Genomic DNA, 57,671 nt, shown 5'->3' with positions numbered 1-57,671 from the left:
TTATGGAATACATTTTTAAATCTTGATGTTTTCCTTTGACGTACAGCCCTTTTCTAATGACTCCTTCAAAGGACATCTTTGCCTTTTCCATTACGCGTGCCGAACCGATATTTTCTAAGTAGCATTTTGCTTGAATACGAACCAAGTTCATATTGTTAAAGCCGAACTTTATTACTTCACTTGCGGCTTCTGTGGCGATTCCCTTTCCCCAATAATCCTGAGATAGAGCATATCCGATTTCAGCAACTTTATGTTGTGTATCCCACGTGACAAATTCAATCGTACCAATTAATTTTCTGTTTTCTTTATATTCTATTCCCCAATGAACAAGTTCCTTATTTTCCCATTGATTTATTACCCGTTCAATAGTCTCTTGTGTTTCCGCTAAAGAACTGTGAGCGTTCCAAGAAGCGTACTTTGGCACTTCCTCATTGGAACAGTATGAATACATATCTTCTACGTCATTTAAAGTTATCTTTCTAAGTTTTAGCCTTGCGGTTTCTAAGTTCGGAAAATCGCTAAATATTTTATCAATCATCAAAAACCATCCTCCGATTTGTACAGTATTTCTCTTCAAAAGGTACTAATTACTTCTTTCACTAAACTGCCCCTCGTACAATAAGATAAAAGAGTGGCCTAACCAGCCCATGTTCATTAACTAAAGTATCTTTAGTTTAAGTAAACATTTAAAAAAAATAAATTAGTTGTGTGGAGAAAGATAAAAAGTATTTATGATTAATCATCTTAATTGTTTTCAAATCAAAGTGATTTCAGTAATTTCCTTTATTGTGTAGTTTCAGGACTTTTATATAATTCCAAAGTTTTAATCTTTATTTTAAAACTTCTTAAATACTAATACAGAGTTATGACCTCCAAAACCAAAACCATTTGAAAGGGCATATTTTATCTGACAATCCACTGAGTGGTTTGGTACATAATCTAAATCACATTCTTCATCGAAATGTTCATAATTAATTGTAGGAGGTGCAATATTTTCCAAGATACTTTTTATAGTAATGATTGCTTCCACCCCACCAGCAGCACCAAATAGATGACCTGTCATTGATTTTGTCGAACTAACCTTTAGAGTATATGCATGGTCACCGAATACACTTTTTATTGCTTTCGTTTCCGATTTATCACCTTCTGGAGTGCTGGTTCCATGAGCATTTATATAATCAACATCATCAGGATAAATTTCAGCCATTTCTATTGCGAGATTCATTGCTCTAAATGCACCCTGAAAATCTGGTGAAGTAATATGATAAGCATCAGTTGTGGACCCATATCCGATAATTTCTCCAAGAATAGTTGCCCCTCTATTTTTTGCATGCTCATATTCTTCAAGCAGTAAAATTCCAGCTCCTTCAGACATTACGAAACCATCACGATTTTTGTCAAAAGGTCTACTAGCCGCTGTTGGAAAATCATTATTTGTTGACATCGCTTGCATTCTAGAAAAACCTGAATAGGCTAATGGATTAATTGGTGCTTCTGCCCCACCTGCTAAAATGGCATCTGAATAACCGTGACGTATGTTTAAAAACGCCTCTCCAATTGCATGATTTCCAGTTGCACATGCAGAAACAGGAGCAAAACTAGTTCCTTTGAATCCTGTTTTTATTGAAATGATTCCAACCGCCATATTACTAATCATCATAGGTACCATAAAAGGAGAAACTTTTCTTGGTCCTTTTTCTAGAAGTGTTTTATGATTCTCTAGTACTGTGTCTATACCACCAATTCCCGAACCAATGAAAACTCCACATCGATTCGCATCGAAATCTCCAATTGTTAATTTTGATTGATCCAATGCTTGTTTTGATGCGGCATATGCATATTGAACAAATTTGTCATACTTTCCTAACTCTTTTTTATCAAAATAATTATCAGGAAAAAATCCTTCGACATAACCACCTATTTTAGTACTTATACCTTCATAACTCTCAAATTCAACCTTTTTAATTCCTGATTTCGAAGCCTTTATATTATTCCATAAAGTTTCTACATCACTACCTAAACATGAAACGGCACCATACCCAGTTATCACAACTCTACGAGTCATTGAAATCCTCCTAAAATAAAGCTAAAGATTATCTGTTCTTTGCATTTCTCTCTTTTAAAGTCATACAAGTAGAACTTGCTTTAGAAACCAATGACATATCTTCATCATAAATTGAACATTCAATTAGACCGATGGTATTTCCTTTTTTCACTACAACAGCATGGGCTTTTATGGTTGTCTTCCATATAGGTTTTAAGTAGTTGATTTTCAATTCGACTGTTGTGAAAGTTTCATGTTCATTCAACAATGTAGCATATGCAACTCCCATTGCTGCATCTGCCAAATCACATAGAATACCTCCATGTACAGTTCCCATCGGATTGAAATGAGCTTCCTCTGTTGTTAATTTAAATACGGCCTCTCCATTCTTAACTTCTACTGGTTCAAATCCAATTAACTTTGCCACAGGAGGGACTGAAATTTCCATATTGGCATTTAGTTTAATCTTGTTCTCCATCATCCATCTCCCTTTACTAAACTGTGCATTCTATGTTTCAAGTACAACCTTAAACACCCACTACTGGAGAAATGCCAGAAACCCAAGCGGCAACGTTATTACAAATAGTCCTGCTTTTTTTAATCCAATATAAATCGGTTTGCATAAAAGGCGTTAATACACCATTAGCCATTTGCTAAGCCAGTATTCGATAAAACATTAGAATCCCACTATTAGCTGAGCCTACATATCTCTTCTTTCGAAATTCTGCATAAGAAACCAATCGGTCTCTTATTTTTAAAAAAATATAAACAAAAGAATTGGAAAAGATTGCTTTTATCTGAATGATTACCATGTCTAAAAATCGCTTATCCTTATAGAATCTGCTGAGAGACAATGTTCCTTCCATGGAAGTAAGAATAAACACTGCCATCTGTTCAGTTTCAACATGTTTGTCATTTTCATTTTGACTCATTCCAAACTCGCAATCCATTGTAAAATGTTACACTTCAACTAACAATGCAGGTTAGTTGAAGTGTGTTGTTTAAAATGTATTCTACAATCGGGAAAGATTGTATTTAAATGATATAGGCTAGATTAGGGGAATTTTTTAGATTCGACTATGCAAGCACTTATATTATCGTTATCAATAACTCCGTACACGATTCTGTAAAGATCCTTCACAACAAAATAAAAAGTCTATCTATAAAATTGCCAAACAATCAACAGGAAGATGAGAATAAGGAACATGACCATTGATAATTTATAATAGAATTTTTGGGATTTTGTTAACTCTGTTTTTCGTCCTTTTACCAGCATAAAGACTATCGATACGACACCTAAAGCAGTTAATCCATAATTTATGATAATATGTCCTACAATTTCCGAATAACCCCGTAAACTAACCATAAGCATTCTAGCTACCAAAACGAAATTGTTTATGACAATTGCTGTCCCTGTTAAAATTAATATGCTGTTCCACCTTTGCAGAGGTGAAGCAGGATGTTTCTTTCTTCTTCTCCGGATTCCCTGGAAAAGCAAAACAAAAGGCGAAATGATAAAATACACAACACAAAGGATCGCTAAAATTAAATGAATGATCAGAAATGGCGTGGATTTCCCTGTAGATACCGGCAAATAATCTGAAGTGGAGGCAGAAATTTGCGTTACTTTCCCATTTTTCACATGAAAGTATATCGGCCCAATAGTAGAAAACAACGTATCACCTTTTAATTTTTTAAACACATAAGGACTTGTTTGAATATAATTAGCACTTGAACCCAACACATCCATTTGGATTTCCCGATCATTAACAGCGGTAATTTTTAATGAAAGCAATTCATAATAGAAGTTTAGAAAACCATTATACGTTCTTTGTGCAGGCGTATACGTTCCCTCAAGTTCTGAAGCATCTGGCATGTTTTCATTTGAAGCCGCAACAGTGACTGGCTCCTCCCCGACCAATTCCTTCGTTAATCCGTAGCGAATATCCACTTCTCCTGTTTGATTTGTCAGTATAATGACAGCAAAGTTTTCTTCCGGAACAATATGGAAGTTACTGGAGAAAGCCTCTGTATTTCCTCTGTGTGTAAGACCCCTCTTTTGACCCTCATATTCCCAAAATCCATGGGCATTGCCGGGGATGTTATCATTAGCAGTGTAGCTTCTTGTTAAAAATTCATCCAATGTTTCCTTTTTTTGAAAAAGCGGCGATGACTCATCTTCTTTCGGCATTAACGCCGATGCAAATTTAGCTAAATCTTCCGCAGTACCATTTATTGCTCCACTCGGATACATTGATATATATAACGCATTGGATTCAGTAAATTGTGATTTCCCTGTCGGTTTATACCCTGTAGCCTTGTTCTCTAAGAGCTTCTTATTGTCACTAAGCTTTGGATGTATCGAGGCATTTTGGCTACCTATTTTTGAAAAAATATGTTCCGAAGCATATTGATAAAACTCCTGTCCGGTAACACGCTCAACTATATACGCTGCAAGAGAGGCACTGAAGTTAGAATACGCTACTACCTCACCAGGTTTATACACCTGTACCGGTTCGGCCAGCTTTAATCCTTCTTCTAAGGACTTTACCTTATCCGGTGATGAATAGCCTACCTCAAAGATATAATCCTCGAATCCAGCAGTATGATGCATTAAGTCTAACATGGTGATAGGAGAATCATATTTCAATTTTGTCAAAAATCCCTCTGGCAAATAGTTGCGAATATCTTCATTTAAGTCGATTTTTCCTTGCTCCACCAGTTGCATGACAGTTGTCCAGACAAACAGTTTACTGATTGAACCCCATTCAAACACAGTTTTCTGGGGATCAACAGGGATATTTTTTACAATATCAGCATCTCCATAACCCTTAGACAAAACAATTTGATTATCTTTCAAAATGACAATTGCGGCCCCTACTGTTGTTTTTCCAATATAGTCTTTCATATAATTGTCCACAAAACCTTCCAGGTCAGATATCGGAATTCCTGAAGGGGTCTTTTTTTCCGGTGCCTCCGCAGCCACTGAAGTTACGGACCATGATAAAAAAATAGGAACCAATACTATCATACTGAAAACAATAGAAACAATCTTTTTTCTCACAAGTCTACGCAAGCTAATAATCCCCCTAAATGTCTTTTGTCGACAATCTGAAACAGGTAAGAATGTCTTGTCTTACGAAAATTGTATACTTGTTGCACGGATAGCAGCGACATAGCCTCCTGGACCTGCACCAATAACCAATGTATCTACTTTGTTCCACTTTCATGAACTAATCCCGTATCTTGGTGTTAAATGATTAAAAATGATTTATAAAAATCATAGGCTTTTTTTCAATCCTGTTGAACCATTAAATTCTTCTTAAAGAAAGGTAATACATGCTTCCAATATTGTGGATCTGTTTCTGTGCTTCGATGACCTTGACTTTCAACATAAATATGTGGAACATCTACACGTCTCAAAATATAATCTAATTCAGATGAAGGAACAAAGTCATCCTTAATCGAGTGAATCAAAAGAACAGCTGATTTTGTATTTTTGAGAGCTTGAGGTACATCAAACTCCTTTACCTCCTTTCTTGTTATTCCCGCTCTTATTAACATCATTTTAAAAATCATTGGTCCTAATGGATAATAGGGTAGCTTATAGAACTTTAATGCTGCCTTTATAACCGTACTGAACTGGACAGGAATAGAATCAGCCACCACTGCTTTTATTCCAATGTCCTCTTTTATTGCTATTACACTACCAAAACCACCAAACGAATGAGCTAATATGCCAATCCGATGCGGATCAATTTCATTTCTTGATTTAGCATAATGGATCGCAGCTATGACGTCATCCCGAAAAATTTTTACTGTAGGAGCCTTAACACTATCGCTTTCTCCATGACTTCTTACATCAAATAGTAATAAGGCGTATCCCGCTTCGTAAAGAGGCTTTACATATCGCTTCATTTTTGCCCGGTTAGACCCCCAACCATGAACCAAAATAATTAGAGGACTTTTTTGTTCACTCGATTTTGCTGGGATAAACCATCCGTTTACTTGATCCTTTCCACTTTTAAAACTTACATTCTCATAAGGGAAATCTGGTGCATTATCTACTGGATATTTTCTGGGAGTTTGGCTTTTTATAGTGAGTTTCCAAACAATTGAAACAAACGATACTAAGAATATGAAACAGGCCGAAAATAAAATAAGCACGTAATTCACTCCTTTATAAATTCAGCATCTTAAAACAAGAAACTAAACGGTCTCTTTTTAACCGAAAAAAATTTATGAATAACTCATTTGATTATACTTTTATCATTGTAAATAACTTGCCCAACATATAGGTCCCTTGAATAGTGGATTTAACATGGCACAATTAAAATTATCCTAATTTTGAAAAGAAACTTTCCGGTATGTTCAATATGTGGATTAAGTTAATCTTTCTATAATAGTCGCGTTAGCCATTCCATTTGCTTCACACATAGTTTGTAAACCGTAGCGTCCTCCGGTTCTTTCCAACTCATTCATCATCGTAATCATTAATCTTGTGCCACTTTCTCCAAGCGGATGGCCTAATGAAATTGCACCGCCGTTTGGATTCAGTTTATCAGTGTCGACACTGAATTCTTTAAGCCATGCAAGCGGAACAGAAGCAAATGCTTCGCTAACCTCAAAGATATCTATATCTTGAATGGAGAGACCTGCTTTTTTCAATACTTTCTTTGTTGCCGGAATTACTCCAGTAAGCATTAAAGTAGGATCAGCTCCAATAACTGAACGGCCAATTATGCGAAACCTTGGTTTTAATCCAAGTTCCACTGCTTTTTCTCTTGACATTAACAATACAGCAGCTGCACCATCAGATATTTGGCTGGAACTTCCAGCTGTAATTTTTCCATCCTCTTTAAATGACGGTTTTAATAAACTAAGTTTTTTAAGGCTTGTTTTTTCTCTTGGGCCTTCATCTTGTGTCACCACCGTCTTTGTTCCATCTGGCAAATATACTTCTACAGGCATGATTTCTTTATCAAATCGTCCCTCATTTCTGGCATTAATAGCTTTTTGATGGCTTTTCAGTGAATATTCATCCATTTCCTGTCGGCTGATTTCCCATTTTTCCGCAATTCTTTCAGCTGATAATCCTTGACTGATGATTTCATATTTAGAAGTAAGTACTTCATTTGGTGTAACACCAATTCGATTTGACCACATTGGTACGCGCGACATACTTTCAACTCCTGCGGCAACGACAATATCCATGTCACCACTGATGATTGCCTGAGCAGCAAAATGAATAGCCTGTTGACTCGATCCGCACTGACGGTCTATCGTTGTTCCAGGGACTTCAATTGGGTAGTCTGCAATTAATAATGCCATTCTTGCAATGTTAGAAGCTTGCTCTCCAACCTGGTCAACACATCCCATTATGACGTCCTCAACCAGTTCAGGTGAAATTCCTGCCCTTCTTACCACTTCCCTTAAAGGTTTTGCAGCTAATTCCTCTGCTCGGATTCCACTTAACAAACCATTGTTTTTGCCTATTGGAGTTCTAACACCTTCTACAATAACCGCTTCACGCATAAACAACTTCCTTTCTACCTAATAAATTTTCATACAATTTAATAATGGTAAAAATTCGATAATCTCAAAAAGAAACCAAACGGTCTCTTTTTAAGTAAAAAAATTCCAAGCAACAATAATTGTTGCTTGTTCATAATCCTTAAATAGAAAAGGAACGGATATAATTTTGCAAATGATCTAAGGCATTATCCAAGTAAATGGAATCATGATACAGCCGACTTAAGGCCAAGCTTCCTTCCAAAGTAGAAATTATAATAATTGAGGCTTGTTTGGCATTAACATCCACGCTAAATTCATTAGTTTCTTGCCCCTTAACAATTAACCCTTCCACGAACTTTAATAAATCTATCATTGAAGAGCGGACGAGGGAAGCTAATTCAGAAGAAGTATCGTCAAATTCAATTGCACCGTTCATTAGCGGGCAGCCCCCAGGTAATGGAAAGCCTTTTTCTAAATCCTGAAAAACACTTAGTACAGCAAACAAACGATTTTGCATGCTTTTTTTATCTTTAATTGCTTGCCTATAATGCTCAGTCATAATTTGAACAGAATACTCAAATGCTTCAATAGTTAGTTCTTTTTTGCTTTCAAAGTGCCGGTATATCCCCCCTTTTTTCAATCCAGTCTCTTCCATAATGTCACTAATTGAAGAAGATGCATAACCTTTTTTGTTAAAATGAGTTGAAGATTTAGAGATGATCATTTGCCGAGTCTCTTGACCTTTTCGCAATTTCCCATCCACTCCTTTTGCAAAATGAGATATTTGAAATTACATAAGATCTACCACGAGATAGAGATTTTCACAACTAAAAGAGACCGAACGGTTTCAATTGGTTAAAGTATACATCAATTTGAATTCATTATCAACAAGTAGATTAAAATACAATTCATTAGATTTTGAGGACGTCTCTATTGTTTTCATTCCCAGTGCTCATTGCAAACAACTTATAAACAACAAAGAGTCACCTTTACGACTACTTAGTCACTCCATCCAATCATGAAATTAAATCCATTGAGGATGAAATCCTGCGAATAAGCGAGTATTGGTGTGAAAATTGAACTAAACTGAGGAGTTCCAGTAGGATACAATCAAATAAAAGAGAATATTTATAACGTAGGACGAAAGTGCAATCAGCACTGATTGAATACTTCATACAACTTGCAATTCTTGATGCTAAGATAAATTTATGAAAATGGGTGAGTGTATTAGCAATTTTTCAGTATGAAGTTTTTTTAGCAGTGGTTGACAATGGTAGTTTCACTAAAGCAGGGGAGAAACTAGGGTTGTCTCAATCAGGAGTAAGTCATAATATTTCAACGCTTGAAATGGAACTAGGAATGGTATTACTTCATCGCAATCGTAATGGGATTTCTTTAACTGACGCCGGAGTAAGAGTCATATCACATATACGCCAGATTGTTCGTCATGCAAATTTGCTGGAGCAAGAAGCGGCGCTTATTAAAGGAATTGAGATAGGAAGCATTAAAATTGGGAGCTTCCCTAGTTTTTCTGCAAAAATCTTTCCTCGTATTATTAGTACCTATGTTAAAATGTATCCTCATATTCAGATAGAACTTTATGAGGGTGGCTATGACGATATAAAAAATTGGCTAACATCAGGAACTATTGATATAGGTTTTCTTCCGCTTCCAGCAAATGGATTCGAAACCATTCATTTATTTACAGATAGATTAGCCCTTTTAGTTCATAGAGATCATCGTTTGAGTACACAAAAACAAGTTCATATTGAATCACTACATAATGAACCATTTATCATGCCTAAAGGTGGATGTGATACTTTAATAAAGGATTTTCTCAAAAAAAGCAACGTACAACCTACTGTTCTTTTTGAAGTTATAGACAACAACACCATAATATCTATGGTTCAAGAAAAGCTAGGCATAACCATTATCTCAGAAATGATTTTATCTGAAAAAATGTCAAACACAAAAGTTATTCCCCTAGAACATGACTTGGTTCGTGAAATAGGCATGGGGCTAAAATCAATTAAGCAAGCTTCACCTGCTGTCAAAAGATTTATTGAGATTACAAGAGGATATTTTAAAGAAACGGCTCGAATTTGAAGTATTTTGGAAAACTTCCGATTCAAGCCGTTTGCATTTATATAGTTAAGATTCCACGAATAGTTATAATTGCTGCACCTGCCACTTTAATGGCTGGGTTAGATTTATTAGGAATTACCGTCACATTAAGCAAACCAGGTCTTCCCACTGCATCACCTTGGGCAATTTTTAAATTTGTTGTTTTTGTTTGGGAAATGAGACCTTCTAAATAAAGAAAACCAGCTAATGCCCCATTTGCAGCACCTGTAACCGGATCCTCAGGAATACCAATACCCGGGGCAAAATCTCTCGTATATATATCAACATCTTTCTTCGTGTTAAACGTATATAGATGTGTAGTACTAATCGTATTTTCTTTATTATGTTTTGCTAGAGCTGCTAAATCCGGCATTGCTTCATCGATGGCCTCTTGATCTTTAATCGGCACGAGTAGATGCCAGTTACCTGTATTAGCTAGTTTTATGGGATATTCCAAATCTATACTATCAAATTTAACACCAATCATTTGACTAAGGATGTTTAAATCAATTGCAATTTCTTTCGTTTGTGGGGTAACTTGTGTCATCTCCACAACAGTTAATTCACCACCTTCTTTGTGCCACATAACAGGTATATTCCCAATATTCGTTTCTAAAACAATGCCGTCTTTATGTTTAGCTAGACCAAATTCCGTCGCCATCAACCACGTTAACCCGACCGTTGCATGACCGCAAAAATTGATTTCTTCAGTGGGAGTGAAAAATTTCACTTTATAATCTGCGTTATTATTTTGTGAAGGCAGTAAAAAGACAGATTCAGGTAAATTTAACTCTTTAGCAATGCTTTGCATTTCACTAACTGTCAACTTTTCTGCATCTAATACGACTCCCGCAGTATTTCCTCCAAACTTTTGTGTAGTAAAGGCATCTACGTGATAAACCCTAATTTCTCTCATCTTTATTAACCCCTTTCATATCGTGCTAACTTGATTGTATGCCTTCTTATTGAAGCAGTAAAATGAATGTTTTTTATGCAATAAATCAGAAATACGAATGGATTTTGGAGTTCAGCCAATATTTAAAGTTCCTAACAGGTTTTTCTCTATTTAACAAATTGACGATATATTTGACTATGTAACACCATCAGATTTGTTTAACAGAGCCATTCTAAAAAGAACGACCATAAAAATAAGGACCCTAATCAAGGTCCTTCATTTCTTTGAAATAAATAGGTGGAATCATAAACCCTTTTACGGCTATTAAATCTTTATGGCCTTTCACTTCAAAAACGGTTTCAATCCCGTGCTCCGTCCTACCAATCTGTTTACCTAGAGGATATTCATCTTCATATATGAATGGGTTTACTGATTGATATGTGTGATCTTTGAAATAAGCGTAATGTAAAGCATATGTAGTGTCCTCCCCAGCATTATATTCAATCTGATATATCGGGAGCTTTTGATAGTGAAAATAAAAATATACAGGGATTAAAATACAAAGCACCGAAACAGAAAGAATAAGATATTTTATCTTCTTTTTCACATTTGCGCCCCTTTTTCTACCCTTTTAAGTAAATAAAGGCCTAATCTTCAAGATTCCCAACTGAACGGATGTCTCAATATACCCAACAATCTGGTCGAATGTAAAAACGTTTAGTTTTTCATTTAAAACTTCCTGGCCATATTCCATGTCACCCAATACATATGGAACAAATTTTTCGACGTCGCCAGCTTTCACCTCTTCCAGGTCCAAAATTGCCGGAAAATGATCGAAGGTTCTTTTCAGCTCATCGGTAAAACCATAGTATTCCAGCAGTTTGCCATTCAACATCCGAAAATCGTTATGATAAAACTGATAATATCCTTTATCAGCCTCCATTCGATTCCTTAACCATGGAAGATAAAAACCTCTTAACCATATGTCATCCGCGATTAAATGTGTATAAAAGCCCATTATGTATTCATTCTTGCTTTCTACCAACGTACTGTATTTTTGAAAAAACCCGCTATAATCAACCCTTCTCGTAAAATCCTTTACATCGCCCACAAAGAAATGCGATGCATTTTTCTCTTCGTAGGAAAAAACAGCATCTGGCGCTATACTCCCCAGCAAAAATGATGTTTTATCTTTTATGGATAAACTCTCGGCAATTTTATGGCCGATAATCGAATGCATGATTCTTGATCCCATCTTCTCCCGCCTTATCATATGGTTCTTTACTACTTTTGTATTTTTTCACCCCACTTGTTATATTCCATATTTCGACAGAATTTCCTTCATTGAATTTCAATTTTTCTTCCGGCAAATGATTCACCTTATCCCCAGCCCAAAAAAAGTGCCCGGCCCCATATTGTGGCGGGACCAGGCACCTTCTGACTTTTATTTATTTATTATTTCTTGCCGATTGTGTACGTAGCCTGCTTTTCAGCGACTTTAACGCCATTGGCATTGGCGCCACTGAAGACGACTTTGTACGTTCCTTTTGCCGCGTTTTTATCAGGAGTATACGTAGTATTGTACGTGTTTCCTGTCTGCGGCTTCAGGGAGATCTCCGAACCATCCGGCTTAACGATTTTAACTGTCCAAATAATGGACTCACTCGCCTCTGCAGTGATGGAAACCGGAGTTTTGTGGCTGACGTCCGTGTTGGGAGTAACGCTTACTGACTTGATTTCCGGTGCTGGTACTGGATCAGGCTTAGGTTCTTCAGCCTTCGCAACTCGTTTAATCGTTACGGTCTTTGTTGTCGTTCTTCCTGACAGATCAACCGCGCGAATCGTGAAAATGTTATCTCCTTGGTTCAGGCTTACCTCGTGGCTGATGGTTTTTTCGTATGGAACCGCGGCTACCCATGAGCTCGGACCGGAGTTGAACAACACTTCGTCGTCATTCACGAACATGCGGATCGAATCGAAATTATCCTTCACCGTAATTTCAAGATTCGCTTTATCCACAGGTAAATCAACCGTTGCCGGAGCATTTACCTCAATTGTTGCCGGAGTCGTATCTACGAATACCGGGCGCCTTACAATTTGCATTTCATTGTCTGCCATATCAATAGCCTTAATCGTAATGTCATGGACGCCATCGTTCTCTACTGTAACGTTTGTCGAGAAATTATAACGATCGACCCCGCCTACAGTTACCTTTGTAATAGTAACTGCATTGCCATTCACATAGACTTCTTTAACGGCAGTATCGTCAGTGGCATAACCGCTTACTGGAATCGTCCTAGAAGTATGGATCGATGCATTTCCAGGAGCTGTAAGATAAATCGTTGGTGGTGCCGTATCTCCGCTTTCGTTAATTGTTGCTTCCTGGACAGTGATATTGTTGGCATAGTCGTAGGCTACAAGTTCAACTTTCGCCCCTGCAGGTACCTCTATACCGTCCAAGCTATAAGATTTTGCTGTTGGCAAAATAGCTGTGTTGGCTGGCAGTACGCTCTTTCCGTTTACTCTCACATCAAAGTTTTGAAGGCCAATTCCGCCGCCGTCCGTTGCTTCCCATGTAAGCTGCTTTTTAGCTCCATTGTAAACTGCATTCAGAACGACCGGTTTTGTTGTATCTACAACAAACGGAATCAGCTTTGATTGCCACTTGGCTTCCCTGTGCTGCATGTCCACACGTGCTTTAATTTCATAGAAATATTGTCCATCCGGTACTAGAGAACCGTTGACCTTTCCATCCCATGCACGTGTAGTGGAATAGGTATAACGGGCAGTTGTCAAGCTTCCATAATGCTTCCGGACATAGGTCTCATTCCGGATAGTACGGATTTTATTGCCATTCGCATCCAAAATATTGAACTGCATGTCTGCTGCGTTACGCACCAGACTCATAATCGGCACAATCGTTTCAAACATGCCATCACCGTTTGGAGAAAGCGCGAATTTACTCATCGCATTAGCATAACCCGTGAGTGGATCGAAACCGATGTAGACTCCACGGTTATCAACCATTCCCGCTTGCGGAGTTGATCCAGCTCCATCCGTGAAGAAGAATCTGCTGTCGATATTGCGCATACCATCAAGAATGCTCGGACGGTCCCACTCGCCGTAGAAACCGACATACGGCACTCCAAGGTTCACTTGTTTGCCATTTACATCCGTCAGGCGAACAAAGCCTTCAACGAAAATATCTTCCTTCAGGTCAAAAGTGGTCTTCACTCCTGCAGCTGTGTAACCAGGAATTTTCGCATTTGTAATATCAATCGTGACAGGAATTTCAACGCTTCCGCCAGCAGGTACCGTTACCGTAGCTGGTGCATTTACAATTGCTCCAGGCATTGGCTCGGCGCCCCTCAAATGCGGATCTCCGGTTGCGCCAACTCCCGCAGACCAGTTGACATCACCTGATGCCAGGCGTTGGATTGCGTCAGTCAAGACATCGACATTCACATTATATGTGACAGCATTATTCGAGTCGTTGATTGCTTTTACTTTGAAATCAATAACCTTGTTTGTAAAATCCCTCAGCTCCACTTTTGCTTCGTTCGTTGCCGGGTTGACTACGCGAACTGGGGTCAAAGTGGCATTGCGGATTTGCATCATTCCCGCACCTTGGAGGCGTGGAGAATATGGATGATCATTCGTGCCAATTGCAAGCTTTGCAGTGTTCATCAAAAGAACCTTCGCTAGGCGTGTCTGCTGGCTAAGTGGTAGGTTTTTATAAAGCGGGCTCTTCTTAATGTACTCCATGACAAGCGCGGATCCGCCTGCAACATGCGGAGCAGCCATCGAAGTACCGCTCATCAATCCATATTTGTTTTCATTAAGAGTTGAGTAAATATTGCCGCCAGGAGCCATGATCTCAGGCTTGATGTCAAGGCTTGGCGTTGTTCCCCAGGACGAGAATTCTGTTGGACGTCCATTTTGCGGGGCTACCTGTGAACCGGCAAGAGTGAATGTCAGCTTAGTATTGCCAGCGTTATACAGTTGGTTCAGCTGGTCTCCTGTCGGTTTCGTCACGAGCATGATCGGAACATCAAAACCGCCAAGGTCTCTGAAAATCGTACCGCCTGTACCTGCATCGATAACGATGATTCCGGCAGCGCCCTGCCTTGCAGCCTCAGCCGCCTTATCGATGAACGGACCAGGTGTGCCACCGCGCATTACGACGACAATTTTTCCTTTTACATCAAGCCCCGCATAGTCTGCTGGAGCTCCAAATTTGTTGCCAAGGGATACCAAATCATATTCCTTGTTGCCAGGCTTCTTCATCCAGTCATCTCCAGAATAGGCAACTCCGTTAAGAGCATTTCCAGACAAAGAAAGTGAATAATCATACCAAGTCTGCTTATTTCCGGATGCCGCAACCTGAATAGAATTGTACGAAAGTCCAGGTGCCCCAACAACGCCGATATCCGGATTTTCTGCAAATGGCGTCTTGTAGCCGCGGCCGATATGGCGGGAGTTCCCTGCGGATACGGAGCTAACAATTCCATTGTCCACCGCGCGTGTGATCGCCAGGTTGGCTGGATCATCAGCAGAATAGAACGATGCCACGGAGCCAAGGCTCATATTCAATACATCGGCACCAAGTTTGATTGCTTCATCAATCGCTACGATATAAATATCGGAGAAAGTGGACGCATAGTTCGGGTCGTTACTGAAAACCTTCATTGCCAGCAGCTGCGCTTCAGGCGCGACACCTTTTACGCCGCCATTGTCAGGATTTCCGTTGGCGGCGACAGTGCCCCCAACGTGCATGCCATGGTTGGAGCCGCCTGGCACCAAGTCACGGATTTCCTGGTTCTTGTCGAAATAGTTGTAGCCATAAGGGACTTTATCCGAGAAGAACTTTCCAGGAAGTCCATGCTCGGCAATTGCCGTATTTACTTTTGGCAGTGTCAGGTCCGCCTTTTTCGCATTGCTCAAAATCATATCGCGGTGGGATGGGTCGATTCCGGAGTCAATGATCGCGACGACCATTCCTTCACCTTTGTACTTGCCGTCCGCCCAGGCGCTGTACGACTGGATGAACTCATGGCTTGTCGTCATATCAGGCTCGACAACCGGCCGCTCATATTCATTGGCCAGGTAAACCTTATTGACTTCCGGCAGGTTCTCGATCTCCTTGATCTCACCGTATGTAACCTCGCCGCTAAAGCCGTTCATTACGGTAGTAAAATTATTTTTATAATTCATCTTGACCTTTTTATCGGCAAGTTTCTGTTTCACTTTTTGCTGTGCATTGGCAGCTTTGCTATTCAATGCTTTTTTGTCTTCTTTTGAGAGATTGGAAAACTTAACTCCTTTTTTGGTCGCATACTCAATCGCTGATTCTTCCTTGAGTTCAACAACGACCCTTACTTTTTCATTATCGGAAAAAGCGGGTTCATTTCCATCTGTCGGGGTGACAGATTCTTCCCCATTCTGCACTGCAGCCAATGCAGGAATTGCCTCCTCGGCGCCATTTTGTGGGGCCGCATACGCAAAGCTGGAGAATGATAGTAGTAAAATAAGGAACAAACTAAAACTCTTTTTCATTCTACGCATTAGGACTCTCCTTTTCTAATAATCTCTCTTTTTAACCAGCTAAACCCCTTTTCTTTTAAAAAATAACCACCCCCCTTCCAGTCCATCGGAATTCCAACAATTTAATTGTCAGAATAATCCGAATGTACCATGAGTATGTAAAATTATGTAAGTGCAATATGTACTAGTTGACCTGTTTTTCCAATAGGTCTTCATCCCTTGGTTTTTTCCTATAAATTCCACAATAGTTTAATAAGAGGTAAATAGACTCTCTGAAAGTTCGATTACGCTTGATTTCTGCCTGTAAAATATCCAACTTGTACTTCAATCAATCGAAATTTCGACCCCACAGCAACCGCATGTACATTTCCAGTACGGAATATGAGGAAATTCCTACTAATCCTCATTATAGTTTCTACGGCAGTCGAAGTATGTCTGTTCTTAATAGAGGCAAAAATTTTCGTTTGACAAGAAAGACGAGGTTTCCCAACGCAGTTGTCGATATACGTTTACACTTTGCCTATATTAAAAAGTCATTGCGGAAGCCAAATAGTTTAAAAAGTCAATATTTATCCATATCCATATAGGAGAAAAAGGAGGTAATTTCTTTTTTTTGAAGAATATATATAGCTAGAAAGAGAAATTCATGGGAATTGAGGAGGAATGGCATGAAAATTCAACAGTTTGTAATCGACAAGGCTGATGTAAGCCATCCTTTCGGAAAAGCATTCCATTGCGGAGGCGCTTGCTTTCCTGGATGAAACAGGATACCGCAGGGTGCCGGTTCTAGAAACGGGCACAAACCGATTTTTGGGCAATGTCGAAAAAATTGATATTTTTGAATATTCAGGCGATAAAAATGATAGTGTCCTGAAGATACTTAAAGAAGAGGACGGCTATGTACAGGGCGGGGATTCATTCAGGACGATTTTTAAAAGCATCAAACGCCTCCCTTACCTCGCAATCGTTGATGAGCAAGGGAAATTCGACGGCATCCTGACGCACGCGCAAATCATGGACCTCCTTGAGGATACATACAGCGACGGCATCTCATTGACCATCGGACTGTTCGATCAAAACCATGCGATTGAGCGGATTTCTGCCATTGTCGGCAAGCACACGAGCATCCTCTCTATGTTCACACTCGGCAGCAACCGCGCCGTCCGGCAAATCCATCTATCCATTCCAAAAGAAACGCCAAAAGAAACCGTCAACCAAATCATTGAAGAACTCCACGGCACTGGCGTCCGCGTAACCAATATCGAATAAATTGATCTTTCCAGTGGGGTTATGTCTTTCCCCACTGGAATTTATTTCTCAGAAGGATTTTCAATTACTATAGATAAAAAGGAGGAATTGTTTTGACTCAAGTGGAGCAAATGATGAATGAATGATTGCAACATCGAAATGTATTGGAAAATTTGCTGGAGCTCATCGATGACAAATATATAGATTTCAAGCCATGGGAAGATGCTATGACATTGGGAGAACTGGCTTTGCATGTTGCTGGCTGGAATTATTCGTTTGTTTCATTGGTCAAGACTGAAGAAATTGTTCCGCCAGACATTCCTGAATGTAAGACAATCGAGGAAATACGAAAAGTGGTAAAATCCTTTACCGAAAAAACAAAGAATACATATGAATTGTTGACAGATGCGGATTTAGAAGCTGTAAATAGTTCATCACATCCGAAATTAAAGGGACAGAAAAGAAGATATCTTGTGGCGATGTACGATCACGAAATACACCATAAAGGCCAACTATTTTTGTATGCACGTATGGTAGGTGTAAAAGAAGTTCCGTTTTTCCGCTAAGTATCTCTCCACAATAAATGGCGAAAGATAACAAGCCTAATTCCTAGATAAAAACATGGAGGGATTAGACTTTTAATATATCAAAATCTTTGAATTTATCTATTGGTATAAGTGTTGGCAGCCCATGCATGGATTACCTCCCCTCCCCGAATTCTTTTTCTTAACATGTATACCCCCCTTTGCATTCAAAACTATATCTCTCCTACACTCTCCGCACTAGTAATGGAAAGGTAGATACTAAGTCCTCCGAGTATGCACATGACTGCAAGAATGTACTCCTGTTCAAAATGACTGAAATATGATAATTTCGGTAAATTCATAACTAGTATTGAGCATATAACGGTGGATATTGTTCCTCTTTTCAAAATCCCAAAGAAAAAGAGTGGTATGAAACTAATCAAGGTAATTAATAGAGAACCTGAAATCATACTACTAAAAAATGTAATCATATCGGAATTAGTTGGCTGTCCGTTAATAAAAGGAAAAATCTGATCAAGTAAATAGGTTGTCAGACCTGTTAAGATAAAGGAAATCATCGCAGCAAGAAAGACAAAAAGTGAGATAAACAGCACTTTTGCCATAAACAACTTTTTTCTGCTAATGGGGTATCCAAACGCAAGTGAAATCGTTTTATTTTTATATTCATCTATGAAAACCTGACTGATAAGGGATCCCCCAAACAAGACTAATCCCATTTGTATATTCAAATTAAGATGTTCAATGGCCGCAGCATAGCTTTGCCCCAAAACGGGCATCGCTATTTTTATTAATAACAAAGGCATAAACATAAGAATAAGCCAGTAAATGATTACTTCACTAATAACAGAAAGACGTTTTAATTTTTTCCATTCTAAACCTATTAATTTAATCAATTTTATCTCCTCCGTTTATTTGAGCATAAAAATAGTCTTCCAGGGAGCTCGTATGTTTTAGAATTTCCTCAATCCCAATATTATGGAGAATTAACAACTTGGAAATCGCGCTTTGAGAATGAGTCAAATCATATATGCGAATTCGATTTCCTTGAAGAATTTTCATATTTGAGATATTCAGTTCATGCTCAAGTAAATAAAGTGTTTTTTGTACATCTGTTGTCAATAGCTCGATGTAATCGGTGCGTTCTTTTTGAATATCTTGTAATGTTACTTCATTTACCAGCCTTCCATTATCAATGACGCCAATTCTATCCACAACCTGTTCCATTTCTCCTAAAATATGACTAGATAGAATAAATGTTATTCCGTATTCCTTGTTAAGCATTAAGATTAAATCCCTGGTATCTTTTATTCCAATCGGATCGAGGCCATTCGTAGGCTCATCTAAAATAATCAGTTCAGGCTTGGTAATAATCGCTCTCGCTATCCCAAGACGCTGCTTCATTCCTAAGGAAAATTCCTCTACACATTTTTCCTCAATCCCTTTTAAATGAACCATATCCAATGCTTGTTTTATTCCTTTTTCATCATAATATCCTATATATTCGCAATGGAGCTTCAAATTTTCTATCGCAGTTAAGTGCTCAAAAAAGATGGGATATTCAATAATACTTCCGACTCTTTTTAACATTAACTTCGAGCTTTCGGTAAGCTTTTGGCCAAATAATTCGATTTCTCCACTTGTTGGCTTCAATATTCCAGTGAGCATTTTCATAATTGTAGTTTTACCAGCGCCATTTTGACCAAGTAAACCGTAAATTTCCCCTTTATGAATCTGAAGATTAACATTGGTAACCAGTTCTTTTCCTTTTCGCTTTTTCGTAAGCCCAGTTGTTTTCACCACACTATTCATGCCGATTTCTCCTTTCCTTTATCTATTTTCATCATAAGCATCAAGAATATCTTTTTTCTTTCTCAATCCTTACAAATCTCTTAAGTTTATTATTGAAAGCAAAAAAGAGGCCGTTCTACCTGAACACCTCTCTTGGATCGTAATTAATACGTAATTCGATGGAAAACACAAGTAAACACTGTTTTTTCATAAGGGGTGCTGCTTAAGTAAATGGAACCTTTCATTACTTCTATCAGGTTTTTGGTGATACTTAATCCAAGCCCACTTCCTTGAAATTCTGGACTTCTCGCATCATCCAAAGTATATAACCGTTCAAACACCTGATCTTGGTGCACCTTGGCTATTCCTTTCCCCTTATCCCAAATATCAATCGCAATAAACTCTCCATCCTCTCGAACGGTTAAACCAAATTCTCCACCATCACTTCCATAACGGATCGCATTTGAGATAAGATTGCTTAAAACCCGATTTAATGCCTCCTCGTTTCCAAGAACGAAATAAGGTTGTTCTGGAATGTTCACTTCTACCCGAAGATTTTTCGATTGAAGCAAATCATAAAACTCAAGCACATTTTTCCTGCAAACTTCATTAATCGAAATCTTGCTTAAAGGGAACGAATAATCTCCAGAATCAAGCTTAACAAGGTCAAAAAATTGATTGAGCAGTGTGATGACATTTAGCGTTTTTTGATGAAGACGGGAAATGGCCTGGCTCCGTTCTTCCACACTCATACTGTTGTCTAAATGTAATTTTTCAACATATCCTAAAATGACAGTTAACGGGGTTTTCAAATCGTGAGACATATTAGACAGCAGTTTTCTTAAGCTTTCTTTCGTTTTTACATAGTCCGCAATAACTTGTTGATTGTAATCTAAAAGACGGTTCATTTGAATGAGGAATTGTTTAATCGTTTGGTGGTCTGTTTGTATTAACACTTTTTCAGTCGTTTTCTGTTCAAAAATATCTGATAGCTTTTTTTGTATTTCGTTCAGGCTCCTATTCATTTTTCTCCTACTATAAGATTGCACGGCAATAATGAACAGCAAAACAATTATAATGATACTTAATAAAAGGGTCATAGTTTATTCACCTAATTTATACCCTATTCCCCATATTGTCCGAATGTATTGCGGGTTGGACGGATCGACTTCTATTTTTTCCCGAAGCCTTCTAATATGGACGTTAATTACATTTTCATTGCCATAATAGTCATCTTCCCAAATTAAATGGTAAATTTGCTCCTTTGTAAACACCCTATTCTGGTTTGACATAAATAGCTTTAAAATATGAAATTCCTTTGATGTAAGATGCACGGTCTCCCCCTTTACCAGTGCCAAAAAGGTTTTTAAATCAAGAGTAAGCTCATTATAATGGAGGATAGTTGAAGTAGATTCATTCTCTGAAGGAAGATATTGTGTAGCCCTTCGAATTGCAGCATGAACCCTGGCGGTTAGTTCAACCATAGAAAAAGGCTTGCTAATATAATCGTCCGCACCAAAACCAAGACCTAACGCTTTATCTATATCACTGCCTTTTGCTGAAATGATCAAGACAGGAACTAAACTTTTTGTTCTAATCTGCTTTAGAAAATCCATCCCACTTAACTTTGGAAGCATTAAATCAAGTAAGATTAAATCCACCTCATTTTTCTTAAAAAGAGCCAATGCCTCCTCACCATCAAATGCAGTAAGTATTGTAAAATTTTCCTGTTCCAAGTAACTTTTAACCAATTTACTAATATCTCTATCATCTTCTACAAGCAGAACATTCCTTTGCACATCTTCACTTCCATTCTTTAAACTAATCTAACTAAAAAGTATAGGAAAACTCCATTTGTCATCTCAATTAACTTCGATACCTAGTTAAAAACTCCTTCTTATGTATATAAATGGTCCTAACATGAAAATTAAGCACCTATTCTTATTTCAGGATTGGATTCAGACCGAACGAAAAAACCTTGTTCATTTGCTTCGGGATAAAGCAGTAGCTTTATATAGATAAACCATTAGTATAGTTGCTTAATTTAAACTAAGAAAAAATGTAGATATGGAAGAGTTTCGTTCAGCTAATGGGGGCTTTTCAGAAGTAACAAAAAATCCCAATTTCTTAATTATAAAACTAAGAAATTGGGATTTTCTTTTGTGCTTTACTTATCATTGTAATTTCGCGTTTTTCCTGGTGGTACCCCTTTAGGTGAAAATCTATTAAAAATATTTAACAAACGGTTGGGCTTGTATCTTCTCTTTTGAGTAGGTCTTTTTTTTTTTGTGCTTGATTTAATTTTTCGTTACACACAATGATTTAATTGGGATATTTTGAATAATCATCAAATCTCTAGTCCTGCTTTCTTCCTGCGGTCCCTTAAACACCGCGCTTATTCGACCAAACTAACGCATGGAGTTGTGGCAAAGGGCGAACATTGTTCATTTCAGGATCTTCCAGCACCTTCCCCCACAGCCAGTCAAGGGAATGAAGTAACCGGCTTGAAATATCCCCTTCCTCTCCGGGATTGCTATTGCCTACTGATAGGAAAAATGGAATATGATCCCCCATGTAACAGTTATTCAACATCTTAGCAAATTCAAAGTCCGCATCATCAAATACAACAATTTTAAGTGAAAAGTTCGATTTGTAGTTCTTTAACTTGCGAATGATATCATCCAATAGTTCAAGATCCGGTTTCATACCGCTGCTAGGTGGTTTTGGAGAGATCGTTAAGTCGTTGACAAGGTAAAACCAGTCCTGCCACTTGCTTCCCTGAGTCTCCAATCCTACTTCAATATTAGATTGGTGAAGAAGTTCAATGAACTGTTTCATTGCTTCTCCAATCAAAGCTGGGTTTCCACCTGTAATCGTCACATGGTCGAAGTTATCGCCACCAAGTTCCTTGAGTTCTTGAAAGACATCCATTGGGGCCATCATTCGTATTCTTTCTTTTTCAGACCCGTCCCACGTAAAAGCGGAGTCGCACCAGGAGCATTTATAATCACACCCCGCAGTCCGGACGAACATACTCTTGCGGCCCATGACCATCCCTTCGCCCTGGATAGTCGGACCGAAGATTTCCATGACAGGTATCTTACTCATCCTCCATCCACTCCCTTCTCGCTTCCGCATAGCTGGTCGGAGTTTCATAGAGACGGACGAATTCAACCCGCGCGCCATCATATAAATTCGCGCGTTTTTTCAGCGATTCAGCCATTTTTTCATAAATCCATACGACAATGTTTTCCGCAGTTGTATTCATAGGCGGAAGTGTTTCATTCAAATATCGGTGATCCAAGAAAATTTCAATTTCATTTTTCCAAATTTCTTTAATATCACCGAAGTCAATCATCAAGCCGCGGTTGTCAACGAAACCGCTGATCCCAAAAACGGCCTTATACGTATGGCCATGAAGGTTTTTGCATTTACCCTCATAATCATGTAAATGATGAGCCGAATCAAACGTGAATTCCTTGCTGACAAGGACCCGTTTCGAATGGTACTTCAATTGGTCACGCTTAATATCTACATCAATTTTTTGCAATTTATCTACAATCCTGAATCCGTACATCATTACATCCCATTCCGTTCTGCCAGATAGTCATCCAGGCCTTTTTTCCTTAGCTTGCAGGCAGGGCATTCGCCGCAGCCGTCCGCGATGATTCCGTTATAGCACGTAAGCGTCTTTTCACGGACAAACTCGAACGCTCCCAGCTCATCGGCTAGTTTCCATGCTTCAGCCTTGTTCAGCCACATCAGCGGTGTATCAATTACAAAATCTTGATCCATCGATAGATTAAGAGTCACGTTAAGCGACTTCACAAAAATATCACGGCAGTCGGGATAACCGCTGAAATCCGTTTCACATACTCCGGTAACGATGTGTTTCGCCCCAATCTGGCTGGCCAGTACCCCGGCAAATGACATGAACAGCAAATTCCTGCCCGGCACAAACGTATTGGGCAGCCTGCCGCCTTCTCCATCCTTCACTTCAATGTCGTCCCTCGTCAACGCATTCGGGGCAAGCTGATTCAGCAGGCTCATATCAAGGATATAGTGCTCAATGCCAAGTTCATTTGCAATCGATTTAGCGCATTCAATTTCTGTAATATGCCGTTGATTGTAGTCAAACGTTACAGCGGCAACCTCGGCAAACTGCTCCATTGCCCAAAAAAGGCAAGTCGTACTATCCTGTCCCCCGCTAAACACAACGAGCGCTTTTTCACTCTTTAACATTTTCTTTCTCCTTCCAACAAAAAAACAGCACGGCTAAAGAAAGCAGTACTGTTTCCTTAGTTTTTTAAAGAGGGTAGCTAGAACCTCTACCGCCAGATAGCGGATTTGCTATTCAACATTTCATAAGTATAAACGATTTTATTAATTATTGCATGTCATTATGTCTTATCCAGACAATTTCAAATTTTGTGCTTTTACAGACGAGGAATTTAAAAAGAAAATCGTCTTGTGTATTCCAGGCTGACTCTTTAGCATCACTGTACAACTTTGATAGCTTATCCTATTACTCTGCCGCCACTTTATCAATTACCACCTGGTAATGATTGGGATTTGCCATTACAAAACACTTTTTATGTGATTATTTTAATCAACTGGATAGACTGTTTGATGGTCTGCAATAATCGTAATCACAGAATTTTTCTCATTAAACTCAACGTTTGCATCTGACGTATAATACCAAGTCTTCTGGTTTTTCCCAACGTCAAAGAGGTTCAATTCGTCTTTAAATTTGATGATTTCTTTAGAATCCTCTTCGGAAATTTTGACAGAAATGACCCACTTATCTTCTACTGAATGAATCTCATATTCATCTGTTTGATAAAAAAGTCTGCTTCCAATCGAATGGCGAATCAATAACATAATTAAACACCACCCAAATCAATCAATAAAAAGAAGGCTTCTTTTGTTGATTTTAAAGTAAGTTTGTTTTGTTCAGTTATGCGCGCACTGTCTCTTTTTCCAACAACAACATCGTTATCTAAAATTAGCTCCCCTTCAATCACAAAGACATACATCTTTCTTCCCTGTTCTTGTTGAAAGAAGATCTCTTCTCCCTCATCCAATTTGGATAAGTATAATGTAACATCACTATGAATTTTCGCTGCACCCTCTGTTGGGGTTGAAGAAACGATAGGCAACAGCTTATTCTTCAGTGAATCTACGTTATAAGAAATATCCTCATAAGAAGGAGGTAATTGCTTTTTAGAAGGTTTAAACCATAGCTGTAAAAAGCTTGCTTCCTCTTCTAAAGAAGGATTCATTTCAGAATGGAGCAAACCAGTACCAGCCGTCATACGTTGCACATTTCCAAATTTTAATATCCCACTGTTCCCCAGGCTATCTTCATGCTTTAACTGGCCATGCAATACAATCGATACAATTTCCGCTTCCCTGTGTGGATGGATGCCAAATCCTTTACCGGCTTGTACTGTGTCATCATTAAAAACTCGAAGCGGACCAAATTGGATATTTTCCTCATCATAGTACCCACCAAATGAAAAACTAAGATTACTCTCCAGCCAATCATTTTTTACAGAGTAACGAGATTCTGCCGAAAACCTCTGAATCATTTATCTCACTCCCAGATGTCTCAAATTAAGGATAAATATAGAGGAAAAAACCCAATCTGTCAATTTGAACAACCTATTCCACATTCCGTATGAGCGAAAAAACGCACATGAATCCAGGCATTTAGCTGAATTCAAATCAAAATACCACCTTGAAATAATGTGCTCGGTTTACAAGAATGATCCTTTCGCGTTTTGGAGGGTAAGTTTAAATAGTGATTAACAATTATTTAAGTATACCAATCGATTTAATAATGATCACCCGTTCCCTTTTTTGATTGCGAGGCAATTCTTTTGCCAATATATCTTTAATTCAATACAATTATAATGAATTCAAGATAATTGTATTGAATTCAATATTTTTAATAAAGGATGGATGAATCGTATGACGAAAGTTGGCATCATTGTTGGAAGTCTTCGGAAAAATTCATTTTCAAAGCAAATTGCGGATAACGCAGCATCTTTATTCCCTGAAGGATATGTTACGGAGTTTGTGGAAATCGGCCACCTGCCATTATTTAACCAGGATTTTGAAGGAGACCTAGGAACTCCTGAAGAATATACTGCATTCCGCAATACAATCAAGGAATTGGACGCAGTATTATTCGTAACACCTGAATATAACCGTTCTATCCCAGCTGCATTAAAGAATGCGCTTGATGTAGCATCCCGCCCATATGGCGAAAGTGTGTGGAATGGAAAACCTGCGGCAATCATCAGCCAATCTCCAGGTGCCCTTGCAGGATTCGGTGCAAACCATCACCTACGCCAAGTACTTACATTTTTAAATATGCCAGTTGTTCAACAACCAGAAGCATACATTGGTTCCGTACATGAATTGCTAGATGAAAATGGCAAGGTAAATGAAGGAACAGCAGAATTCCTACAAGGCTTCGTTAATGAATTCGTTGAATTAATCAAGAAATATCAATAAGCTATAAAAAGTTGGAGTTTTTGTGCAGGACATACCCTGCCAAAACTCCAACTTTTTATAAGGCCACGACCATTAATCCCTATCCAACCCCTTAAGAACCACTTCAGCCAAGTTGAATACAGAGCTGCTTGTTACTGATTTATTTAATATCTCAAGCCTGTGATAAATCTATGGCAAAATTGCTTCAGCCGCCAATTACAAGGAAGTAGACTTATCAGCAGGAAACAGAGCATACTCAAAATCCACTGTAAATGATTTGGGTACAATCACTTAGGCTGTTAATCAAAATACCAAACTAATTAAGGAAGGCAATAAGGCAATGGGTTTCAGGTAAAGAAGGAGTAATTGTTGAGGTCGGTCTATTTTAAACTATTCTTATAAGGTCGAACTGATTTATGATAACCCTTATATCTTTAGCCTTAAAATTACGAGAAACCTTATTTGCGGCGAATGCCTGGATTGATACCAAGTTAACCCATGACTTTGTAGAGCGATCCACCCTTCTAGGAGATGAAGATGCATAACGCATGGATATTTTCTGGGTAAAAAAAGAAGACAAAGTCATCTAATTAATTTAGATGGAACCTTGTCTTTAGAGTATTACTTTATTAATTCTTTATGATGTCTCACAAGATGGATTGGCAAAGGATTATTTATATAACTGTTAAACGTAATTGCTATATTCCTCATTAAATGTAGGCAGGTTGCAATCTCGTCATTCGGCTGTTGCATTTGAACTCTGAATGTATGCCGGCTTTTAAAAGGTATATTGCTGTCATGGCTAGTTACTGACATAGGAACTTTTTTATCCGTCGTTAATTTAGGTGGTATAGAAAAATACTCATTTCCATTCCTGACAAGAAATGTCCCAGTTGACGGAATGCCGTTAACCATATTCATAATAAATGGATTTCTAGACCTTTCAACGTCATACGTAACAATGTTAAATTCTAAATCATCTTCCGCATACTTTTCTGGCTTTTTATTTTTTTCGAAAACCACAACATCTGATTTATTATTCACGTTTTGTTCAATAAACAGTGTATAATCCCTATTCCCATCCTTAAGAAGGGTTTTTAGGTTCTTTTGATTCAAATAAATTAAGGATTCTTCGACCGTCATCCAATCGGTATTGGGATACTTAACCTCAATCCTTGCATTTTTCATCCGTACAAGCATGTAAAGATATTGAGGCTTGAATGCTCCCCTTTTGACTTCTAATTGATATGGGAAATAAAAGTTATATTTTGAAAAGAGCTCCCGATAATCATGAATCATTTGATTTGTCAGCCCTTTTCTTGCTAACAGGTCTGCCAAAACACTATTGATAATTGATTTTTGCTGAGATAAAGGCTTGGATTCAATAGGGTGAAAAAATTGTGTAATTCTCCCTGCTTCGTTAAAACCCTTTCGAATCGCCCTTTTAGGGTCAGCCTTTTTGTCATATTTATATTCTCCGATTTCAATAATTGAGTAAATTATCTCTTCCGGCATTACAAGCTTAGAGCTTATCTCTGCAATTCTTTTTAATTCTGGGTTAGGACTATCCATTAACAAATCCGCTACTAACTCTTTATTCCCATTCATGACCTTAATTTCAACTTTCATGGCTAATTGGTGATTATTCCGTTTATCATAAAAGTGATATTCATTGAGCGATTCTTGAATGATTTCATACCTTTTATATTTTTCATTAACATCGTTCCATTTATTAAAGGAGTGAGATATCCATTCGAGAACCTTGTTGTTTTCTGACCACACTTCAATAATTGCCTTTTCATTAATCCTTACCCTAGTATCATCAATCCAGACTGAACCCCCACGTAAAGAGGTGTTTTTCATTTCCACTATATCGGAGTTTTGGTAAGGATTTGTTAGAGAAGGAAAAGCACTTTCGAACATTTTAAAAAGGAAGTGCTTTTCATACTTTGATAACCCTGATTCCAATCGATTACTCCCATTTTTATCATCTAGCTTATAAGGAATAAAAGCAGCTAAAGGTTTATTGTTATAAAATTTACTCGGTGATTCCAATACCTTTTTCAAAAAGTTGTTATCAAAATTTATGGTGCTAAGCATTTCTTTGTTAAGTTTGGAAAAAGAAATATATACATTCCCCTCATATTCGTTAATGGGAAGCGTAAAAAGAAGGTTTTTATCGAAATCATATAGATAAATAGTCCTCTTATCTTTTCTGGGGAAGTCGAGTTTCCCTGCCTTAATTAACGGCTTGTAATTCCATCTTCTTTTTAATGAATGAAGGTGAACAATAATACCATCTGTATCCTCATTCTCCTCAAAGGAAAAGGATAAAACATAAGAAAAACATTGTTTTTGATTGATTTCTTTTTTTCCAATAAAATGCGTAGGAAATACAGGTGCTGAAATTATTTCATACTGATTTCCATCCCAGCTAATGTACCAATGTTCAGGTAATTGTAAATGCTTTTCTCCATCCCGAGATGTATATTCAAAGAAGCTCTTTTTTTCACTTTTGACAAATTGATAGCCAATATAACTTGATAAAATCATTTTCCTATGGTGAAAACCCGATACTTCATATAAAGGAAAAAGACAAGTGTTCAATTCCAAAAAGCGCAATTCTTCGGGAAAGAGCAATCCTGGATGGTCCTTCTCCAAAACAGTCTGAAGCCAATTTAAAAAACTGTAGTGGATTAAAGTCCCCGCATTTCTAGGTGCTTCATCACTTAAAAAAAGCCATGGTTCCTCCCCTTTAAAAGCCTTATCAGTGAAATTAGCACAAATAACTTTATCCGCGTAGATACCCTGCATTACTGGTCGAAAAGTCGATATTTTTTTCTCCCACTTATAACCATCCTTAAACTTATCTAAGTATTTAGAGGTCTCAGCAGGAAAATAAACGACCTTAATTTCCTTATTCCTAAAAAAAGACGTATCCAGTAGGAAACTATGAAAAATAATTTCCTTTGTTTTTGTTGTATTCATCAAAACACCTCAAGTTTTTCTAATTTTAATGCTTTCTTCAATCCCGACAAAAATTCACCGTACAATAATTCCTTAGCTTCCGGAAAATTAGATTGCTGATCCAGAATAGATACCCAAATTTTCAACATACTTGTTTGATAGGTTTCCTTTTTACCAGATTGGTTGGCATTTTCCCATGCAAATGGTGCATCCACATAAAATACATTTGCGTTTGTCTGCCCCCTAAGCAACCGACCAATCATTTGCCAAACGTTAATGAACATATACCATGCCATCATTTCTTGCTCTTCCTTGTCGAGATAAGACCACCCATTTTCATCTTCCGAAAGCATATGCTCCAATAGAATGTTTGACCTAAGCCGCACATAATTAACAGCATGATAAAAGGAATGATTTTTCTCTTTTGCAGTCTTGATATATGAAGGTACGGTTCCATTCAGGGCCTTAATAATATATTCAATATCCCCTGAAGGAATATAGGGGCGAATTAAAAAGAAAACGCTGCCGAATAAAGATTTATCCGTTCCAGGAAGTAAAATATTATAGCCGCGGTTTATTGATAATAGCGGTGCGATTAAAATATCCGCCTCAGTATCACCAAAATACTCCACTTCACCTCTGAGAACCGTATCATCAGTTTCAACGTTATCGTTGGTTAATGCCTTGACTTTATTAGGAAAATAAAGCTTAAGCTCTTCAAGGACTATTAACGCTTGTTCGTAGGAGTTGACTACAAGTAAAATTTTTCGATTCTCTGAGCCCCAATATGCCAACTGTTCTTTAATTTTTGGTACTAATTCAGCAGCCATTTTCTTGAGCATTTTTCCTTTAATTCTCTCATTTGGCTGACCTGAGATAAAAATAGGGTTACCGCTGTCATAAACTGGATAGCATTCCTGTTGAATTTTAGATTTATTTGGATGGGTCGTTTCCAATAAATAATCTAGTTCAGCATCAATATGATAATGTGTAGAACCCTCTGCAAAGCTGGTGCCAGACATAAAGACCATGGAGGGTCCCTTTTTTTTGGTGATATTTTCAAACAGAGTTGAGAAATTAATTAAAAAATGTCTTCCCATGGCTAGATAATCATAGGTCCTAAAGGTTCCGACAGAGCCTCTTTCACCACTCTGAGTTTCCCTATAAAAGTATTGGAATGAGCGGCCAGTTGCTGCATAAGGAAGAAAAGGAAGGAATCGTTTTACATTCTTAAAAACACTGGAGAGCTCCGATATTTCTTCGCCTAATATGCCCTCAACTTGATGTTTTATCTTTAACAGGTATTTAAAATGGGAATCAAAGAACACTAAATAAATATAAAACTGAATCAATAATAAAACTTTTTTTCTGCTTTCCTCATCCAATGAACTAAGAAAAGATTGCTGTTTAAATTGGAACTTATCAAGAATTAACTCAACCAATTCAACAGTCAATTTACCTTCCTGCCTCTTTTGCTCAATAGCATTTCTGGCATATATTTTAATTTCATTAATGCCTGTTAAATATTCACGGATAGATTTTTCCAAAGAAAATTCACGATTTGGCTGTATCTTCCAAATATTCGCAAATTCAATATTCTTCATCCTTATATAAAAAGGATGCGTGCTTACTTGTCCTGATGGGTTGAAAAGAACTTTTGTGATTTTGGAAAGAACTTGATGGTGACCAAACACATTATTTTTTATTTCTTTCCTAATATATGCGCTGTCCTGTATTAACTCATAAAGATAATGGGCTACTCTGCTGGTCTCATTGACATAGTGCCGCCATTCTTTAGAACTTTTGCTGGATGAATAATCATAGCGCTTGTCCAATGTATTTCTTGCAGAAAGAAACGAATTGTCAAATATCGCATCTTTGTTTCCTAGTAATACATTCTGAGATAAGAAGGAACCGTCAACAGCTTCTTGAACACTATCCGCTTCATCCACAAAAATTACATCCATCATCTCATATGCCAATTCAGCGTATGTAAAGTCATAAGGATTAACCAGGGCATGAGGCTTAGTATTGATAAACGCACTTTGTGTCCCAACCCAGACGTCTGCATCAGCAAGCTGCCTTTCAACGTTGTATTTTCCGCAACTTATAAACATTGGACAGGAATACTTTTCGTCATTTTGAAACAGCCTAATGCATGGCGGATTGTGTCCCTCTTCAGAATCAGCCAATACTTCAGCGGTGCAGCTTCCACTAAAGAATTGCAAAACATACTGTATTGATAATTGGGACAAAGGGTTCTTCTCACTCCCTTTTGCAGATTCTCTCTTTACCTTTTTGATGAAATTTTTTAAATGTACGCCCATGTTGGTTTTTCCAATGAGAGGAACTGCCTTTAAACCTGATAAATGAAGCTTATATACAAGGTCCAAAGTATCAACAACATTTACTGTCATAACAGCAGTTTTTGCTTGTAACTGTTTTAATCTAAATAATTCGAGTTGTAAAAATGTTGATTTTCCCGCCCCTACAATTCCTGCAATGTTAACTTTATCCTTGTAAATGAGTTCTTGTGATGATGGGTTCGTAGGGGTAAGTTTAAAAATATTTGCTGCAGACTTCCAATCCCTCATTCGTTTGTTTTCTTCTCCGGTATAGAGATGTTTATTGGACTCGATATATTCATTCAGTTCATTTGCGGTAATTTTCCAAGGGTTTTCATTTAACTCTAAGGCAAGATTTTCTTTAGGAATCTTCTTACGTAATTGAGGTAAGGTTACTCTCCTTTGTTCTTCATCAACGCTACAATTTGTTGAAACAAGGTGGTCAGGCACAGACCTTTTACCCCCATTATCCTGAGACATTAAATATTTTTTATTTTTCTTTTTACTGCTTTCTTCGAATGTATAAAAATATACATTAGAAACATTATCTTCTTTGAGAAAAGGTGGATAGTCAATCGGGTCAGGCAAGACTGTTTCCGGGTTAAGCAAATGTTGATAATGAGTAATTCTATCCGGGAAAGCAGAAAGACTTTTTATAGAAAAGCATCCTTCTGTATCAAATTGGTACATTCTTAAAAAGCTATCCAGCTTCATATAATCATCCACAGCATTTTTCCAGCTTGTAAAGGAAAAATTAGTACCAAAATAAATACGAACTAATTCTAAGGAAGCTTCATCGATACATTCGGGATATAAACTTTTATAATTGGGAAACATAGACCAAACGTTTTCGATTGTCGCCTTTTCACTATTAAAGTTTCTTAGAAAAGCAGAAACCGCAACCTCGACAAGTAAAATCAGTTTAAAAGTATCAGAACCATAGAGACCCTCCTCTTTTACGAGATTGTTAACCTCTCTCTCGAAAATCCCAACGGTTTCCTTTGCTACCTCAGAAAAGGATTTGAACATTTTCATTTTCCTTTCTATCCAATTTTTCTCGCTTCAGCCTTCCCCTTAGTCTAGATGAAGTACCCTTCTTAAACATTTCCTTTATCATTTTGAATGAATAAATTCTTACTTCACCGTGACCATTCTCGTGCAAAATTTGGTTAACAAAATTTATATACCGTTTGGAAGCTTTATCATTTGGAACTGCGATAATATTTGTTTTAAGGTTTCCTTTTTCTATTTCCTTGAGAAGTTCATCAGCTAATCGCTTGGGTCTGGTATAATCCTTTACATCAATATAAGCGTATTCTATGGCATCCTCATACTCTTGGCAGGCATAAATATCCCCCTTTCTTTCTAACTGGGGATATAAATCTACTTTTGCACCCAATTTTTCTAAATCATTCACCAGTTGCAATTCTTTCCTCCCTGGGATTACAGTGCTTAAAAGGATACCTTTTCTAACTCGCTTATTCTGACCATTCTCAATTCTATATTCCTTTAGTGAATGGACATCAAGCTTTTTACGACATTCTTTCTTAACACAAGAGAAGTAACCTCTGGTCTTTTCTTCTAATGTCCAACCACATGACTGGCATTTGTACACATATCCTGAAGGTATGTCCTCATAACAATTTCCCAGTATGTTAGAAAGAAAGGTTTCGAATCGATTTTTAAAACAAAATGATTCAATTGTGTATATATCTGTGATGGGATTATGTATAAGGAAAGTTCGGAATGCAGTATATTGTTGCTGCATATGTTTATATTGATAAATTTCATAAAAAGTTCTGCAGGATATTAAGGCTTCTCGTATTAATTTGGTAGAACTCTCAAGAAAAGATTCCTCTTCATTAAGCAGTTCTTCTGCCTCAGGCGTGACACCGAATTCCTCGTCAAGGATGACAAAAAACTCTTCAATATTCTCTTCTTTTAATTCCGCTTCACTAAAGTAACCCCATGTTGCAACAGGATTTTTAAGCATCCGCAAAAAATCATTAACTGACACCGGATACAGTGGCAGCGGTTTTTGCAGCATTTCAAACAGCAATCTGCGATGGAAACCGTGGAATTCCTTAGCTAATGGAGGTGCACCTACATAGTTGTAACTGCATAACTCTATATCCGTCTCTAATCTTTTTGCCCATTCAATAATTTCAACTAATTTTGGGATGATTGTCACTTTTTACACCTCATTCATCAAGTCCTGCTGTATAAAGGCTCCCCGTCGATTTAAGGAGGGAATTGACCTTTAAGTACGGTTAACGTTGGTAATGATAACGCATTTTGAAAAAGGTTGTTTTGCCAAACCCAACCAATAATTCTTCATAAGCCCTATTCACTATCAATGGTTTTGCTGACTGTTTGGCTTGTTTGAATTCCTAGGGATTCTGGAATATAACCTTCAGCTTCCAAAAGAGAATAATTGAACGGCGGTCCGCTGCCAGGAAGTTGAATGTTTGTCACAACTTGAGCGCTAGTTACAACATTGAAAGTTGACATAGGCGCCCATAAAGCAAGTTCGAATGTATTATCTTCTTTTGGATATGAAGCCAGGTCATATTCATAGGAGAGCACCTTAGTACCAGTCTTATTAACCACAGAAGATAGGATGGTCGTTGGTCTTAGTAGCTTATACATCTCATCAAGCTTTTCTGTATCACCATTTCTTAAAGCTTCCATGAACAGTTCCATTTCATCTTAAATATCCTTAACCGCTGGCTTGCGAAATTTGTAATTTTTCCATCCGGAAAGCTTGTCCGTGTATCAAGTGCTTATCCTTGAAGACGAAGGTACTGATTTTACCTTTGTCTTTTTTTATTATCGCATATTAGCCCCCCTTCGCTTCTTACAAAATCCAGTATAATCAGGTCACAGGAAAATGGCAAGCAAAAAAATTATTATTTATGGTCATTTTTTGTTTGCGTTATAAACATTAATGTTAATATTAACCAATTATCGAATTATGTTCTCTCGTTCATTTAAAGAATATTTAAAAATTATCAAGTTGAAACCAAATAGAATATCTCCTTCAATCGAAAAAACATCTCTAATAAAAACTCAATGTTTATTTTTAATTATTATGATACTTCTTAATTTCTTATAATTAATTTAAAAAAGGGTGGTTTTATTTATCTTGATATTTAAAAAGCTCTTCTAATTTGTTTGTAAAAACATGTATAAATTCCTTTTATTAATTCTCTAAGTTATACTTGTTTTAATAAAATAATAAATAGGTGATGATATGGAAGAAATTCTGTATATAGAAATTGGAAAACTTATCAAAAAAGCGAGGTTATTAAGAAATTTAACTCAACAAGAACTTAGTGAATCCATTAATATTACAAGGGCTTCTATTGCCAATATAGAACGTGGTAACCAGAAAATTTCTTTACTTACTTTATATGAAGTCGCTGAAAGTTTAAATGTATCACCAAAATCTTTACTACCTGATTTAGAAGTCTTAAACAAACCAAAGTATGATGTAGATTTATATGTAAATATTGATTCATTAAAGGACAAATTATCATCAAATGAAATTGAATGGGTCTACCAAATAATGAAAAAAACGGAATATGAAGAAGGTGTAACTAATGAGGACGAGGATAAAGATTGAGCAAATAGCAAACGAAATATTGAACAAGTTCAATATTGATGAAGTTCCTGTTCCTTTAGATAAAATAGCAGAGGGATTGAATTTATATATTCAAGAAGAAAAATTAGAGGGAGATTTATCTGGCATTTTATTAAGGAATAATAACAAGAATATTATTGGTGTAAATTCTAATCACAATGACAATAGAAGGAGATTTACTATAGCACACGAGATAGGGCATTTTTTATTACACGAAGGAAATCAAGTGCATATAGATAGAACTTTTAAAGTTAATTTTAGAGACAAAAACTCTTCGCTAGCTAATAGTGTTGAGGAAATTGAGGCAAATGCTTTTGCCGCGGCTTTACTGATGCCCGAGAAAAAACTCAAGCAATTCTATAACAAAAAGTTAAAAGAGGGTATCGATTTCGAACATAGTGATGAGTTAGAACAGATAGCAAAAACATTTAAGGTTAGCAAACAAGCTTTGATGATTAGATTATTTAAATTAGGATTAATAGATGATTTAGGAATTTAAAATTTATTTTCCATTCGTTTTTCTCTTCATCTATATTTACTTGATAATAAAAACACATTTTTAATATAGACCTATAAAAACACTCTTTTCAAATATGCACTTCTTTACAACCCCAATATTTTAAGAAAATAACCCGAACTTCTATCTACATTTTATTGTTTATTTTACAAAAGCTTTAAATTTTTTAATGCATAATTCAAAAGGCGGAGTATAATTACTTTGCCTTTTGAATTTAACGTTACTAAATCTAGAAGGAAACAATCAAGTAACAAACCACATTTCGGCATGACTGACCGTTAAATTGTACTTTCTAAAGCTTGTTTCATACGATTTGGACAAGTTCTCTATCAAACGTTGGTTACTAAAAATTATAAACTTTTGGAATAAAAATAAAGCAACCCCCAAAAAAATTAATTTGGATACTTCTCTTTTTTAATGAAAATTGAGACGATCTTTATGTAATTTTGTTGCTGCAATCATAAGTTGCTGTATTTTTAAACAGCGTAGACGGTAAATACATTTCTTCTGCTTTGAACGAAAATAACTGTTTGCTTTTAGTGCAACTTATCAAAGCAATTTTCATAAATTTACCTCCTTAAAAAGTGTAACGACTCTAACCATGAGTTAGGTATAGTTTACAAGTATTCTTTTTAGATAAATAATTCTACAAAAACCAAGTTATAAAAGAGCTGTCCATTGTTGGACAGCTTTAGGTTAAAAACTATTTTACTATGCTTTAAGGTTTATTACACTTTTCTATAATTTAAGCTAAAAGTCTCACCAATACACGAAACCCCCCTGAAGGATTTCTCTCCAATTCATCAACTGAAATCAAAGTCTCTTCCCCATTCTTTTCAAAAACGATCTCCCGCTCTTTAATATTCATCTTTACCTGGATATCTTTTATCCTGTATTCCCTAATATGAGTTGCTCGATCTAATTCGTTGTGGTCCAAATCAAGCTTGATCTGGTCTGAAACCCTTCGGAGCATTCTCCAAATTGTCGTTTCTTCCTTTGATTTCATGAACAATTCCGGGAGTTCAGTTGATTCCTTGAGTGTATTAAGTGAAGTTAATATGTAATTAGATATACCGTAATGAACTGGTTTAATAATTGGGTTAAGATCTTTCCATTGCGAAACCTTAAACTGCATAAAATCCTTTGAATTAATCGTTACAGGTTTTACAGTTGAAATTGTACCATAAGCTAATACACCGTTTTCCGCCATAAGACCTGCTTTTACATACAATGCAACATGTTTCGCCTCCTGCCAGCCTTTGTTTAACTTTTCAGCTGGGAGTAAATAATGGCCCTCGCGAATAAATTGCTCATAATCTTTCCGTGTTGAAACAAGCCCTACAAGAACAATATCATCCAGCTTGGATCTCCATTCTTCAACAGTACCTATAGGGAGGATTCCTTCTTGTTGTATTTCTTCAGGACTTTTGTCAATCAGCCGTTCTATAAATTGTTCCACTAGTGTAGTCGCATTTGGGAGGAAAGGTAGTCCACCAATGTTAACTTTGTTGATACTCTTATAAAAATAATGCTGCTGATAAGCTACTTCATCATGCCAGGGAAATAGGACATACGCACCAAAAGCGGTACGCTCATAAGGGCCATCGTTAACGGCGACGATAGAGTCTCGATATCTGTGCATTGTATTAATATCATCTTCTAACGGCCCAGGGATATCATATCTTCTGAAATAATAACTTCCTTCCTGAGCATAATCAATTCTATACTTGGCATCAAATATATAATTAAATTTGTAATATTTCCCTTTCTTTTCTATACTCAAAACCGTATCAGGAACTTGAGACACTGTTGGTAGCCCTGATTCTCTTTTCTGGTAGGTAAGAATAATTTCTTCATTTGTTATAGGATGCTTATAAACGCGTTTCGCTGTTTTATTTGCATCCAGATTTACGTAGAGTCCATTGCGGTTTACACTTACAACATTCTGACTCACAAGAGTATAGCTGTGTCCTAGTATCTGTCCAAGCTTGAGGTAGGTCCAATATTCGTATAAAGTAGCAACGTCCTTTAGAGACATTCGATAAATGTTGCCATGGAGCATAAGTCCTTTGGAAACAGTTAGATAAATTTGAAATGTATCCCGGTAGCCAGGAGCCATTTGAAGGACAAGGCTCAGCATTGGCCGATCTATTTTGCCTATGTTTGTCCAAAATATTTTCCTTAAGCGATACCTTAACAGCGATATCATATTTTCTATACCAGATATTGTCTCGATATCTGCTTCTTGTTGCATCCATTTATTATTACGAATAGAATCTAGCAATCCTGCTAGTCTATTAACCAGCCTTTCCATCATCCATTTTACGTACCGATTCTCAAATGTATCAAAGGTCATCTCTTTCTTTACATTTAGACCTGACGTGGGCATAAACTGTTTATTCATTATAGGAATCCCGTTATTAACCTCAATAAATAAACGTGCCCGTTTACGCAAATAATTCCGTCCAGTAGAATCTAGCTTTCGCAGTTGATCCCCGCGTGCTTTTTCATGTATTGGTACCAATTTATGGTGTGGCTGCCGTTCAATTTGGGTAATCGCTTGGAGAAACTGATCAAAATGATGGCTAATTAATCGGAAAAATTCAACCTTAGAAGGTTCTCCATCTAATTTTAGCTTGGCTCCCAAATAGGTTTTACGGATAAAGTGGAATGCAAGATTATAAATTTCTTCATTTACCTCATTAAGTAGTTTTTGATAATCATTTTTGTAATCAAGCTTTGTAGGAAATATCTCCATTGTTACAGATAAAATTGTCTTTTTGGCACTCCGAATCTCGAAAGTCGTAAAGCCAACCTCACTTTGAAACTGAAGATTTCCCATCAACATTTTTTGATTACCAATAGTAACCGGAGAAATGGCCTGACGTATTCCTTGGTGCTCATGAAAAAAAGTGAGATCCTCCCCACTTTTCGGAAGAACAATAAGCTGATAGATTCCATTTTCAAAAAAAATTGGTCTAAGGTTTGCAGGATCATCAAGTTTTTGGGCATTAATGTTATATACCTTTATTTCATTGAGTCCTTCTCCAGTGGCAATAAACTGCATAATATCGTGAAAATCCATAGACCGGTATTGCATTAAACCTTCATACCGTTCATGATAAGGTTTGCCTTTAATAATCAGTGACAAGTAATCTGTCTCAATCCGAACCAGTTCAACATCCTCACGAGATCCAGAAGGAAGTGAAACCATCTTCCAACCTCCTTAACATCTCTACAACCTTTGCGGTACTATTTGGATATTTAGCATTTTTAATCTCAACATTATCCGTATCATATTGTTTGTTAGTAAAAAGCTGATACAATTGTAAAAGCAATTTTTCAACACGTGTATCGGTACCAGCGATTCGTGGTAATATTTTTTGTAAAATACAATGGTCGAAAGCCTCGTCAAAATTCAACAGTTTGCCAAGATCATTGTATGCCATATAAAAACAAATTTCATCCCGGACTCGATAACCTACATGTGCATTTATTAATTGAAGAGATTCATTAATTTTTACCAGCTCTGCTGTAACTTTTTCGACAATGCCCGCATTTGTTTGGTATACATCCTTAAGATGAAGGTATTTTGAAGCAAACATTTCATGTTTAACGGTAATTGGTTCCATATCATCAATGTCCTGAAGAAATGCTAGATTATCTAGCGCTATACGGTTAAACTCTATCGTATTCGCTCTGTCGAGGACTTTTTTGCTAAACGGATGAGTTGTTTCATCCATATTTACTGTCCCTATGATGTAGATGTTATTCGGTAGTCGCAGGTCAACACCTGCCGTTTCTTTCGTCAGCAGCTTTGATGAAATAATTTCTGGACCATTCCATTTCCTACTTTCCATTACAGAGAGAATGTCACTAAAATAATACTCAACTCTGGCAAGGTTCATTTCATCAAGTAGTACAAAATAAGGTAGATCAGGATTGGCCAATGCTCGTTCAATTATCTTTGTTAACGGCCCCTTAATAAAATCTCCCTTTATATCCTTGTATCCTAGCAAGTCAGAACTGTCATTCCAGTCAGGTCGAATCGGAATAAGTGTAAATTGACCATTTTCCTCCGTAGCCCCTACGCTTTCAGCAAACCATTGAACCATCTTTGTTTTACCTGTTCCTGAAATTCCGGAAAGGATAACAAATGGCTTTGTTTTTATGGAAAGATATAGATTAATTACCTCTTCTTTCTTATAATAAAAGCCCTTACTTTTTATATAAGTATAAATTTGATGGATCAGTTCACTATCGTTAAGTTTATAGGTATCTGGATTTTCTTTACTCAAGTCTGCACCTTGATTACCTTGATACTCCATTTTAATTTTTACCTCCGTTGGGAATCTGTCAAAAAAGCGACTATATAACTTGTTGGCAAATTCCTCCGACAAATCGAAAAAGTAGCCTTGTTTAAGGTCAGCATTGACATCAAAGGGACGACCTTCCTCTTTCCGCCACTCAAGAGGAATATCTTCCTTTTTTATAGGAGGAGTAAAATCATAATATTCAAGTTCCAGAAGGTAGCCTTCCTCTTCCCAATTATGCGAGGCTATAGAATTAGGTTTCGAACTCTTTATTGATGGCTTTCTTACAATACCAACAGACTTAAGCTCCCGAGCCGAATAACAAAAAACTATGTCACCCGTTTTAGGCTCAGTTAAGCGAACATGATGATGAAGCGGCCGTCCTTGACTATTTTTCTGGGGTGCCCAGAGAAATCCTCCGTCCCTCTCCTGCTTATGAGTTTGCCCCTGATTGACCCACCAAAAATTAGGCTTAATTTGTAATGGCTTCTTATGAAAAACCATTTTGTATACAAATGGTTGATCAGTTTGTATAAAATCTATGTATTCAGCTATTTCATCTGGAACAATTACAGGTTTTTTTGAGTTTTCAACACGATTTTCTAGTAAGTATTGATAAGATGTAGAAAAAACTTCTTTCAGGAATTGTTTTAATTCCGAATTCGAATCGTACCTAATTTGTAATGATCCATCATCAGTTTTCTCACGATTGTTTATGTTATTTAAATGTGCTGTAAAGGTTTTATCGTTATACTGTAGCTGAAGCGTAATTCTCTCGCCAACTTTTAATACATAATTATCATTTGCGATTGCAAAATCCTCCCGAAATTCGATCGGGATATGTGACCCATAGACAAAAATAGACCAATCAACTTTTTTTCTTCCTATAATATTTGCTACTGGAGGTTTGGACCAGCTGCGAACTATCTTCATTAAAATCACCAACACTTATATAAATTTACATAATTATACAACATTTTTAGATAAATATCTTCACTTTACTTTCCGAATAAGCGAGCAATAAAGATTTTGCTTCGGTTTTGGCAAAAACATCTGTAGAAAATAATATTAGTATTATTATTAAATAACTTCTTAAAATAATACTTAGTAAAATATTATGGCTCATGAATTTTTGTAGACTACCCCTATGGTGAACAATAGTTTAGAATTGGTTTTGGAAACAGGGTTTATTTAAAAGAAAATGACCCGACAGATGTTGGGCCAAATGATTTTCTAATTATATTAAAAGAATAACAAATACTGTATCCAAGTGTTCATTACCATCTGTACGCATATGGACTTCTTTTCCTAACCTTATCCCATTATGTACTGTACTCTTGGAAACTCTTAAACTCAATTTTTGTACACTTTTTCTTTTTGATCCATAAGGATTGGGATTTTCCCACTTTCATATCCATATTCTTCACAAAGAAAGTCGCGAATTTTATCGTGAATTATACAGCCCACCTCAGCATAAAGCAGCCTATTTTCTACAAAATCGTTGTGTTTTACAACTAGCATCCAGTGTCTACCAAGATCTTTACTTTTTATTAATCCCTTTTGTTTAACTGGCATATTAATGAAATCCAAGCAAATAACCTTATGTAAATACACGTTGTCAACATACTCAATTTCAAAGCGTTTTTCTGTGATGTTAGGTAGTTCTCTTGTTTCATCATGCTCCCTAATCTGTACTCCGTTAATATTTTGAAACATGTTTAGCCTCCTAACAGTTTTGTAAAATGCTTGCATAATCAGCATAACACTCAGATTATCAGATTTATTTTGTCGAATTCCAACATTCTGTGTCGATAACATATAAAAAAGCCGTTCCTATTTTGGAACGGTAAAAACTTAGATGTATTATTAAATCTATTTAAAGTTGAAAAAGGATTATGTTGTCTTCTGACATCTAAATCAGTCATTTGAATATTCCTAACCATATTCATATGACCATGACAAAAAAGTACATGCTCATGTGAAAGCTCTTGCATCCTTCACCCAAGTATGGTGCTTGAACGTGGGGCTGCATCCCCTTTAACATCATCGCATTCTATGCCCAAACTTCATTAACCATCTCATTCTGCTCGTGCCAATAATCGACTTTCGTTATACCCTTTCCATCTCCGTTTTTACCGATATGTAATGATAAGGGGTTACGTAGTATTGGTTGCTTCCTTTTCACTCCTCAAACCATTTACGTTGGGTCTCTTCCGATATCGGTCCAAAGTGTTATCATCAGGAGAGATGGCCTCCTCATGTGCAGGGAAAGGGTCTGCAAAAGGGAGCATATTCATTCTCCACGGGTTCGTGAGATGGAGTGATTGCATAGATGTCAAGTTCGCCCTCCAGCTCCAAATGAATGAGTTCGATGTCGCATACATCTTTCTCACTCTTTTCTACATGTTCTACATTGAAAATTTTCATGTCAACGCTCCATACCGGCGAAAAAAAAGGGAGCTACATAACCGATCAATAGGGAGGGAGCACCCCCCAATTAAATTGGCGGGTAGTCCCTGTGCCTATTAATTTTTTGTACTGCTGTTTTGACATGATATTTAGCTTTATGTCATTTATTGATTATCATCTGTTCCACGCTCTTTATAAGTCTTAAACATACTTATGCTTGAGAGAATTCCTATATTTCACATTAATGAAAGATTTTTAAATAAATTTAGGGACTTCTAATTAATATCACTTCTACAAAGCTTCCCCACACTTTTAGATTTTAACCCATCATTTATACGCTTCGTAACGGTATCCGTTCAATGTGGTCAACCATGCGCTGTCCTTGCCAGGCAATGTTTGTTTTAGCCAAAATCACGGATCATTGCTTGGAAGCAAATCAATTCCCACTCTATTAAATTTTTGAGTGCCGCAGTTCCCTTTTCACTTCTGTACTTGTCGTATTTCTTGTACTCCGCTGCAGTCACAGACGCGAAAGGAGGGGAATACAAAAACCTCAGTCTACCGCCCAAACGTCAGCCGAGGCCAGGATTGGAGTAACCAAAAAAACATCCCGTAAAGGGATGCTTACTTTGAAAGATTTTTTCTTAGCTTTTTTTCTCTCTCTACCCTATCTTGCATGTCGCTTTTATCAGTTCCTGGCCTTACCCTGGCATCTGTAGAATTTGCTTTAAAGAAAACGGCCATCAATATACCAACTATCCTATAAGTCAAAGGGATGAAACTAACTGTTGTAAAGGACCATACGTAGAAAAGTATTACTACATATTTTTCGTCGTAGCCTCGTAAGACGTGCATTATCGATGAAAAGATTACAACTAAGAAACCGATTAAAAAAGTTTCATGGAAGTATCTTTTTAATGTAAGTTTCTCTTTTGTATTAAATATAAGTTGGACGATGGCACTATCTTTAATACTCAGTAAAATAGCTAATAATGCGCCTAGGAAACCAACTACAATTGAACTAAAAGTAATACTTCCATCTAATACTTTATCAAAATTCGGCATCCTATAGTCTATGTAGTAGCGAAAAAGCGAATAAGTAACTAACAGGGAAATAAGGTACGGATAAAACGAATGAAACCATCTTCCCAATTTATCCATGCGACCTTTGCCCTCTCTTCCAATTTGAATTTATACTCTCAAATATTGATTTATGTCACGTTGCCGGTTTCGACACTCCTCTTTAGGGCTATAGATTGACCACATTTCTTCGGCTATTCTGAAGTGGTTAAGTGTAGCCCTGGCCTCCATTCTAAAAGTAGCAAAGTCATGCGCCTTGTGTTCAAACAAGTCAATTAATTCCACCCTTGCACTGTCATCGTCCTTTTTGGCTATTTCCGCCTTGGAGAAGATTTCGGGGTTTTCCTCAATATCAGTTAAGGTATCCATTATCGTTTCATTGTGTAGAGATACTCCGCGATTATTACCCACCGTAATTACCAGCTGTGCATTCAATCCTTCGTACTCCTCAAAACCTTGCAGCAAAGTTTTAAGTGGAGACCTTAAATTATCGATATATGTTCGTCGTGTAGCAACATTCAAGTCAGCAAACCTAATATTGATTTTCCTGTATTCGTCGGCATCTCTCGCTAATTCAAATGAGTTAGGAGGACAAATGGGCCTCAAATAAATGGTCTCATTATCATTATTCCACACTAAATTTAAATATTCCTCTATGCCACTTGGTCCAAGGCTGTATTTATTTCTTTGAAGCATCAGGACATTATTGCTGCTATCGTAAAGTGCTGATACCTCTTCCCCTAAAAACTCATCGTCTTGTAATTCAAAAGCTTCTACTTGAGAATTAGTCCTTGCTTTAGACGGAATATTTGTATCTCTCAACCGAACGAAATGTAAAAAGTAGAATTCAAAATCCTCGTCCCAATAAGCATGATCCAAACGCACCCTCTCTGAACGGTAATCGTAGGTCCTTGCCGCCAAGGAAAGAGCCCGTGCTGCATTCATCCACTCTACTAAGTCGAATAGACGGTCTCTTTGATTTACTCCATCATCCGTTCTCCTGGAAACGACGTGATAATACTCGAATCTTACTTTTCTGTATGCCATTAATCCCCCTCCTAATTTTCCAAGTTATCAATTGTTTCGACATACGAGGGGAAATACCTTCTAAATTATTCCATATTAATTAAAAGTTCGTATTTGATTGTGCTAAAGTAAACATCTCATTTCGACAAGATGATATATTTTTACCGATAATATAAAAGTATCTTTTTCAACGTAATTCCCTTATTCATTCGAACAGAACTATCATTAAGTATCATAGATAGGTATTTACAAAATTTGATAATATTTCTAAACTAAAAATATCTATACTAAAAGGGGATATTACATTTATGAATCAAAAAAATGGACTACTATTTAAGATGTTTAATAAATACCGGAGATTATTTCCTTCCCTAGTTCTTTTATACTTAGCAGGCTTACTATACATGGCTAGTGAAAAATTCGGCTCGATAGATCAACTTTATAATTTAATTAACCATAATCCCTTAAAAGCTATTTCAATCTTTTTAATTGGTTTATCCTTATTGTTTTTGTCAAAGGATTTCATTTTGACAATAACCAAAAACGAATTTGTGCAGGTAGATAATAATATTTACAACAATAAAAGAGATTTAAATGATTCTTCTACAAAAAAAGCTGAAACTAAAGAACAAACCCATTCAGAAGACAAACCAAACAAAACGGTGGAAAATTATATTACTCCAAATCTTTATGTCCAAAGTGTTGGCAGTTACGAACAATACTGCATGCAAATCGTCAACAGTTTTCAAGTTAAGGCAGAAAGCGCTGATAGAAAAGCATCCTTACTTTTAGGGAGAGGGATTACTCTTTCTATTGTCGGAATTCTCTTATACATTTTAAGCATTATCTTTTGGCAATGGAGAGCGAGCATTCTCGGTTTTAAAACTCAGATTATTTACGGCATTATTTCTTCCACATTTCTTTTTATATTTATCGAGTTTTTAAGCGCTTGGTTTCTTAAGCAATACCGGCACTTTGTCGATACATCTACCTACTTAATGAAATCAAAAGCGATTTTCGATAAATATTTGCTACTTGCCCTGATCGCAAAGGATTTATCAGAATTAAAAAATCTTACAGAGAATAGGAAAACAGAAATTGTGAAAATATTAGGTGATGAAATTAAATGGCCCGAGATCGGAAAATTTAGTAGAGAAGATGTAAGTTTTGCAAAAGAGGCAATGGAAACCGCATCCACAATGTTAAAGCATGCCCAAGCTATTATTAATAAAGATCAAAATAATAGGGGTTGATCCAGGAGAGCCATAGTTGGCTCCCTTTTTTTGTTTGAAACAAATTGCTTATTAAGTCGTTATCCCAGCCGCCGCGGGAAACTAGGATACCATCTTAATCAAACCGGTTTCCATCCATACGGGATAACAAGTCCCTCTGAGATCTCATGTGACTATTTATACCTTTTTAAACTGGAAAACTTCGTAATCATCAATTAAACCTTCCCTTGCAGCGAGCGAGCTGTGCTTCCTCAGTGAATTCCGTGTATTTAAGCATACTTCCTCTCCTTAATAGCAAATACTCAACTACTCTATCCGGCTGAAGTATTCCTGGTCTGGATATCTATATCTACGGCTTTTTTCTATTACTCAAGGTTTTTCTACCTCCCTGTAACCCTCGAGCATGCGACATGCTTTATTCTAAACATCACCAAAGATAGCGTAAGCATAAATGCTCCAGAGTTTATAGATTCGCTCCTTTTCGGGATTGCCCGGGCCTGCATACCCCTGTTCAAGAAGTGACAAGACATCTTCGGTATGTAGGCAAGTATGTTGCATTGCGCGTGATTGTCAAGAATGTCATCCCATTGAGCGAGGTCAGGATCAAATTGTTCTAACGCATCTAAGATCGTTAATTGGTTCATGGGACCCCTCCTATTCCCTATGGCCGTTTTACCCAAGTAAATCTTTTGTCTTTTGTTAAAGTGGTTCGTGTTCGATAATCAATACAAATTAAAAAAGCTTCTCAAAAGTTCCATAAACTCATGAAAAGCTCTTTAAATTCAATCATTTAATCAGTCGAGGGATCTTAATGCCTATTTCAAATTATCCAGTTCCTCTTTGCTAACGAAACACCTTTGTCCATTTTTTCGTGATTCGGGTCCCATTCGCTGATGTCTAATTTTGGTTAACGACTATTCCAGCTGATTAGGTTCAACTCCTTCGTCCATCCTTTTGAAGATGCAGAAAGGACAGCGATTTGCTCTGTTATTTCAAATTTATTTTTTGCCTTGTATAACACTCCTTTTATAGCAATTTAAGTCTATAATCGGTAATCTTCATGTGATCCTACAGCTCGGCTTATTAGCACATCTTCCACATTAGTACCGTATTTCTTGAAATTTTCCGCTTGTTCCATAACTTTCTCAAACACTTCTTCGTCCCATTCAGGAGGATAGCCATTTTTATAAAGTAATACAGTTAAGTCCATATTCATTTGATTTTTTATGTCATCACGAGTAGACCAGTCAGCAAATTGTGTTTTATCTTTAACAAGATCTTTAATTTTCCTTGCAAGTATAAGACACTTATCATTGGCATAAGGAAAATCATGGTCATCACGTACCTTAACAAGAATATCGTAAAACGCCTTTTCTTCAAACGTAATACCTAGTTCCTCAAAAGATGTTTTATCTGCTTGTAAATCTTTAAATATCTTCAAAAGTTCCTCAGACAAATCATTAACAAAATCTGATACGACTTCACTTGTGAATACAAGTTTATCTCTGCTGTTGTAAGCTTCAACAACCCTCTTTAGTCTCTCATCAAACTCCATTGCTTTAACTTTATTTGTACGTCCATAACTAGTAATTGCTTTTCTTAGTAGCTTCAATAAAGCATTGAATTTTGAAATTGGTAATTTTATTGTATTCAACTGTTCAATAAACTCTTCACTGAACAAATCTACAGATTTGTTCCCATCTACAATATTTTCTATACCCGTACAAGCAATCGCGTTCTTCACCATCTCTTCTACAACACGGTTCATAACTTCTGCATCAGGCGCATTTCCTTTAGTTTGCTTATATATGATAGAACGAATAGCAAGAAAGAACTGTGATTTTGCTGTCTCTTCGTCAGTAAGTTCGCCTGTCGGGAAGCAGATTACATAAGCTCCTTTCAAACGACGAGATAGTCCCATGAACCGTGTCTCTAACTCTTTGCTTGTCTGCACATACTCTGCAGCCATATTTAAACACATCAACCGTTCCAATGGTTCACCATTATAAAAATTAGATGCATTAAATCCTATTAACAAATCATCTATTAATGATAAATGATTACGAAAAACAGACAGAGAAACCTTGATTTCGTCAATTGGGCTTTCTTGTGGTGATCCATATTTTTTCACAGCTTCAAGCATATCATTTTTAATTCCAATGTAATCAACCACTATACCCTTTTCTTTGCCATCAAAAACACGGTTGACACGCGAAATTGTTTGAACAAGGGTATGCTTCTGCAATGGTTTATCAATATACATTGCAGCAAGGGATGGCACATCAAAACCTGTAATCCACATATCTACAACAATAGCAATTCTAAAATTAGAATCGTTATTCTTAAACTGCTTATCAAGCTTTTTTCTATATTCTTTAGTACCACAAAGATCAAATAGATCTTTTTCATCATTGGTACCTTGGGTTGCAACAAGATTTATTTTTGGCAGAGGGATTAATTTGTCAAGTTGTTCGTTCGAGAGAGCGCTTTCATCCTCTGCTTTTCGTTTTTCGCCCCAATCAGGTCTAATGGCAAGAATTTCTTTCAAAACACGATACGCAAGCGTTCTATCTGCACATACAATCATTGCTTTTTGTACAATTTCCGGTTTTTCTTCACATAATGCTTCGTAATGGTTTACAATATCATTTGCCAATTTTTTTAACCTATCCGGGTGGCCAAGGATTTTTGTCATTTTACTCATAGCACGCTGACTTTCCTCAATCTGCTCTGGATTCGAACCTTCTTGAGAACACTCTTCGTAATATTTCTGTATCTCTTTAGCTTGTTGATCAGATAAAATAACACGCGCAAGCCTTGGCTCATAAGCTATTCGGACAGTGATCCCATCATCACTTGATTCTTTCATAGTATAGCTATCAACTACATCACCAAATACAGCAATTGTTTCATCAATAGGCGTTCCCGTAAATCCACAATACGTTGCATTTGGGAAGCTATCACGTAGATATTTAGCAAAACCAAAGGTAGTAAATACACCTTTATCTGTTTTTTTAAGTTTTGCGCCTACACCGGTCTGTGTTCTATGTGCTTCATCCGAAATGCAAATAATATTATTACGATTGGATAATAACCCTGTATTCTCACAGAATTTCTGAATGGTAGTAATATAAACACCACCACTAGGCTTATCCATCAACGTGTCCATTAAATCCTTACGTGTTTCAATGCTTCGGACATCGTTTTCATGCAGAAATTTCTTTGCCGTTACAAAAAGTTCCGACGTTTGTGTATCTAAATCTTCTCGGTCAGCAATAATAACAATAGTAGGATTATTAAATGAATTTCTATCACGGAGAGTAATCAAACGAGACAGAAATAGCATGGTGTAAGTTTTACCGCAACCGGTTGCTCCGAAATACGTACCACCTTTACCATCTCCAGCTGGACGCAAATGTGCCTTAACGTTATCAAGCATCTTTAATGCTCCAAAAAACTGTGGGTATCGGCAAACAATAGCCTCATTCTTCTTACTATCATCAGGATAGAACACAAAGTCTCTTAATAAGTGTGTGACACGGTCTTTGGCAAATGCTCCTTGTATCATTGTAAGCAATGAACTGATACCATTAGAAACTTTGTCTAAATCATTCGCTTTATTCCATGAGTAATAATATTCATATGGTGTAAATATACTACCCATTTTTGTATTAGCACCATCACTGATGATTGATAAAAAGCAGTACTTCATTAATTTCGGAATATCACGGCAGTATCGAATAGTAATTTGTTCCCATGCATCATAAACCGTTGTGTCCTCTAAAATAGCTGATTTGAATTCACAAATTGCAACTGGAATACCATTAATAAATACAATCAAATCAGGACGACGTAAACGCTCTCCTTGCACAGAATATTGATTCACGACTTTAAATTTGTTGTTTTTCGGTTTTTCAAAATCAATATAATCAACATGCAGAGCAACCTTATTTATATCATCACGTACTAAGTCAAAGCCCTCATTTACCAACCAAAACGTCTCTCTATTTCCGATATACAGAGGTGAAGATTGAATCAGACTAATTCTATTAATGATTTTACCTAATTCATTTTCTGTTAAATTTTCAGATTCATAACGTTCAGTAATAAACTCCCTAAGATCATCCAATAGCAGAATATCCTCGTATTTTCTGTGAATATCCTCACCGTTAACATAGGTATAATCCTGCAGTTCAAAAAGAGCTATAATAGCTTTTTCAAGCTCTTCTTCGGTAAATTTCCCTTTTTCAAAGATGTAGTCCACACACATCTCCCCTTTTAAATATGGATGCTAAATAGTCATGACACTCAACTTCATGTACAAAAAATGATTAAATCAAAAAGGGCATAATGGGCCTATTCTAATACTTCTATACCAAATACATTTCAGTTACTTTTGGGTGTTTCGCTTCTTCAAGCGAACCTTTAATAAGTACTGGACAGAGGTCTTTTAGTTGTGCTTTAAGTTTTTCATTAATTTCTTTACGAGTTGTATATGCAGTGTAAATATCTGCAATAGCATGTTGAACTTTTATATCCGGGATAGGGATTTTAACATCACACATATCTTCCCAGTCAAAAGTCTCCCTTGCGCTACCCCAAGAATTAAAACGCGCATAGCGATCAAATTCGTTCCTACTGAAGAAGATTTTTAGATACTTTGGGTATAATTTTTCGGCATTCATCGAGCGAAAAACTATATAGGACGAAGAACAAATATAGGTTTCCTCTGTCCCGTTATGCGCTAATGAGATTTTTTCTCCGTTTCTGGATGTTACGGTTATATATGCAAATTCATCTGGATGAATAATATAGTAAGGTTTCAACCCTACACCTTGCATTTCTGCTTTGGTTTCTATGAAACGCTTTTCGATAGAAATACCTCGAACATCTGCAATCCCATATTTTAGTTCTTCATTTCTATCCTCTGAAAGTTGGATATAATCCCCAATTCTCTCGGAAGGTATTTTTCTTTGCAAATCCTCAATATAACCATCACAAACAAGCTTCAAATCTTCAAGACCACGTTCATAACTTTGTTGGTTGGCAAGCATGGCATTGTACACATCAATATATTTTTGCTGAATTGGAATAGGTGGGAGGTCAATATCAATATCACACATATCGTCCCACGAAAAGGTCTCCCTTGCTGAACCCCATGAATTATATCGTGCATAACGATCAAACTCTGGACGATTGAAGTACATATACAGATAGTAAGAAAGCAGCTCATCGATTTTCTTCACTATAAATACGATGGATATCGAAGATACAAGAAATGTTTCTGCTGTATCATTGAATCCAAGAGACATCTTATCTCCACGCCTAGACGTGTCGGGAACATAGGCAAATGAACCCGGTGGCATTAATTTATATGATGTTAAACTAACGCCTTCTAAATCAGCCTTTGTTTTAATCATCTGTTTTTGTGTAGACAACCCCACAACAGCGTCCTCTTTATATAAGTTTTCATTATTACGTAAATCTAACTGCTCAATATATAATCCTAGTTTAGTCAATCCCATAACCAATCCCCCTGAATGCTTCTTCCAGTAAGGTCTGCGATTTCTTCTCTGCTTTCATCACTTCTTGCATTTCTACTTGGATACGAGCCATTTCCTTTTCAAAATCTATTTCTAAATCGCGATCAACAAATTCGATATATTTACTCGGCTCAAGAGAATAGTTCTTAGCACGAATACCATCTTCACCGTCAAGCCTAACAGACTTACAGAATTCCGGTACATCGGTATAAAGGCTAGTATCTGCTGCCTGCCAATTGTTATAAACCTTCTTTATTTCAGCGATTTGGCTATCGTCCAAGACTGTCTTTTTCTTTTTCTTTCCTTTATCAATCACAATTTCCTCAATATTTTCACTCCACTGACGTAGATCCATAAAAAGCACTTCATTTGTACGATCACGTAAATGTCTACCATTTACAGTTCTCGCTCGTTTATTCATATTTATAATCCATAAAGTAACGGATATATCTGTCGTATAAAACATATCACGAGGCAAAACAATAATTGCTTCAATTTTATCACGTTCTAAAAGCGTTTTTCGGATTTCATATTCGGTTCCATCTGCATTAAGCGCACCATTAGCAAGAAGGAATCCTGCAATACCATTCGTTACATCAAGTTTAGACAGCATATGAAGAATCCAAGCATAGTTTGCATTCGAAACAGGTGGAATTGCAAAACCTTTAAAACGTGGATCATCAGTTAACTGATCTTCACCTCGCCATCCTTTAAGGTTAAATGGAGGGTTCGCCATGATGTAGTCTACTTTTTTATCAACATGTAAATCTTCAGTAAAAGTAGATGCATTTTTATCACCTAAATTATGCGCAATACCTCGGATTGCAAGATTCATTTTACAAAGCCGCCATGTATCCTGTTTACTTTCCTGACCGATAATTGAAACTTTGTGCCTATTTCCGTTATGTTGATCAACAAATTTCAGAGACTGTACAAACATACCTCCAGAACCACAACATGGGTCATATACAACTCCACTATAAGGTTCAATAATTTCTGCAATAAGTTTAACTACGGAAGCTGGTGTGTAGAATTCTCCATCTTCCTTGGTACCAGCAGCAGCATAAATTTGTAAGAAATATTCGTACACACGACCAATTAAATCCTCATCACGAAAACGCTGTTCGTCAATTTTATTAATTTCGTCAATTAAAGCCTTAATTGATTCCTTACTCGCTCCTAAAGTAGCAAATAAATTTTGTGGCAATGCCCCTTTTAGAGAATTATTACTCGCCTCAATATCTGCCATAGCTTTATCAATGATAACGGCAATATCATTAGCACTAGCATTTTTTACAATAAATGACCATCTAGCAGTTTCATTAACATAGAACACATTTACAGCATTGTAAAACGATGCTTTATCTAGAAACGCTGGAACATCACCGTACTGTTCTTTTATTTCGGCACGACGTTTTTCAAATTTATCTCCTGCAAATTTTAAAAATACTAATCCGATAACTGCATCTCTGTTTTTTTCTGTGCTGCCAATTCCACGCAGGGCTACACGACAATTCCATAATATACTTTCAAGAGTAACCTCTTTTATTTTCTTAGTTTTCGTAGCTTTTGCCATTTTTTAATCATTCCCCCAATTTTTAATTCATTCTCTTTATACTTGTTAATTGATAAGTCATAGTATTTTACAGTTATCTCTTTTACATAAATACTTGGTCGCAGATAATAGGAACCCTGCTGTACAACGCTGTATTTTATCTGCCATACATTTAATTTCAATTGTAATTAGGTTTTACCTCCCTGATAATTTCCATATCTATTATACTATTTATTTGTTATTAAATTTAAGTTTAATATAAATTTTCTTTATAGCATGAACAGCATATAGGTCTTTGGCAGACTCCAATCCAAAGCTCCCACTTAGCACGTCCACTAAGATCCCTTCAATCAGTTTTCGCATTTTCACCTTTTTGCTACTTCGGATTTCATAACATATAGAAGTCAAGCGATCGTTGCCGCTTTTTCTATTTACTCCTTCAAATGCTCACCCAGATTGCCCGTAATCAAAGGGATATTACTCATCTTCTACCTCAATAAGAAAAATCCGCTCTTTAAAACCGCCTCTTTCCTTGGCCTTTTCCTTACGAACAGATTCAATTTTTTCGAAAGTAGTATTATGTACATCAACGAAGGCATGTATGATTTCAAGTAAATCCGCCAGTTCCTCAACTGCATCAGTATCATTCTTGGTATTCATGTATTCTTCAAGTTCCTCAAAGGCCTTCTTCTTAAGTTCCTTAACATATTCATCCTGGCTCATAATCCGGGTAGAAAACTTCTTTCCTGTTTTTTCAATTACCCGAGGTATGCAGTCTCGCACTAATTTGTTGTGGATTGGCATTTCAATATCACCTTTAAATTTTTGTTTAGAAATCCATACTGTATCAATTTTTCATTGGCTTCTTCTATTTCTTCCTTTGTAAACAACGCTTTATATTTTTCTTTTAACACAAGGGCCTCTACAGTTAGGCCCAATCGATTGCATTCATAAGTTCAGGAACCCGTCACTGACTTTATTTTTGTCTTTCAAAAGCGTTTTTGCAGTTTTCAGTCCACCCTCACTTGTTGCCATTTAAGCCCTTTAAGCTCTTTAATGCCTCTCTATAATATTGACCATATCGTTATGAAATTCGACCTCCAGAGACATCTTTCTCCCCTGCTATCTCAAAATATGTATTTTCTAACATAATCACCCATTATTTTAAATTACATTGTCCTAGGTAACGACCCGCCCGTTTACATTAATAAAAAACGATGGATTCATGATTCAACTCCATCGTAAATAGCCTTTATTTATTGCTAATAAAATTTACCACTGCTGGCATTGCTTTTACTATTTAATGACATAGAGTTTACTAACGATGGCAACCATGTCACCAGCATTGTTAAAGACCTTAAAATTGGGAAAATACTACCATTTTGAGAACGACATAGAAGAAGCCAGCCATGGCTTGCATTATTTATCCATTGCAATAATAAATTCCTCAATTTTCAATCATACTTTTAAATTTGTTTAGTGGATAATGATTACTGTTTCTGTATTCCCAATTTCTGAGGAATAATCCTTTTAGTAAGCTCTTGACTTATTTTTTTGGCTCGTTGCTCAAAGAAAAGATCATAATCGTCCTTCCAAATACCATAAACCTCCAGATCGTCTATAAGGTGTGTTTTCATTGCTTTATCAAGCTCTTTGTTCTCTATCTTAAAAGTTTTCATATATTTAGAAGGTGCTTGTGAACGAATCCTATTTTTGTTTAAAAAGTCATCAACGATTGTGATATTCACAATATGATTAATATAAAATTCATTTTCACCACGATTTTTTAGATAAGAACGCGGGAAGAAGTGATGGTAATTTCGACTATTTGCTTGCTTCAGCCAATCATTATTTATTCTTACAATTGAATTGTCATTAAATGATTTTGGCTCTTTGTATGCCATTAGACATAAGATAGCTTTAATAAAACTCCGGTTAGCACTAAACCATCCGTTATTAATAATATAATCTTTACTTGTATCCGGTTGGTAGTCATAACTAGGGAGTTGATTTTTAAGAATCTGATCAATTCTTTTAATATCTTGAGCTAATTTCGTTTCAACACCACTTGAATACCGTTCTGTTAAAGATACACGCCAAAAGAAATCATCTAAATATTTCTTCATCTCATTAACTGGCTTAGTTGGATGATGATAAAAAAAGTATGAAAATGGAACTATTAAAGCATTATAGGGTAAAATTTTTGAAACTGGTATACGAAAATAGTTCCTAAAATATTCAACTGCCTTTTCAATTGAATCAACTAATTGATCCCAAATATTAATAAATGATTGTTTATCTAATTTTAATATGTTTTTCCTAGCACACTCACCGACTAATAAAATTGAAATTGTTTGTAATACAGTGCTATCCGAAATAGTTTCATAACCTACAAATTCCAGCCTCTCAATAAGTGCTTCAAATTTTTCTGCTAAATCAAAATCTTGATCTGCATCATATGTTTTAGCCACCATAATCTCAAATACAGTTAAACTTTTCCCCCCCACATTTAGTCGCGTAAATACTTCAGTTGCTACGTCAATTGAAGCACCTCTAAGTAAAATAGTTGAGAATCGATATGTATATAAGCGGTTTTTATAGTCTTCTAATTTTTGATACATAGTTGTTGGATAAGCAGCTAATACAGAAATACCTCCATTGAGTAAATCTCTTAATGAAATTACTTCCGATGGGTCTCGTTCTTCAATGGATGTAATAATGATTGGATCATCCTCATCAGCAACTAAGTCTACAAAAATGGCTGAGAAATCATCCGCTCCTTTATCCCTTTTTACGTTTAATCCCTTTAAACTAGCATACAAACTGGTCATACGCTGCTGACCATCTAAAACATACTGAACCATCGATCCTGGAGGCGTATCAGGTAAATTTGCTCCACCAATATTTCGTACCGATCTTAGTTTTTCTTGAGATTCCCAAAGTATAAACGTCCCGATTGGATATCCCTTAATAATACTGTCTATCAACCTGCCCGATTGGTCAATAGACCAAACAAAGTCTCTCTGGAATTGGGGTATTTTGATTATTCCCTTATCAATTTCATGTATTAAAGTAGAAAAAGTCATTGATTGTGGTTCCGGTTGATACATCTCATTTACCTCCTAATAATTTTCAATATTTTTATGTAGAGCTCATAATATTCAAAGTACTGTTTTTCCAGTTTTGCATATGACTATAATTCCAGGAAAAAAGCAGCTAAACTATTAACAATTAATAAACTTATGTAAATCTCCATGTATTTCCTATGAATATTGTACCTTTATTTTTATAAACTGAAAATGATTTCAACATTTATACAGCATTTATTAGTCCGTTATTCCTTACCTCTAGTTAGTTCGATTCATTTGATTTTCACATAACGAAATTTATCTTATATCTTGGTCTCTAGATGTCTATTTTTCAATGGAAAGGGAAGGAGAAAAAAAGCCCTTGATAACAAGGACTTTTGTTGATGAACTGATAGGGATGGAACCCTCACCCCTGTGAAGATTAATTTTCGGATTAAGAAAAAATACTGTTCCATTTGGTAGAACCTAAACCAAACCGTTGGAGTAAGCTGTATAATACTGTTCAGTCTATTCTTACTAGGATATAAAACTGAACGTTACGACCGTACCCAAGGCTCTTCAGAAGTCTGCATCCAAATGCACCATGCGCTAAAGCTTCCGTCGAATTGCAGATATACTTTTTGTACTTCAGGGAATTTTTGGAAGATCGCTTCATTCAGTGCTTTTCCGATTTCGCCGGCTTGATGGCTGGATGGGCCTCCGGCGTGAAATTCCTTAAAGTCCACAACCACTGTTCCAGATTCGTCGATGGCGGCGCCATTTACGCTGGTTTCATCACCATATTGGGAAAAGATCGTTCCGGTTGTGAACAGCTTTTTAATCTCCTGTTCCAGTTCTGGGAATGGTTGGCCAAATGTTTTGTAATCGAAGCCGATTTTCGCCTCGGCGGCTTGTTCTTTAATAGAACTCTCGTATTTTTTTCCAAGAGTTAATTCATAGATTGCGATTTGCTCCTTTTCAGTGGAGAGGAAGTAGATTTTGTTTTTATCGACCTTTATATTCGACTTGATTGTTTGCGGAACTTCAATCAGATTTTCAATCGGTATCCTGATGCCTCCAAGTGTTTCGCCTTGTTTGTTATAGGCGAAAACATGTGTTTCCGATAGGGGTTTATAGACCGCCGGCTGCTCTGTTTTCGTAAAGATGATTTCCCGATCCGTTATCGATTCAATTGCACTATTGCCCTTCCCCTCTTCATATGGAATCGTCAGCTCCGTTGGCTTTCCTTCCTCATTGATGGTGATGACCGCTTCTTTTCGATTGACCGTTACCATTTGATAAGGAAGTGATTTTCCTTCAACCATTTCGCTGGTTTCAATATTCAGGAACCGTTCCTGGCTTTGGCCTGCCAAAACACCGATATTTTTAACATAAATGAGCTCATCCGGATGGAACAGGTTCGCCGTTAATTCGTGGGTTTTAACGAGCTTTCCCTTCTCCGTATATTGATACACAACGAATGGATCCCAGGTGTTCAAGATGTAAATCTGTTTATCCGGAGTGACCAGGATATCTTGCAAGGTGCCTGTCAATTGGTTGTTACCCTTAATAGGAAAGGAGCTAGTCTTGCCATTTTTTCCGGCGATGATCACTTGCCTCTTCGCTTCATCTAGTAAATAAAAAGTGCCATCTTCCACATCAAAGCTGGTCACCGTGACGGGCAATGTTTCGTTTTCGCCCATAAACGTCAAGCCAGCCTGGCCTTTCCCGTCCCCGTACTCAATTGTCCGAACCAGCGTTAATTTGGCT

General features: G+C 36.8%; 42 protein-coding genes, 1 pseudogene and 1 riboswitch (2 of these 44 cut by a window edge). Of the genes and pseudogenes, 7 read left to right on the top strand and 36 right to left on the bottom strand.

What is annotated here, in order from left to right; genetic code table 11:
- The 7 genes from RB160_RS03880 to RB160_RS03850 form a co-directional block, all read right to left on the bottom strand.
- Positions 1 to 538, bottom strand: the 5' portion of a protein-coding gene (locus RB160_RS03880) for a GNAT family N-acetyltransferase (RefSeq protein WP_316569053.1). Its footprint begins 35 nt before the window's first position; 538 of the gene's 573 nt are visible here — the first part of the coding sequence; it begins with the start codon at positions 536 to 538; its stop codon lies off the left edge, out of view.
- 297 nt (positions 539 to 835) lie between these two features.
- Entirely contained in the window at positions 836 to 2,065 is a 1,230-nt protein-coding gene (gene fabF, locus RB160_RS03875; RefSeq protein ID WP_316568885.1) for a beta-ketoacyl-ACP synthase II, read from the bottom strand.
- Positions 2,066 to 2,093: 28 nt separating this feature from the next.
- Positions 2,094 to 2,525 carry a PaaI family thioesterase gene (locus RB160_RS03870; RefSeq protein WP_316568884.1) on the bottom strand — a complete coding sequence of 144 codons (432 nt, stop codon included), beginning with the start codon at positions 2,523 to 2,525 and terminating at the stop codon, positions 2,094 to 2,096.
- Positions 2,526 to 3,200: 675 nt separating this feature from the next.
- The gene (locus tag RB160_RS03865; protein WP_316568883.1) at positions 3,201 to 5,120 is read right to left on the bottom strand and encodes a serine hydrolase domain-containing protein; all 1,920 of its coding nucleotides are present in this window, start codon (positions 5,118 to 5,120) and stop codon (positions 3,201 to 3,203) included.
- Between the two features lie 218 nt (positions 5,121 to 5,338).
- The gene (locus RB160_RS03860; RefSeq protein ID WP_316568882.1) at positions 5,339 to 6,211 is read right to left on the bottom strand and encodes an alpha/beta hydrolase; all 873 of its coding nucleotides are present in this window, start codon (positions 6,209 to 6,211) and stop codon (positions 5,339 to 5,341) included.
- A 216-nt stretch (positions 6,212 to 6,427) separates the two neighbouring features.
- Positions 6,428 to 7,579, bottom strand: a complete 1,152-nt coding sequence (locus tag RB160_RS03855) for a thiolase family protein (RefSeq protein WP_316568881.1) — start codon at positions 7,577 to 7,579, stop codon at positions 6,428 to 6,430.
- A 139-nt stretch (positions 7,580 to 7,718) separates the two neighbouring features.
- Positions 7,719 to 8,282, bottom strand: a complete 564-nt coding sequence (locus tag RB160_RS03850) for a TetR/AcrR family transcriptional regulator (RefSeq protein WP_316568880.1) — start codon at positions 8,280 to 8,282, stop codon at positions 7,719 to 7,721.
- Between the two features lie 494 nt (positions 8,283 to 8,776).
- Between RB160_RS03850 and RB160_RS03845 the strand changes: the two genes are divergently transcribed.
- Positions 8,777 to 9,664, top strand: coding sequence for a LysR family transcriptional regulator (locus RB160_RS03845; protein ID WP_316568879.1), 888 nt, complete (start codon positions 8,777 to 8,779; stop codon positions 9,662 to 9,664).
- A 37-nt stretch (positions 9,665 to 9,701) separates the two neighbouring features.
- On the opposite strand, the gene RB160_RS03840 is transcribed toward RB160_RS03845, so the two are convergent.
- The 4 genes from RB160_RS03840 to RB160_RS03825 all read right to left on the bottom strand — a co-directional run bounded on the left by RB160_RS03840 (position 9,702) and on the right by RB160_RS03825 (position 16,142).
- Positions 9,702 to 10,598, bottom strand: coding sequence for a PhzF family phenazine biosynthesis protein (locus RB160_RS03840; RefSeq protein WP_316568878.1), 897 nt, complete (start codon positions 10,596 to 10,598; stop codon positions 9,702 to 9,704).
- 241 nt (positions 10,599 to 10,839) lie between these two features.
- Entirely contained in the window at positions 10,840 to 11,184 is a 345-nt protein-coding gene (locus RB160_RS03835; protein WP_316568877.1) for a hypothetical protein, read from the bottom strand.
- A 24-nt stretch (positions 11,185 to 11,208) separates the two neighbouring features.
- Positions 11,209 to 11,832 (bottom strand): hydrolase, encoded by a 624-nt coding sequence (locus RB160_RS03830; protein WP_316568876.1) that lies wholly within the window; start codon positions 11,830 to 11,832, stop codon positions 11,209 to 11,211.
- 200 nt (positions 11,833 to 12,032) lie between these two features.
- Positions 12,033 to 16,142, bottom strand: coding sequence for a S8 family serine peptidase (locus RB160_RS03825; protein WP_316568875.1), 4,110 nt, complete (start codon positions 16,140 to 16,142; stop codon positions 12,033 to 12,035).
- 711 nt (positions 16,143 to 16,853) lie between these two features.
- Here RB160_RS03825 and RB160_RS03820 point away from each other — a divergent pair.
- The gene (locus tag RB160_RS03820) at positions 16,854 to 17,390 is read left to right on the top strand and encodes a CBS domain-containing protein (RefSeq protein ID WP_396954664.1); all 537 of its coding nucleotides are present in this window, start codon (positions 16,854 to 16,856) and stop codon (positions 17,388 to 17,390) included.
- Positions 17,391 to 17,515: 125 nt separating this feature from the next.
- Positions 17,516 to 17,935, top strand: coding sequence for a DinB family protein (locus RB160_RS03815; RefSeq protein WP_316568873.1), 420 nt, complete (start codon positions 17,516 to 17,518; stop codon positions 17,933 to 17,935).
- Between the two features lie 191 nt (positions 17,936 to 18,126).
- Here RB160_RS03815 and RB160_RS03810 read toward each other — a convergent pair whose 3' ends face one another.
- The 9 genes from RB160_RS03810 to RB160_RS03770 all read right to left on the bottom strand — a co-directional run bounded on the left by RB160_RS03810 (position 18,127) and on the right by RB160_RS03770 (position 25,293).
- The gene (locus tag RB160_RS03810; protein WP_316568872.1) at positions 18,127 to 18,807 is read right to left on the bottom strand and encodes an ABC transporter permease; all 681 of its coding nucleotides are present in this window, start codon (positions 18,805 to 18,807) and stop codon (positions 18,127 to 18,129) included.
- Entirely contained in the window at positions 18,800 to 19,723 is a 924-nt protein-coding gene (locus tag RB160_RS03805) for an ATP-binding cassette domain-containing protein (protein ID WP_316568871.1), read from the bottom strand. The genes RB160_RS03810 and RB160_RS03805 overlap by 8 nt, the downstream gene beginning before the upstream one ends.
- Positions 19,724 to 19,866: 143 nt before the next feature.
- On the bottom strand, positions 19,867 to 20,802 hold the full coding sequence (locus RB160_RS03800) for a sensor histidine kinase (protein WP_316568870.1): 936 nt from the start codon (positions 20,800 to 20,802) through the stop codon (positions 19,867 to 19,869).
- A 3-nt stretch (positions 20,803 to 20,805) separates the two neighbouring features.
- Complete coding sequence (locus RB160_RS03795) at positions 20,806 to 21,501, bottom strand: response regulator transcription factor (protein WP_316568869.1); 696 nt, start codon at positions 21,499 to 21,501, stop codon at positions 20,806 to 20,808.
- Positions 21,502 to 22,084: 583 nt separating this feature from the next.
- Positions 22,085 to 22,810 (bottom strand): 7-carboxy-7-deazaguanine synthase QueE, encoded by a 726-nt coding sequence (gene queE, locus RB160_RS03790; protein ID WP_316568868.1) that lies wholly within the window; start codon positions 22,808 to 22,810, stop codon positions 22,085 to 22,087.
- The gene (gene queD / locus RB160_RS03785) at positions 22,803 to 23,279 is read right to left on the bottom strand and encodes a 6-carboxytetrahydropterin synthase QueD (RefSeq protein ID WP_316569052.1); all 477 of its coding nucleotides are present in this window, start codon (positions 23,277 to 23,279) and stop codon (positions 22,803 to 22,805) included. The genes queE and queD overlap by 8 nt, the downstream gene beginning before the upstream one ends.
- A gap of 2 nt (positions 23,280 to 23,281) precedes the next feature.
- On the bottom strand, positions 23,282 to 23,944 hold the full coding sequence (gene queC, locus RB160_RS03780; protein ID WP_316568867.1) for a 7-cyano-7-deazaguanine synthase QueC: 663 nt from the start codon (positions 23,942 to 23,944) through the stop codon (positions 23,282 to 23,284).
- Positions 23,945 to 23,994: 50 nt separating this feature from the next.
- Positions 23,995 to 24,037, bottom strand: a riboswitch (PreQ1 riboswitch).
- A gap of 270 nt (positions 24,038 to 24,307) precedes the next feature.
- On the bottom strand, positions 24,308 to 24,583 hold the full coding sequence (locus RB160_RS03775; protein WP_316568866.1) for a hypothetical protein: 276 nt from the start codon (positions 24,581 to 24,583) through the stop codon (positions 24,308 to 24,310).
- A 2-nt stretch (positions 24,584 to 24,585) separates the two neighbouring features.
- Positions 24,586 to 25,293, bottom strand: a complete 708-nt coding sequence (locus RB160_RS03770) for a pirin family protein (RefSeq protein WP_316568865.1) — start codon at positions 25,291 to 25,293, stop codon at positions 24,586 to 24,588.
- A 382-nt stretch (positions 25,294 to 25,675) separates the two neighbouring features.
- Here RB160_RS03770 and RB160_RS03765 point away from each other — a divergent pair, with 382 nt between their 5' ends.
- The gene (locus RB160_RS03765; RefSeq protein WP_316568864.1) at positions 25,676 to 26,224 is read left to right on the top strand and encodes an NADPH-dependent FMN reductase; all 549 of its coding nucleotides are present in this window, start codon (positions 25,676 to 25,678) and stop codon (positions 26,222 to 26,224) included.
- 600 nt (positions 26,225 to 26,824) lie between these two features.
- Here RB160_RS03765 and RB160_RS03760 read toward each other — a convergent pair.
- The 4 genes from RB160_RS03760 to RB160_RS03745 all read right to left on the bottom strand — a co-directional run bounded on the left by RB160_RS03760 (position 26,825) and on the right by RB160_RS03745 (position 34,218).
- The gene (locus tag RB160_RS03760) at positions 26,825 to 29,191 is read right to left on the bottom strand and encodes a hypothetical protein (protein WP_316568863.1); all 2,367 of its coding nucleotides are present in this window, start codon (positions 29,189 to 29,191) and stop codon (positions 26,825 to 26,827) included.
- The gene (locus RB160_RS03755) at positions 29,191 to 32,550 is read right to left on the bottom strand and encodes a pPIWI_RE_Z domain-containing protein (protein WP_316568862.1); all 3,360 of its coding nucleotides are present in this window, start codon (positions 32,548 to 32,550) and stop codon (positions 29,191 to 29,193) included. The genes RB160_RS03760 and RB160_RS03755 overlap by 1 nt, the downstream gene beginning before the upstream one ends.
- Positions 32,525 to 33,706: a restriction endonuclease-related protein gene (locus RB160_RS03750; RefSeq protein ID WP_316568861.1), complete on the bottom strand. Its 1,182-nt coding sequence runs from the start codon at positions 33,704 to 33,706 to the stop codon at positions 32,525 to 32,527. The genes RB160_RS03755 and RB160_RS03750 overlap by 26 nt, the downstream gene beginning before the upstream one ends.
- Positions 33,707 to 33,858: 152 nt before the next feature.
- Positions 33,859 to 34,218, bottom strand: a complete 360-nt coding sequence (locus tag RB160_RS03745; RefSeq protein WP_316568860.1) for a hypothetical protein — start codon at positions 34,216 to 34,218, stop codon at positions 33,859 to 33,861.
- A 550-nt stretch (positions 34,219 to 34,768) separates the two neighbouring features.
- On the opposite strand from RB160_RS03745, the gene RB160_RS03740 reads away from it, so the two are divergent.
- Entirely contained in the window at positions 34,769 to 35,140 is a 372-nt protein-coding gene (locus tag RB160_RS03740) for a helix-turn-helix domain-containing protein (RefSeq protein WP_316568859.1), read from the top strand.
- Positions 35,118 to 35,657, top strand: a complete 540-nt coding sequence (locus RB160_RS03735; RefSeq protein ID WP_316568858.1) for an ImmA/IrrE family metallo-endopeptidase — start codon at positions 35,118 to 35,120, stop codon at positions 35,655 to 35,657. The genes RB160_RS03740 and RB160_RS03735 overlap by 23 nt, the downstream gene beginning before the upstream one ends.
- 763 nt (positions 35,658 to 36,420) lie before the next feature.
- Here the strand turns inward: RB160_RS03735 and RB160_RS03730 are convergent.
- From RB160_RS03730 to RB160_RS03710, 5 genes are all read right to left on the bottom strand, one after another.
- Positions 36,421 to 38,889 (bottom strand): restriction endonuclease-like protein, encoded by a 2,469-nt coding sequence (locus tag RB160_RS03730; RefSeq protein ID WP_316568857.1) that lies wholly within the window; start codon positions 38,887 to 38,889, stop codon positions 36,421 to 36,423.
- Positions 38,861 to 40,921, bottom strand: coding sequence for an McrB family protein (locus tag RB160_RS03725; protein ID WP_316568856.1), 2,061 nt, complete (start codon positions 40,919 to 40,921; stop codon positions 38,861 to 38,863). The genes RB160_RS03730 and RB160_RS03725 overlap by 29 nt, the downstream gene beginning before the upstream one ends.
- A gap of 420 nt (positions 40,922 to 41,341) precedes the next feature.
- Entirely contained in the window at positions 41,342 to 41,704 is a 363-nt protein-coding gene (locus RB160_RS03720; RefSeq protein ID WP_316568855.1) for a hypothetical protein, read from the bottom strand.
- A 1,317-nt stretch (positions 41,705 to 43,021) separates the two neighbouring features.
- A complete protein-coding gene (locus RB160_RS03715; protein WP_316568854.1) occupies positions 43,022 to 43,558 on the bottom strand; it encodes a hypothetical protein in 537 nt (178 codons plus the stop codon).
- Between the two features lie 30 nt (positions 43,559 to 43,588).
- Positions 43,589 to 44,524: a DUF6731 family protein gene (locus RB160_RS03710; protein WP_316568853.1), complete on the bottom strand. Its 936-nt coding sequence runs from the start codon at positions 44,522 to 44,524 to the stop codon at positions 43,589 to 43,591.
- Between the two features lie 287 nt (positions 44,525 to 44,811).
- Here RB160_RS03710 and RB160_RS03705 point away from each other — a divergent pair, with 287 nt between their 5' ends.
- A complete protein-coding gene (locus RB160_RS03705; protein ID WP_316568852.1) occupies positions 44,812 to 45,756 on the top strand; it encodes a hypothetical protein in 945 nt (314 codons plus the stop codon).
- A 799-nt stretch (positions 45,757 to 46,555) separates the two neighbouring features.
- Here the strand turns inward: RB160_RS03705 and RB160_RS03700 are convergent.
- The 7 genes and pseudogenes from RB160_RS03700 to RB160_RS03670 form a co-directional block, all read right to left on the bottom strand.
- A pseudogene (locus tag RB160_RS03700) lies at positions 46,556 to 46,771 on the bottom strand (YdbC family protein).
- Positions 46,772 to 46,777: 6 nt separating this feature from the next.
- Positions 46,778 to 49,999, bottom strand: a complete 3,222-nt coding sequence (locus RB160_RS03695; RefSeq protein ID WP_316568851.1) for a type I restriction endonuclease subunit R — start codon at positions 49,997 to 49,999, stop codon at positions 46,778 to 46,780.
- 106 nt (positions 50,000 to 50,105) lie between these two features.
- A complete protein-coding gene (locus tag RB160_RS03690) occupies positions 50,106 to 51,260 on the bottom strand; it encodes a restriction endonuclease subunit S (protein ID WP_316568850.1) in 1,155 nt (384 codons plus the stop codon).
- Positions 51,247 to 52,854: a type I restriction-modification system subunit M gene (locus RB160_RS03685; RefSeq protein WP_316568849.1), complete on the bottom strand. Its 1,608-nt coding sequence runs from the start codon at positions 52,852 to 52,854 to the stop codon at positions 51,247 to 51,249. The genes RB160_RS03690 and RB160_RS03685 overlap by 14 nt, the downstream gene beginning before the upstream one ends.
- A gap of 456 nt (positions 52,855 to 53,310) precedes the next feature.
- On the bottom strand, positions 53,311 to 53,637 hold the full coding sequence (locus RB160_RS03680; protein ID WP_316568848.1) for a nucleoside triphosphate pyrophosphohydrolase: 327 nt from the start codon (positions 53,635 to 53,637) through the stop codon (positions 53,311 to 53,313).
- 686 nt (positions 53,638 to 54,323) lie between these two features.
- Positions 54,324 to 55,943 (bottom strand): GmrSD restriction endonuclease domain-containing protein, encoded by a 1,620-nt coding sequence (locus tag RB160_RS03675; RefSeq protein ID WP_316568847.1) that lies wholly within the window; start codon positions 55,941 to 55,943, stop codon positions 54,324 to 54,326.
- A 515-nt stretch (positions 55,944 to 56,458) separates the two neighbouring features.
- Positions 56,459 to 57,671 carry the 3' portion of a hypothetical protein gene (locus tag RB160_RS03670; protein ID WP_316568846.1) on the bottom strand. 275 nt of this gene lie beyond the right edge of the window, so the window shows 1,213 of its 1,488 coding nt (coding positions 276–1,488); its start codon lies beyond the right edge, outside the window — the gene reads right to left on this strand; its stop codon occupies positions 56,459 to 56,461.

It is taken from the genome of Neobacillus sp. YIM B06451, assembly GCF_032667185.1.
GTDB lineage: Bacteria > Bacillota > Bacilli > Bacillales > Cytobacillaceae > Bacillus_D.
This window is presented reverse-complemented; position numbering and strand designations above follow the sequence as displayed.

Excerpts from the sequence above, each read along its gene's own strand:
- RB160_RS03825 (WP_316568875.1), bottom strand. The coding sequence starts at position 16,142 with ATGCGTAGAATGAAAAAGAGTTTTAGTTTGTTCCTTATTTTACTACTA.
- RB160_RS03855 (WP_316568881.1), bottom strand. The coding sequence starts at position 7,579 with ATGCGTGAAGCGGTTATTGTAGAAGGTGTTAGAACTCCAATAGGCAAA.
- RB160_RS03775 (WP_316568866.1), bottom strand. The coding sequence starts at position 24,583 with ATGTTATTGATTCGCCATTCGATTGGAAGCAGACTTTTTTATCAAACA.
- RB160_RS03730 (WP_316568857.1), bottom strand. The coding sequence starts at position 38,889 with ATGGTTTCACTTCCTTCTGGATCTCGTGAGGATGTTGAACTGGTTCGG.
- RB160_RS03685 (WP_316568849.1), bottom strand. The coding sequence starts at position 52,854 with ATGGCAAAAGCTACGAAAACTAAGAAAATAAAAGAGGTTACTCTTGAA.
- RB160_RS03745 (WP_316568860.1), bottom strand. The coding sequence starts at position 34,218 with ATGGAACTGTTCATGGAAGCTTTAAGAAATGGTGATACAGAAAAGCTT.
- RB160_RS03675 (WP_316568847.1), bottom strand. The coding sequence starts at position 55,943 with ATGTATCAACCGGAACCACAATCAATGACTTTTTCTACTTTAATACAT.
- RB160_RS03760 (WP_316568863.1), bottom strand. The coding sequence starts at position 29,191 with ATGAATACAACAAAAACAAAGGAAATTATTTTTCATAGTTTCCTACTG.
- RB160_RS03710 (WP_316568853.1), bottom strand. The coding sequence starts at position 44,524 with ATGGCATACAGAAAAGTAAGATTCGAGTATTATCACGTCGTTTCCAGG.
- RB160_RS03850 (WP_316568880.1), bottom strand. The coding sequence starts at position 8,282 with ATGATCATCTCTAAATCTTCAACTCATTTTAACAAAAAAGGTTATGCA.
- RB160_RS03755 (WP_316568862.1), bottom strand. The coding sequence starts at position 32,550 with ATGAAAATGTTCAAATCCTTTTCTGAGGTAGCAAAGGAAACCGTTGGG.
- RB160_RS03870 (WP_316568884.1), bottom strand. The coding sequence starts at position 2,525 with ATGATGGAGAACAAGATTAAACTAAATGCCAATATGGAAATTTCAGTC.
- queC (WP_316568867.1), bottom strand. The coding sequence starts at position 23,944 with ATGTTAAAGAGTGAAAAAGCGCTCGTTGTGTTTAGCGGGGGACAGGAT.
- RB160_RS03690 (WP_316568850.1), bottom strand. The coding sequence starts at position 51,260 with ATGGGATTGACTAAACTAGGATTATATATTGAGCAGTTAGATTTACGT.
- RB160_RS03830 (WP_316568876.1), bottom strand. The coding sequence starts at position 11,832 with ATGGGATCAAGAATCATGCATTCGATTATCGGCCATAAAATTGCCGAG.
- RB160_RS03800 (WP_316568870.1), bottom strand. The coding sequence starts at position 20,802 with ATGACCCTTTTATTAAGTATCATTATAATTGTTTTGCTGTTCATTATT.
- RB160_RS03735 (WP_316568858.1), top strand. The coding sequence starts at position 35,118 with ATGAGGACGAGGATAAAGATTGAGCAAATAGCAAACGAAATATTGAAC.
- RB160_RS03770 (WP_316568865.1), bottom strand. The coding sequence starts at position 25,293 with ATGATTCAGAGGTTTTCGGCAGAATCTCGTTACTCTGTAAAAAATGAT.
- RB160_RS03705 (WP_316568852.1), top strand. The coding sequence starts at position 44,812 with ATGAATCAAAAAAATGGACTACTATTTAAGATGTTTAATAAATACCGG.
- RB160_RS03840 (WP_316568878.1), bottom strand. The coding sequence starts at position 10,598 with ATGAGAGAAATTAGGGTTTATCACGTAGATGCCTTTACTACACAAAAG.
- RB160_RS03720 (WP_316568855.1), bottom strand. The coding sequence starts at position 41,704 with ATGTTTCAAAATATTAACGGAGTACAGATTAGGGAGCATGATGAAACA.
- RB160_RS03715 (WP_316568854.1), bottom strand. The coding sequence starts at position 43,558 with ATGGATAAATTGGGAAGATGGTTTCATTCGTTTTATCCGTACCTTATT.
- RB160_RS03740 (WP_316568859.1), top strand. The coding sequence starts at position 34,769 with ATGGAAGAAATTCTGTATATAGAAATTGGAAAACTTATCAAAAAAGCG.
- queE (WP_316568868.1), bottom strand. The coding sequence starts at position 22,810 with ATGAGTAAGATACCTGTCATGGAAATCTTCGGTCCGACTATCCAGGGC.
- RB160_RS03805 (WP_316568871.1), bottom strand. The coding sequence starts at position 19,723 with ATGAATAGTGTGGTGAAAACAACTGGGCTTACGAAAAAGCGAAAAGGA.
- RB160_RS03765 (WP_316568864.1), top strand. The coding sequence starts at position 25,676 with ATGACGAAAGTTGGCATCATTGTTGGAAGTCTTCGGAAAAATTCATTT.
- RB160_RS03680 (WP_316568848.1), bottom strand. The coding sequence starts at position 53,637 with ATGCCAATCCACAACAAATTAGTGCGAGACTGCATACCTCGGGTAATT.
- RB160_RS03725 (WP_316568856.1), bottom strand. The coding sequence starts at position 40,921 with ATGAAGATAGTTCGCAGCTGGTCCAAACCTCCAGTAGCAAATATTATA.
- queD (WP_316569052.1), bottom strand. The coding sequence starts at position 23,279 with ATGTACGGATTCAGGATTGTAGATAAATTGCAAAAAATTGATGTAGAT.
- fabF (WP_316568885.1), bottom strand. The coding sequence starts at position 2,065 with ATGACTCGTAGAGTTGTGATAACTGGGTATGGTGCCGTTTCATGTTTA.